Consider the following 57,219-nt stretch of genomic DNA (forward strand, 5'->3'; position numbering starts at 1 on the left):
CCGCCCACCGGGCGGCCGTTTTTCGTGGGAATCCGTCCCTTTTGCCGGGGAAACGGATTGCCACGCCAGTGTGCGCACTGGCTCGCAATGACAGGTTTGTGCAAAACAGCTATTTTGCAACAGGCCCTTTTTCACAATATGGCTTACTCGCCCACCACAGCGGCGCAGCGGGGGCACAGTTCGGCGTGATGGCCGTCGGTGCCGATGGCGTCGTTGTGGTTCCAGCAGCGGGGGCACTTGGGGGACTCGGACAGCTTGACGGCGATGGTGCAGGGGATGAGGCACTCCTCGTTCTTCTCCCCCTCCACGCTGTCGGTGGTGACGGTGACCTTGGACACGATACACAGGGAGGCCAGGTCCACGTCCTTCAGGAAGCCGGCGTCCTCGGCAGACACGGAGACAGTCACCTCGGTGTCCTGGGCCTTCTTGAACACGCCGGCGTTGCGGGCGTTCTCCAGGGCCTTGTTGACGGCGTCACGCAGGCTGACCAGCTTGGCCCAGCGGTCCTTGGCGGCCTCGTCCAGGGCGAAGGCGGCGTTGTCCTCGGGCATATCGTTGAGCAGCACGCTCTCGGCGTCCACGCCCTTGGCGTGCTTCATGGCGTGCCAGATCTCGTCGGAGGTGAAGGCCAGGATGGGAGCCACCAGACGGGTCATGCCGTCCAGGATATAGTAGAGGGCGGTCTGGGCGGAGCGGCGCTCTTCCTCGCTGCCGCAGTACAGCCGGTCCTTGATGATGTCCAGATAGAAGTTGGACATATCCACCACGCAGAAGTTGTAGATGGCCCGGTACACGCCGTGGAACTCGTAGCGGTCGTAGGCGGCCCGGACGTTCTTCACCAGCTCGTTGAGGCAGTGGAGGGCGTAGCGGTCCAGATCCATCAGCTGTTCCACCGGCACCAGGTTGGCGTCGGGATCAAAGTCGCACAGGTTGCCCAGCATATAGCGGGCGGTGTTGCGGATCTTCAGGTAGGCCTGGGAGAGCTGCTTCATGATCTCCTTGGAGATACGCATATCCTGGGTGTAGTCGGCGGAGGCCACCCACAGGCGGAGCATATCGGCGCCGTACTCCTTGATGACTTCATCGGGGGCCACGGCGTTGCCCAGAGACTTGTGCATGGCCTTGCCCTCGCCGTCCACGGTCCAGCCGTGGGTGGCGATCTGGTGATAGGGGGCCACGCCGTTGACGGCGATGGAGGTGAGCATGGAGGACTGGAACCAGCCGCGGTACTGGTCGCCGCCCTCCAGGTACAGGTCGGCGGGATACTTCAGGTAGGGACGCTCGGCAGCCACGGCAGCCCAGGTGGAGCCGGAGTCGAACCACACGTCCATGATGTCGGTCTCCTTGGAGAAGTGGGCCTTGCCGCACTTGGGGCACACGAAGCCCTCGGGCAGCAGGTCGCGGGGCTCACGGTCGAACCACACGTTGGAGCCGTGCTCCCGGAAGAGGGCGGCCACATGGGCGATGGTCTCGGGGGTGACGATGTCGGCGCCGCAGTCGTCGCAGTAGAAGATGGGAATGGGCACGCCCCACACGCGCTGACGGGAGATGCACCAGTCGTTGCGCTCGGAGATCATGGAGATCATGCGCTCCTTGCCCCAGCCGGGGTGCCACTGGATGTCATCGCAGGCCTTGACGGCGGTGTCCTTGATGGCGTCCACGGAGCAGAACCACTGCTCGGTGGCGCGGTAGATGATGGGGTTCTTGCAGCGCCAGCAGTGGGGGTAGGAGTGGGTGATCTGCTCCTTGGCCACCAGGAAGCCTTCCTTCTCCAGGTCCTCCACCACCATGTCGTTGCCCTTGGCGTAGAACTGGCCGTTGTAGCGGCTGTCGGTCATGACGCCCTTGGCGTTCACCGGCACGGGCACGCCGATGTGGGTGAGGCCGGCCTTGTCGTACTGCTGGCAGATCTGGAAGTCCTCGGCGCCGAAGCCGGGGGCGGTGTGGACGCAGCCGGAGCCGGCGTCCAGGGTGACGTGCTCGCCGTTGAGGATGACGGACTCACGGTCGAAGAGGGGGTGGGTGGCGGTCATCAGCTCAAACTCGCTGCCCTTCAGCTCGGCCAACACCTTGCAGGCATCATAGTCGATGTGGGCGGCCTTGCACACGCTCTCAGCCAGGTCCTTGGCCAGGATATACACGTCGCCGGAGGGCACCTGGAGCAGCACGTAGTCGAAGTCGGCGTTCAGGCAGATGGCGAAGTTGCCGGGGATGGTCCAGGGGGTGGTGGTCCAGATCACGAAGTAGGTCTTGCTGAGGTCGGCGTACCGGCCCAGCTTGCCCTTGTCGTCCCGGACGGGGAATTTCACGAAGATGGTGGTACAGGGGTCGTCGGCGTACTCGATCTCGGCCTCGGCCAGAGCGGTCTGGTCGGCGGGGCACCAGTATACGGGCTTCATGCCCTTGTAGATCAGGCCCTTCTCGGCCATCTTGCCGAAGACCTCGATCTGCCTGGCCTCAAACTCGGGCAGCAGGGTGATATAGGGGTTGTCCCACTCGCCCAGCACGCCCAGGCGCTTAAACTGCTCGGTCATCTTGGCGATGTAGCTCTCGGCGTACTCCCGGCACTTGGTGCGGAACTGGGCGGTGGTCATCTCGTCCCGCTTGACCTTCTTGTCCTTGAGGACGGCGGACTCGATGGGCAGGCCGTGGGTGTCCCAGCCGGGCACATAGGGGGCGCAGAAGCCGGTCATGTTCTTGTGCTTGACGATGATGTCCTTGAGGATCTTGTTCAGGGCGGTGCCGATGTGGATGTTGCCGTTGGCGTAGGGCGGGCCGTCGTGGAGGACGAAGGTGGGCTTGCCCTCGTTGCGCCCCACCATTTTGTTGTACAGGTCGTGGTCGTACATCTCCTGGAGCATATCGGGCTCGCGCTTGGGCAGGCCTGCCCGCATGGGGAAGTCGGTCTGGGGCAGGTGGACAGTCTGGTTGTAGTCCATGATGGTTCTCCTTTTTATATTGAAAATAAATAAAAAACGGGGTTGGAGGCAAACAAAAAGCGCCTTCGTCTCTCAAGAGACAAAGGCGCACACCTCTGCGGTACCACTCTCGTTGTTCCGGGCATACCGGAACCGCTCGACAGCCTGTAACGGGGCCAGCCGGGGCCGCTTACTCCGTTCGGCGGCCATGCTCAGAGGTGATTTTCCCGGCCCGTCCTGTCCGCCTTGCACCAAAGTGGCGGCTCTCTGCGCAGGATTGGGGGCGGTACTCGTCCTCGTCACAGCATTTTACAGATGAAAATCACTGGGAGACGCCCTTTTTTGGCGTCTCCCAGTATCTTACCTGTTTGCAAGGCTTCTGTCAAGGGGTTTTACCCCTTTTGCATCAGCTGAACGGTAAGTCCGTCCGGACCGGTGAGGAAACAGAAGCGGACCCCCGGATGGGGCTCACGGATGGGGCTGGGGTTCAGCCCGGCGGCCTCCGCCCGGGCCCGCTCCCCGTCCAGGTCGGCCACGGCAAAGCCCAGGGACAGACCGGCATAGCGGACGTCAGAGTGGCCGGCGCCCTGGATCAGCTCCACAGCGGTCTCCCCCTCCCCGCCGGAGAGGAAGGCAAAGTGGGCGTCGCCCATGGAGAACCGGCGGAGGACCTTCAGCCCGGTCCAATTCTCCAGAAAGGAGACGGAAGCATCCAGATCGGTGACGTAAAGGGTGGTGTGCAGATAGTGCATGGTCATACCTCCAGATAAAAAGGAGGCGCCGTGGAAAACCGCGGCGCCTTCCGTCATGGTTTGTTTGTGGTTCAGCGGATCTCGTAGTCCTTGCCGAACTGCAGGTTGTCAAAGTCGATGCGGCGGGTGGGCTCCTCCACCACGTCGTCCTCGTCCTCCTCCACCGGATGGGCGGCGGGGGCCTTCCGGCCGCTGAGTTCCATCAGCTCGTCGTACAGGCTGCTCTCCTTGGCGCCCTCGGGGGCGGACAGGTCGGTGGTGTCCTCCTGCTCCTGCTGGATGATCCGCTCCACGTTCTCCTCGATGTCCCGGGCGGTATCCCCCACCGGGTCCACGGACACAGGGGCGGCGGCGGTCAGCTTGGACAGGCCGCTGAGGAAATCCATCTCGTGCTGATGGAGCTCCTTGAGCTTGCCCACATAGGCGGCGGTGGACTGCTGGGCGGCGGCCAGGCGCATCTGCTCGTCCCGAATGGCCTGCTGCAGCTCGGCCATACGGGCCTTGGCATCGGCTTCGGCGTTCTGCATCAGCTGGTTGCGCTTGCTCTCAGCCTCAGCCACCAGGTCGTCCGCCATCTTCTGGGCGGTCATCAGGGCCTTGCGCATGGCGTCCTCGGTGGAGCGGTACTCCTCCACCTTCTCCACCAGCACCTTCATCTTGGCCTTCAGGGTGGCGTTTTCCTTGTAGAGGGTGGTGTAATCCGCCGTCAGGATATCCAGAAATTCGTCCACCATCGACATATTATATCCGTTAAACGCCTTGGTAAAGGCGTGTTCCGAAACTTCCTGCGGCGTAAGCATAGGTTGATTCCCCCTGATTTTTTGTGTCTTAGCCCCACCCGATGCTGCGCATCGTGCGGGAACCCCGATTTTATATCTGCACGGGCGAACTGAATTCGCCCGGCATCAAGGTTTTGCTGCGCAAAACGCTTGAACGGCGTAACCGCCGCCCCACCTGCGGCGGGGCCCGGCGGCTATGTTAGAAATACAGCCCGTTGTTCTCCAGCTCGTCGATGAGATCACCCAGAATATCCACATTGTAGGGCGTGATGATGTAGGTGGAGATGGCCGCCCCACCCGATGCTGTGCATCGTGGGGGGACCCCATGATTCCATCTGCACGGGCGAAGTAAATTCGCCCGGCATCAAGGTTTTTGCTGTGCAAAAACGCTTGGGACGCCGGACTCCCGGCGGGACAACGTGGACGTTGTTCTCCTAAGACTGCTTTTAGAAATACAGCCCGTTGTTCTCCAGTTCATCGATGAGATCGCCCAGAATGTCCACGTTGTAGGGCGTGATGATGTAGGTGGAGATGGCCACCTTCTTGATCTTGCCCTCGTTGGCGTAGGCCACGCCGGACAGGAAGTCCAGCAGGCGGCGGGCGATATCCTTGTTGGTGGACTCCAGGTTGAGGACCACGGTGCGCTTCTCCCGCAGGTGGTCGGCAATCTCGCTGGCGTTCTCAAAGCGCTCGGGCTTTACCAGCACCACCTGCAGCTGGGTGGTGGTGTGGATGTTGACCACCTTGTTGCTGCGGCGCTCGTTATCCAGAGAATAGAGGCTGCCGGTGGACTCCTGAGCGGCCTGGCTCTTGGCGCTCTTGCGCTCCAGCCGGTCGCCGCCGGTGCGGTCCATCCGCTCACTGCGGGAGACAGGCTCGAAGTCGTCCTCGTAGTCGTCCTCGGGCTCGTCCTCATAGGGGCGGGCCAGCCGCCGCAGTTCATCAAACAATCCCATATTCGGTTACCTCCTGAATGATATCAAGCTTTATGCATGGGAGGGCGGGGGCCGAACAGGGCGGTGCCTACGCGCACCAGGGTGGCGCCCTCGCGGACGGCGTCCTCATAATCGCCGCTCATTCCCATAGAAAGACAGTCGATTGTGGTTCCATTATCCGACATCTTGTCTCTTATGTCAACAAAAAGCTGACGCATTTTTGCAAAAAAGGGCCGGTTTCCGTCGGGTCCCTCGGCCACCGGAGGAATGGCCATCAGTCCCCGCAGATTCACATGGGGACAGGCGGCTGCCTTCCGGGCCAGAGCGGGCAGCTCGTCGGGAGAAATTCCGCTTTTGGACTCCTCCCCGCCGATGTTGATCTCCAGCAGGATATCCTGAACCAGGTCCAGCTTGGCGGCCTGGGCCTCGATGGCGTCCAGCAGGTGCTCCGAGCCTACCGACTCGATGAGATCCACCCGGCCCACCACCTGCTTGACCTTGTTGGTTTGCAGATGGCCGATGAAATGGAGGGCGGCCCCGGCATAGGCGTCGTCATCCAGGTGGGAGGTCATCTCCTGCACCCGGTTCTCTCCGCAGATGGTGATACCGGCGGCGATAGCCTGCCGGATGGTGTCCGAGGTCTGGACCTTGGTGGCGGCCACCAGGGTGATCTCGGACGGGTCACGGCCCACTTCCCGGGCCGCGGCGGCGATGTTGGCCTTGACCTGCGCTACTTTCTCTTCCAGGGACATAATAGGCACCTCCAAAAAATACACACATAAATAAGGCAAAACCGCCTGCGCGTCTGGGGCGCAGAGGGATCGTCCAAACTAATCGATGACCTTGCCGTCATAGAGCTCGCCGGAGGAGATGATGATCTGGTCTCCCGCCCGCAGGGCCTTTTTGGCTGCCGTAGTGGTGGAGGTATCGGCAGCGGTGACCAGGATGTAGTTGTCCTCCTCGGCCAGGATGGATACCGGCTTGAACTCGGCACGCTGGCCCACCAGGGCGTACACGCCGGTGACCGATACCTGGGACTCCTCGCCGGTCTCGCTGTCGGTGACGGTCTGCTGCTCCACCCGCAGGGCCTCCTTGGGCAGGCGGATGCCCGAGGTGGTCTCAAAGACCAGCTCCACCGTCTGCCGCCGCAGCAGGGTGGTGTCGGACAGGAACTTGTCGGTGGACAGTACCACCACCACCTGCCCGTCCACCGGGTCCCCCAGCCGCTCCACCTTCATGTCCACCTCGCCGGACCAGTCCCGGGAAAAGCGGACGGTGATGCTGCGGCCCTCCACCAGCCGCTCGGCGTCCGCCTCCGGCAGGGTGCAGGCAAAGTACCAGGTGGAATTGGTGATGAGCTTGCCAATGGCGGAGGTGTCCTCCGCCGGCTTCTGGTTGGACAGGTCCTTCAGCTGGGCCGGGGTAAGGGTTTCCATCATAGCGGGGGTGATAAGGCTCTCGTATCCGTCCACCAGACCGGAGAAAATGCCCGACTGGGCGGCGGTGACCCGGCTGGTGCTCTGGGAGGCCTGGGCGGTCAAAGACTGGATCTGGGCCTTCACGTCGTCCAACGAGGCCTGGAGAGCGGCGGTGGAGTCCTCCCCCTCCGCATCAAAGGTATAGCTGCGCTTATAAATCAGGCTCTTCAGCTCCATGGTCTGGCTCTCCAGACCGGTGAGGTCGCCGGAGGCGGAAGCCCCCCGGAGATTGGCAATGGCGTCGGCCACCCGGTCGCTGAGCTGGGCGGAGTCGCCGCTGCCGCCGGTCTGGGCCAGGGCGTATTCCAGCTGCTCCTGCTCCAGCAGCAGCTGCTGGAGGGTCTCCCGCTGGGTGAGTCCGGCGTCGCTCTGGTAGAGCAGGGCCACGGTCTCACCCCGGCTTACCTTCTCCCCCTCCTCGGGGAGGACCTCCACCGTGCCGCCCTGGCCGGTGAGGACACTCTCCTCCCGGACCAGAAAGCCGGTGGCCTCCACGCTGTCGCTGACGGTGTAGGTATAGGCCAGCACCGTGGGATAGAGCTCCCGCAGGCTGCTGAAGGCGGAGACTCCGATGGAAATGAGTACCCCCGCCAGTACGAGCAGCATCACGATGCGGGAATTCAAAGAACCTTGCTTCATAGGCGCTCCTTTGGTCAGTCGCCACGCTCCTCCCGCTCCAGAGAGATGGCCCGCTCGGGCACAATGGTGGAGATGGCGTGCTTGTAGATCACCTGCTGCTTGTCCCCCGTCATAAGTACCACCACAAAGGCGTCATAGCCCACGATCTGGCCTTTCAGCTGATAGCCGTTCATCAAAAAGGTGGTGACGTTGGCCCGGGTCCGCCGGGCGCGGAGCAGGAACAGGTCTTGCAGGTTGGGTGTCTTTTGCATTTGGATGCACTCCTTTTTCTCTGAGATGCATCCAATATATACCAATTACTGGAAAGGTTTTGTCGGATTCTGGGGAAGGGACCACATTTCCCGGGGAGTTATGCCCGTCCGAACCGCTTTTCGATCTGGCTGCGGGTCAGTTCGATGGCTACCGGGCGGCCATGGGGACAATATTTCACTTCCCCCGCCATGACAGCTTTAGCCACCTTGAGCAGCTCGGCCTCCCCGTTTTTCTGGCCCCCCTTGATGGCCGCCTTGCAGGCCATGGTGTGGAGGAGGGCGTCCCGGGCGCTGTCCGGGTCGGCTGTGCCGCAGGTGATGAGCCTGCCCGCCAGCTCCAGCAGCACATCGGGGATGGCGGCGGCGTCCACGTCGTCGGGGGCGGTGCGGACGATGAGAGCTCCGCCGCCGAAGTCCTCCGCCTCAAAGCCGAAGCGCTCCAGCAGGGGCAGCTGGGAGAGCAGGGCGGCCCCTTCCTCCGCCGGAGGGGTAAAGACCACCGGGGTCAGGAGGGTCTGGACCATGGGGGTGTATCCCGCCGCCTTCAGGCGGTCGAAATTCATCCGCTCGTGGGCGGCGTGCTTGTCGATAAGGAGCACCTTGTCCCCCTGCTCCACGATGATGTAGGTGTTTAAGACCTCGCCTGCCATCCGCCAGGGGATTTCGTCGGCGCAAGCTGCGTATCCCTCGCTTTGCCGTTCACGGCAAAGCTCGCTCTCTCCGCTGCGCCTCCTCTCCCCACCGGACCCGCTGGCGCTGGGCTCCGGCGGGGGCCCCGTTTCCGGCTCGGGCTGGATGGGAGTCTGGGGTTCCACAGGGGGGATGGTGGGAACGGGTTCCTTTTCGACCACCGTAGGGGCGACCCTTGTGGTCGCCCGCGGGGTCTCGGGAGCCACCTCCACAGGCGGGGTAGTTTTGGCCGGGATGTCTGGGACAGCAGTCCTTACAGGCGGTGCGGTGGGAGCCGGAGCCGGTTTGGGCTCGGGCCGCACAGGCTGGGGCGGAGTTGTAGGGGCCACCCTTGTGGCCGCCCGCACAGGTTGAGCGGTTTGGGCAGGCCGGGCGGCAATATCGTGGAGAGGCAGAGACGGGGCGGGTTTGTCCGCCGTCTTGCGGAATTGCTCCGCCGTCATGGTGCGGAAGGTGGTCTGGTGAGGGGTCACCGTGTCCTGAGCTGCCTTGGGAGCCAGCCGGGGGATATCCGGCAGGGCGGAGGGCCGGGACCGGTCGGCCTCCAGGGTGGACTTTACGGCGTAATACACCGCGTCAAATACCTTTTTATCGCTGCCGAACTTGACCTCCTGCTTGGTGGGGTGGACGTTCACGTCCACGGCGTTGAGCCTGGTGGTCAGGTGGAGCACGCAGCCGGGGAACTTGCCCACCATCTTCTGGTTGGCATAGGCCTCCTCCAGGGCGGCCATCATGGTGCGGCTCTTTACATACCGGCCGTTGACGAAGAAGTGCTGATAGCCCCGGGTGCCCCGGCAACAGGTGGGCAGGGACACAAAGCCGGTGACCGTCATATCCTCCCCGGAGCCCTTCACCGGGGTGAAGCCCAGGGCCAGGTCCCGGCCCAGCACCGCGTACAGGGCAGACTGGAGCTTGCCGTCGCCGGGGGTGAGCAGGTCCTGCTTGCCGTCCCGGAGGAACTTGATGCTCACCTCCGGGTGGGACAGGGCCAGCCGCTGCACCATGGCGAAGCAGGCGGCGCTCTCGGCGGAGTCCTTCTTCATGAACTTGAGCCGGGCGGGGGTGTTGTAGAACAGGTCCTTCACCACCATGGTGGTGCCCTGGGGACAGCCCGCCTCCTCCTGACTTACCACCACCCCGGCCTCCAGAGAGAGGGCGGTGCCCAGGGGGGCGTCGGCGGTGCGGGTGAGCAGCTCCATCCGGGACACGGCGGAGATGGCGGCCAGAGCTTCGCCCCGGAAGCCCAGGGTGCCGATGGCCTCCAGGTCGTACTCGGTGCGCAGCTTGCTGGTGGCGTGACGGAGAAAGGCGGTGGGGGCCTCATCGGCGGCAATGCCGCAGCCGTTGTCGGTGACCCGGATCAGGGTCATGCCCCCGTGCTGGATCTCCACCGTCAGCTTGCCGGCCCCGGCGTCGATGGCGTTTTCCATCAGCTCCTTCACCACGGAGGCGGGCCGCTCCACCACCTCGCCGGCGGCGATCAGGTCGGCCACATGGGAGTCAAGTTGTTGGATGTGAGGCATAGAAATACCTGCTTTCTAAACGGAGGAATGGATGAATGCAGGGGCGGCGCACCCGGCACTCCGCGGGATCAGTGCAGCGCCCCCAGCAACGTAAACCCGTTGATGGCCATATGGAGGACGACGGCGCTCCAGATGGAGCCGCCCCGGTCATAGCACCAGGCCAGCGCCAGGGCCATGGGGGCATACTGGATCATCAGCAGCAGGTACCGCAGGTCCAGGGTCCCAAAGGCATACACAAACTGGACGGCGCAGTAGAAGGAGTAGAGGACCACCGACAGCACATAGCCCAGGGGCCGGCTGTAATTGCGGACCGAGCCGAAGAGCAGACCACGGAACAGGGGCTCCTCCACCAGGGGCATGAGCACCACCAGGATAAAGACGGTGGCGGTAGGGGCGAAGTAGTATTGCTCGGGGTAGCTGATCAGGTTGGGGTTCTGCACCGGCAGGGGGATGAGGTCCACCAGGAAGGAGAGCACCTCGGCTCCCACCAGGCCGGTGACAAAGGCGAACAGGTTCTCCGGCAGCCAGTCCAGCAGCAGCCGGAAGCCGGTTCTCAGGAAGGACCAGAACACCAGAAAGGTGAGAGAAGCAATGATGAGGTAGTACACCACGTTGGCCTCGGCCACCGGAAACTCCCCCTGATAGGAGCGCTGGACCCAGCCCATGAGCCAGGGGAAGAGAAACACATACAGGGCGAAAAAGACCCAGCCCCGGTAACATTCGGCCCGGGTGATCTGGGGCCGCCAGGGGCGGCGCCGTCCGGTGAGCATGGTGTGTTCCTCCTTTTTTGTGGTTGGTTTTATACCAGCTGCTTCAATTCAAAGAGCAGGTTCATGGCCTCGATGGGGGTGAGGGTGTTGAGATCCACCCCCTGGAGCCGCCGGACCACCTCTCCGCCCCCCATGTCCATCAGGGACATCTGGCCGGTGGCCGGAGCCGCCGGGGCCTGGGGAGCCTGGACCCCGCCGGCCTCCAGCTCTTTCAGAATGTGGCGGGCCCGGGTGATGACCTTGTCGGGCACCCCAGCCAGCTTGGCCACTTCAATGCCGTAGCTCTGGTCGGCCCCGCCGGGGACGATCTTCCGCAGGAAGAGGATGTCGTCCCCCTTCTTCTTGGCGGCGATGTTGTAGTTCTTCACCCCGGGGATAACTCCCTCCAGGGCGGTGATCTCATGGTAGTGGGTGGCAAAGAGGGTCTTGGCCCCCAGCCGCTTTTTGTCGGCGCAGTACTCCAGCACCGCACGGGCGATGGACATACCGTCGTAGGTGGAGGTGCCCCGGCCGATCTCGTCCAGGATGAGCAGGCTTTTGCTGGTGGCGTTTTTCAGCAGCTCCGCCACCTCAGTCATCTCCACCATAAAGGTGGACTGGCCGGCGCTCAGGTCGTCGCTGGCTCCGATGCGGGTGAATACCCGGTCCACGATGCCGATGCGGGCCGAGCGGGCGGGGACGAAGGAGCCCATCTGGGCCATCAGGACGATGAGGGCCACCTGCCGCATATAGGTGGACTTGCCTGCCATGTTGGGGCCGGTGATGATGGCCACCGTGTTGTCTTTTCCGTCCATCCGGGTGTCGTTGGGGACAAAGAGGGCGTTTTTCAGCATTTTTTCCACCACGGGATGGCGGCCCTCGGAGATGTCGATGGTGTCGGACAGGTCCACTTCGGGGCGGCAGTAGCCGTTCTCGGCGGCTACGGCGGCAAAGGAGGCCAGCACGTCCACCTGGGCCACGGCGGCGGCGGAGCGCTGGATGTCCCCCACCCGGGCGGCAGCTTGCTGCTGCAGGTCGCAGAACAGCTGATACTCCAGGGCGGTGACCCGGTCCTGGGCGGACAGGATCTCGTGCTCCAGGTCCTTCAGCTCCTGGGTGATGAATCGCTCACAGTTGACCAGGGTCTGCTTGCGGATGTAATCCTCGGGCACCTGATCGTAGTAGGACTTGGATACCTCGATGTAGTAACCGAATACCTTGTTGAAGCCAACTTTCAGGCTCTTGATGCCGGTCTTTTCCTTCTCCCGGGCCTCCACGGCGGCCACCAGGTCCTTGCCGTTGGTGAGGATGTCCCGCAGCCGGTCCACCTCGGGGTCGTAGCCCTCCCGGATGAAGCCGCCCTCCCGGACGGAGAAGGGGGGCTCGTCCACAATGGCGGAGCAGATCAGCTCCCGCAGGTCAGGCAGGTCGTCCAGACCGGCGGACAGGGAGGTGAGCAGGGCCCCGGAGTAGGGGGAGAGCAACTCCCGCAGACGGGGCAGCTTGCCCAGGCCGGTGGCCAGAGCCATCAGGTCCCGGCCTCCAGCGGTGCCGTACACGATGCGGCCGATGAGCCGCTCCAGGTCGGTGACCTCCCGCAGGGTGTTTTTCAGCTCGTCCCGGCCGATGGGGTCCCCCACCAGCTCCTCCACCGCCCCCAGCCGGCGGCTGATGGCGCCGGGAGAGAGGAGGGGCCGCTCCATCCAGGTGCGGATGAGCCGGTGGCCCATGGCGGTGCGGGTCTTGTCCAGCACCCACAGCAGGCTCCCCTTCTTCTCCTTGGAGCGGAGGGTCTCGGTGAGCTCCAGATTGCGCCGGGCGGTGAGGTCCAGCTCCATGAACTGGCCGGAGGTGTACCAGGTGAGGCTGGTGATGTGGGAGAGGTCGGTCTTCTGGGTCTCGTACAGGTAACTCAAAAGGCCCCCCACCGCCTGGAGGGCGTGGCCGTCCCCCTGGGGCAGCTGATCCAGGCCGCTGGTGAACTGCTCCTCCACCAGAGAGCGGGCAGCGTCGGGGCGGAAGCGGGCCTCCCCACCGTTCTCGCACCGGCAGTCCAGTTTGTTGGTGAGAAAGTCCAGCAGGGCGGCGTCGCTGTAGGCCCCGTCGGACAGCATGGCCTCCCGGGGGGCAAAGCGGCCCAGCTCGTTGCACAGATGCTCGGCAGCGTCGGGGCCGGTGAAGGAGGTAACGGAGATCTCGCCGGTGGAGATGTCGCAGAAGCACAGCCCCGCCCCGGCGGAGTCCTGGTAAATGGCGCAGATGAAGTTGTTGCGGCCCTCCTCCAGCATGGAGGAGGCGATGACGGTGCCGGGGGTGACGATGCGGATGATGTCCCGGTCCACCAGCCCCTTGGCGGCGGCGGGGTCCTCCATCTGCTCACAGATGGCTACCTTGTAGCCCTTGGCGATGAGCCGGGCGATGTAGGCGTCGGCACTGTGGTAGGGCACGCCGCACATGGGGGTGCGCTGATCCTCCGGCTTGCCCCGGTCCCGGGTGGTGAGGGTGAGATCCAGCTCCCTGGAGGCCAGCTTGGCGTCCTCCTGGAACATCTCGTAGAAGTCGCCCAGCCGGAAAAAGAGGATGCAGTCCGGGTGAAGCTCTTTCATTTTCAGATATTGGCGCATCATGGGGGTCAGCTCGGACGGCATGGCGGGCGCTCCTTTTCTAAATGATAATTGAAATGGAAAGGGACGGATTGCCGCGCCAGTGTGCGCACTGGCTCGCAATGACGGCCCTATAGTGTGGGGTACAGATCAGCCATCCGGGATTCCGGCGGTTGACCAGGGCGTTTTTTCGTTTCCTGGACCAGGATTTGATCTGCTTTTCTCGGGCAATGGCTGATTGGATGGATGGGGTGGCCTCAAAATAGACCAATTTTGTAATATCATAACGGGCGGTATAGCTGGCGGGATCGGCATGGGCGCGGTGCTGGGCGACCCGGCGGACCAGGTCCCGGGTTACCCCGGTGTAAATGGCTACATTGGTGGCGTTTGCCAGGATATAGACGTAATACATGGCTCCGTCCTCCTGCCTGTCATTGCGAGCCAGTGCGCACACTGGCGTGGCAATCCGTATTTTACTCCGCCTTCTCCCCCATCAAAGACCACTTGTTGGCCCCAGTGATCTTCACGTCCACAAACTGGCCGATGAGGGACTCGTCCCCGGTGAGGCGCACCAGCCGGTTGCCGGGGGTGCGGGCGGTGAGGCCCTTGTCGTCGGTGCCGTCCACCAGGCAGCGCACCGTCTTGCCAATGTAGGCCGCGTGCTTTTCCTCGGAGATCTGGTCCTGCCGCTCCACCAGCCGCTGGAACCAGGCCGCCTTCTCCTCCTTGGAGACGGGGTCCTCCATTTTGGCGGCGGGGGTACCCACCCGGGGGGAATAAATAAAGGTAAAGAGGGCGTCAAACCGCACCTCGTCCAGCAGGGTCATGGTCTGCTCGAACTCCTGGGCGGTTTCCCCGGGAAATCCCACGATCACGTCGGAGGTGATGACCACGTCGGGGATGGCCTCACGCAAACGGCGCACCTTGTCCAGGTAGCCCGAGCGGTCGTACACCCGGTTCATGGCTTTCAGCACCCGGTCGCTGCCCGCCTGGAAGGGCAGGTGGAAGCAGGGGGCGATCTTGGGGGAGGAGGCCATGGTGTCGAAGAGCTTCTGGGAGGCGTCCTTGGGGTGGCTGGTCATAAAGCGCAGCAGGAAGTCCCCCTCAATCTCGGAGGCCGCCTTCAGGAGGTCCGCGAAGTCCATGGGGGCGTCCAGATCCTTGCCGTAGGAGTTGACGTTCTGGCCCAGCAGGGTGATGTCCTTGTATCCCTCGGCCACCAGGCCCCGGATCTCCTCCAGAATAATCTCCGGCTGGCGGGAGCGCTCCCGGCCCCGGACGTAGGGCACGATGCAGTAGGTGCAGAAGTTGTTGCAGCCGTACATGATGGACACCCAGGCCTTCACCTTGTCCTGGCGCACCACCGGGATGCCCTCGGCGATGGAGCCGGGCTCGTCGGTGATGTCGAAAATGCGGCCCCGGCGGGTCACCAGCCGGTACAAGAGCTCCGGGAACCGCCACAGAGCGTGGGGCCCGAACACCAGGTCCACCTGCCGGTAGCTCTCCTTGATCTTCTGGGCACGGTGGGGCTCCTGGGCCATGCAGCCGCACACGCAGATAAGCTGGTTGGGCTTTGCCCGCTTGGTGTGGACCAGGGCGCCCACGTTGCCCAGCACCCGCATTTCGGCGTGTTCCCGGATGGCGCAGGTATTGATGAGGATGAGATCGGCCTCGGCCTCGCTGTTTGTAAAGTCGTAGCCCATCTCCTGCAGGTAGCCCCGCAGCCGCTCGGAGTCGGCCTCGTTCTGCTGGCAGCCGTAGGTGTCCACGAAGGCCAGCGGGGGCGTGGGACGGGCGGCGTTACGCTCATGGAGTTTCTGGCAGAAGTCCCGCTGACGCGCCACGTCGGCGGGAGAAATTTTGGTGGTCTGTCGGTTCAAAACGGTTCCTCCCGAAAAGTCTGTATCAATACTCAATCATAGCACTTTTTGCACTCAAACACAAGGCCTGTCCCCTTTTCATTGACTCAAATCGGCAGGGAGTATATAATGGAAAGGACTATCCACGGAAAGGCGGCGGAGCCATGAAAACCCTGGTCATCGAGCGGGATGCACTGAAGAATAATATCTCCGTGGTCAAGGAGCGGGCGGGGGGCGCCGTGATCTACGGCGTGGTCACCGGAGACGGCCAGGGAGCCGGTCTGGTGGAGCTGGCAAAGGCCCTCCGGGCCGAGGGCATCGGCCGCTTCGCCGTGTCCGAGGTGGCGGAGGCCGCCGCCCTGCGGAAGGCGGGCTTTGTGGAGGAGGAGATCCTCATGCTCCGCTGTACCACCGACCGGGAGGAGCTGGAGCAGCTGCTGGACCTGAACGTGATCTGCACCGTGGGCTCCCACGACAGCGGCATGGCCCTCAACGGGGTGGCAGAGGCCCGGTCCACCATTGCCGAGGCCCACATCCAGATTGACACCGGCATGGGCTTCGGGGGCTTTCTCTCCAGCGAGCCGGAGAAGATCCTGTCCACCTTCCGGGACCTGTCCAGCATCGCCGTGTCCGGGGTGTGTACCCAGCTGTACACCAAGAGCCGCAAGGGCAAGGCCCTGGCGGCCCAGGTGGAGGAGTTCACCAAAACGGTGGAGGCCATCCACGCCGCCGGATTTGAGACGGGCACCGTCCACGCCGCCGGGTCCTATGTGCTGATGCACCACCCCGCCGCCCGGCTGGGGGGCGTCCGGGCGGGCACGGTGCTCATGGGCCGGTGCCGCCGGGCCAGAGGGGACGGCCTGCGCCGGGTGGGCTACGGCGAGGTCAAGGTGGAGGAGACCCGCTGGGTGCCCAAGGGCCACATCGTGGGGGGCAACACCCCCGCGCCCCTGAAGAAGAACACCCGGGTGGCGGTGCTGCCCGTGGGGTACCAGAACGGCTTCGGCATGGGCCGCCCCTGGGCGGGAGGCCTGCTGGACGCCATTCGCCGGTGGCTCACCCAGCGGCAGATTACCGTCCGGGTCAACGGCCAGAAGGCCAGGGTCATCGGCGGCATCGGCGCCATCGAGACCATTGTGGACGTGACCGACCTGAAATGTACCGCCGGAGACAAGGCGGTGTTCGATATCGACCCCATTTTTGCCAAGGGGTTTGTCCGTGAATACCGGTAAATGAGAAAGGAATTTATACTATGCGTGCAGTTGTGACCCGCGTAAAGAACGCCTCCGTCACCATTGACGGCAAGGTGAACGGCGAGATCGGCCAGGGCTTCCTGGTGCTGCTGGGGGTGGCCCCCGGCGATACCGAGGCCCAGGCCGTCAAGATGGCCGACAAAGTGTGCGGCCTGCGTATCTTTGAGGACGAGAACGAGAAGATGAACCTGAATCTGGAGGCGGTGGGGGGCTCCCTGCTGGTGGTGAGCCAGTTCACCCTCTACGCCGACACCAAGTCCCGCCGCCCCGGCTTCTCCGGGGCCGCCAAGCCGGATATCGCCATCCCCCTGTATGAGAAGTTCATGGCCGAGTGCGCCGGCCGGGGCTTTGAGGTCCAGCACGGCGAATTCGGCGCCGATATGCAGGTTTATAGTCAGAACGACGGTCCTGTGACCATTCTGCTGGACACCGACCAGATGTAACGCCGAATTCGCCCCCGCGCTTTGCGCGTCCGAGCGTTTTGCCAAAGGCAAAACCTCGATGCCGGGCGGATTCACTCCGCCCGAGCAGATCAAAAGATGCGGGGTCCCCGCAGGGCCGTGGCCCTGTGGGGGATTCGGCGCCGATATGCAGGTTTATAGGCAGAATGACGGTCCTGTGACCATTCTGCTGGACACCGATACCATGTAAAGAAGGGGGCAGACAACCCATGAAAATTCGCGTTTTACAGGTGGGGCCCATCGGCACCAACTGCTATCTGCTGGAGGACGAGGACACCCACACCGCCGCCGTGGTGGACCCCGGCGACGAGGCCGGCCGCATCCTGGCCCAGGCCAGGGAGGATGGGGTGGAGATCCAGTCCATCCTGCTGACCCACGCCCACTATGACCACACCACCGGCGTGGCCGGGCTGCTCAAGGCCCTGCCCAACATCCCGGTGTACCTCCACCCCGCCGATATCGCCCGGCTGGGCAGCCAGGTGTTCCCCCCGCTGGGCACCGAGCCCACCCCCTATGACGACGGCGACCTGGTGAAGGTGGGAGGCATCGACGTGCAGGTGCTCCACACCCCCGGCCACACCCCCGGCGGGGTGTGCCTGATGGCGGGGGAAGCTCTTTTCACCGGCGACACCCTGTTCCAGGGCTCCATGGGCCGCACCGACCTGCCCGGAGGCAGCTATGAGGAGATCATGGCCTCCCTGGCCCGGCTGGCCAAGCTGCCCGGGGACTTCCACGTCCTCCCCGGCCACATGGATCTGTCCACCCTGGAGGCCGAGCGGAAGAGCAACTACTATATGCAGCAGGCCGCCCTATGAAGCTGTATTTTCGCGGCCACGACTACAAATATGCCGCCGAGCAAATGTTATTGACGCTTTTTCCTGACCAGCGACCGGAATACGACGACCAGCCCCCCGCTGCCGGAGAGGACCATCTGGTGCTCTCCCTGAGCCGGGGGGAGCTGTGGGCTACTGCCACCGCCAGGCTGACTTACAACGGTCAGTCATATGGGGCAAGCCGCCGGTGTAAACTGGAAGAGCTCACCGACGACCTCTCCACCAGCCGGGCCCTCCAGCGGATCTTGAAGCTGGCCTTCTACGACGCCGGGGTGGCCGCCCGGGGGAACGAGCCCCCCTGGGGGGCGTTGACCGGCGTGCGGCCGGTGAAGATCCCCACCAAGGCCATGCTGGCCGGAGCCACCCCCGCCCAGGCGGAGAAGGTACTCAAAGATACCTACCGGGTGTCCCCCCTGCGGCGGCAGCTGGCCATGGACTGCGCCCAGGCCAGCCTGGCGGCCAAGCGGAGCCTGCGGCCCGAGGAGGTGTCCCTCTATGTGGGCATCCCTTTCTGCCCCACCCGGTGCGCCTACTGCTCCTTTGTGTCCGCCGACGTGGGCCGTGCCCTCAAGCTCATCGACCCCTTCCTGGACTGCCTTTCCCGGGAAATCAAGGCCACCGGTGAGATGCTGGCGGGGGCGGGGTTGAAGGTGCGCTCGGTCTACTTCGGCGGCGGCACCCCCACCACCCTGTCGGCCCCCCAGCTGGACCGGCTCATGGGGGAGATCGCCGATTCCATCGACCTGTCCGCCTGCACCGAGTACACCGTGGAGGCGGGACGGCCCGACACCATTACCCGGGAAAAGTTGGAGGTCCTCTTCCGCCGGGGCTGCGGCCGGGTGTCGGTGAATCCCCAGACCATGCAGGACCATGTGCTGGCCGCCATGGGCCGGGCCCATCGGGGGTCGGATATCCGGAAGGCCTACGCCATGGCCCGGGACAGCGGCATCCCCTGCGTCAACATGGATCTCATCGCCGGTCTGCCCGCCGACAGCGTGGACGGCTTCCGGTCCTCCCTGGACCAGGTGCTGGCCCTGGCGCCGGAGAACATTACCGTCCACACCCTGGCCATGAAGAAGGGTTCCCGGCTGATGGAGGAGGGGAGCGGCGTACCCGCCGATGAAGAGGTGGCCGCCATGCTGGAGTACGCCTGGTCCGCCCTGCGTACAGCGGGGCAGATCCCCTATTACCTCTACCGTCAGAAGTATATGTCCGGCTCCTTTGAGAACGTGGGCTGGTGCCTGCCGGGCACCGAGAGCCTGTACAACATCTGCATGATGGAGGAGCTGCACACCATCGTCTCCCTGGGAGGCGGCGGGGTGACCAAGCTGGTCAACCCGGCCACCGGCTACATCGAGCGTGTGGCCAACCCCAAGTATCCCAAGGAGTATATCGAGAAGATCGACGCTGTCTGCGCCGGAAAGGAGCGGGTGGCCCGCTTCCACGGCGCCCTGTAAGGAGGTCCGTTATGCCCTATCAGCTGCAAGAGATCAACGAGAGCATCCGCACCGACCCCAAGGGATTTCTGGAGGCCTGCGACGCCGCCTATCAAAGCCGCATTGCGTCGGCGGTAGACCGCATTCTGGAGCGGATGAAGGAGAGCCCCATCGTGCTGCTGTCCGGCCCCTCCGGCTCGGGCAAGACCACCACTGCCCTCAAGCTGGAGCAGGAGCTGGAGCGCCGGGGTGTGAATACCCACACCATCTCCATGGACAACTACTATAAAACCCTCAACCGCAAGACCGCACCCCGCACCCCCGAGGGGGACATCGACTACGAGTCCCCGGTGCTGCTGGACCTGGATCTGCTGGACGAGACCTTCTCCCGGCTGTCCCAGGGCGAGTGGGTGGTGGTGCCCAAGTATGAATTTGCCCGGCAGATGCGCAACGACAGCCGGGGCACCTTTTTGAAGCTGGACAAGAACGAGATCGCCATCTTTGAGGGCATCCACGCCCTCAACGACGACATCTTCGGCCGCCACCCCGAGGCCACCGGCCTGTACATCTCCGCCCGCTCCAATGTGCTGGAGGGGGAGGATCTGCGGTTCAAGGGCACCTGGATGCGCATTTCCCGCCGGGCGGTCCGTGACTATAATTTCCGGGGCACAGACCTTTTGGAAACCCTTTTGATGTGGTATAATGTGCGCCGGGGCGAGAAGACGTACATCTCCCCCTTTAAGAACCGGGCCAATATCATCATCGACTCCTCCCTGCCCTACGAGGTGCCGGTGTTTGCCAACTACGCCCACGCCCTGAGAGAGGCGGTGGACCAGATCCCCGCCGACAACCCCCGCTGTCAGGAGTTCCACGATCTGGTGGACGCCTTCGGGTATTTTGAGCCGGTGGACCCGGCCCTGGTGCCTCCCGAGTCCCTGATCCGGGAGTTTATCGGCGGCGGAACATACAGTTACTGATCATGTCCAGGGGGGACCAGTCCCCCCCTGGATACAGCCCCGCCGCGCCGCAGGCGGCACAGCGGGGCTGATACCCCCCTCACCCGCGCCCACGCGGGTGGTTGCCCGCCGGTGGCGGAGCAAGCAGCGGTGTCCTGCGGCGAAATGAATTCGCCTGCGGACTTATTTTTACTGAAATCTCTGGTAACAACATAGGAAAGAAGGAAAAATACCATGTCTGAATGTACCCACAACTGTTCCTCCTGCGGCGAGAGCTGCGGCGAGCGCACTGCCCCTCAGGATCTCCACGTCCCTGCCAACGGCCTGTCCCACATCGGCAAGGTCATTGCCGTGGTCAGCGGCAAGGGCGGCGTGGGCAAGAGCCTGGTGACCTCCTCCCTGGCGGTGGCTATGCGCCGCATGGGCAAGAAGGTGGCCGTGCTGGACGCCGACATCACCGGCCCCTCCATCCCCGCCGCCTTCGGCATCCACACCCGGGCCGAGGGCAGCGAGCTGGGCATCTACCCCGCCGAGACCAAGACCGGCATCGGCATCATGAGCCTCAACCTGCTCACCGAGCATGAGACCGACCCCGTCATCTGGCGCGGTCCCGTCATCGCCGGCACCGTCAAGCAGTTCTGGACCGACGTGATCTGGGGCGACGTGGACTATATGTTCGTGGATATGCCTCCCGGAACCGGCGACGTGCCCCTGACCGTGTTCCAGTCCCTGCCCATCGACGGCATCGTGGTGGTCACCTCTCCCCAGGATCTGGTGAGCATGATCGTCACCAAGGCCGTCAAGATGGCCGAGATGATGCACATCCCCGTGCTGGGCCTGGTGGAAAACTACTCCTACTTCCAGTGCCCCGACTGCGGCAAGCGCCACGCCATCTTCGGCGAGAGCCACATCGACCAGGTGGCCGCCGGTCTGGGCCTGAAGGTGCTGGCCCGTCTGCCCATCGATCCCGCTGTGGCCGCCGCCTGCGACGCCGGCAAGATCGAGGATCTGGAGCAGAATTACCTGGCCGACGTGGCCAAGGCTCTGGCGGAATAACCAGGATCAGCCTTTACAAAACGTTCATATCCGGTTCAAAACGGGTTCACAGTGAGAGGTTAGGATAAGAACCGTGGTTGAGACATACCACTCCTCTCTTTCCTCTCTTTTTCAGATCTTGGAAACACAGGCCCGCAACAGGCGGCGGGCCTGTGTTTCTGCGTTTTAGCCCCAAAAGGAGGGACAAGCCCATGCCCACCCGTGTGAAAAAACGCCGCCGTTCCCCTCTGCTGCCCGCCCTTATCATTCTTGTGCTGATTGGAGCGGCCTTCCTGATCTGGCGGCTGGCCTTCTCCGCCCCCCAGCCCTCCGGCGATCTGCCTGACTGGATCACCGAGGAGCTGCTCCCCATCAATCCCTATTCCCGGCCCGGCGAGCCCCTGGAGGAGGTCAACGGCGTGGTGGTCCACTATGTGGGCAACCCGGGCACCACCGCCCAGCAGAACAACAGCTACTTCCGAAACCTGGCCACCACCGGAGAGACCTACGCCTCCAGCCATTTCCTCATCGGCCTGGACGGGGAGATCATCTGCAACGTCCCCCTGGACGAGATCGCCTACTGTACCGGCCCCCGGAATGTGGACACCATCTCCATCGAGTGCTGCCACCCCGACGACACCGGGGCCTTCACTCAGGCCACCTACGACTCCCTTATCAAGCTGGTCCGCTGGCTTATGGACGAGTACCGCCTGGACACCGACCAAGTCATCCGGCACTACGATGTCACCGGCAAGGAATGTCCCCTTTATTATGTTCGAAACCCGGAGGCGTGGGAACAATTTAAGGCTGACTTGCAAGAATAGTCCGTTTTATTGGACAGTTGCTCTGGTATCCTGTACCCAACGATACAGGAAAGGAGCGCTGAACCATGGAATTTGAACTTCGCTATGTAAACGGACACATTGAGGTATACGACGCCGCCGGACGCTTCCGGTTTTCCGCCGACTCCCAGGGGGAGGCGCTGGCCGAACTGGAGGACCTGGCCGCATAAGCAACAGGGCCGGACCACGGATTGCCGTGGTCCGGCCTTTCTTGACACTTTAGGCGGGAATAGGGTAATATAATAATATATACGCATCTTTTGCGCCGGCTCTGAGGGCCGGCAGTTTTACGATATGAGGAGAGGCCCATGGCAAGAAGTTCTTCCCCAAAAAGTTACGGCAATGACTCCATTTCCTCCCTGAAGGGGGCGGATCGAGTCCGCAAGCGCCCGGCCGTTATCTTCGGCTCCGACGGGCTGGAGGGCTGCGAACACGCGGTGTTTGAGATCCTGTCCAACGCCATCGACGAGGCCCGGGAGGGCCACGGTAATCTCATTACTGTCACCCGGTATGAGGACAAGTCCATCGAGGTGGAGGACTTCGGCCGGGGCTGCCCGGTGGACTGGAACGAGAAGGAGCAGAAGTTCAACTGGGAGCTGGTATTCTGCGAGCTGTACGCCGGCGGCAAGTATAACAACAACGCCGGCGACAACTACGAGTACTCCCTGGGCCTCAACGGCCTGGGCTCCTGCGCCACCCAGTATGCCAGCCGCTACTTTGACGCGGTGATCCACCGGGACGGCTTCGAGTATACCCTCCATTTTGAGAAGGGTGAAAACATCGGCGGCCTGAAGAAGGAGCCCTACTCCGGCAAAAAGACCGGCTCCAAATTCCGCTGGCTGCCCGACCTGGACGTGTTCACCGACATCGACATTCCGGTGGAGTACTACCTGGACGTGCTGAAGCGGCAGGCGGTGGTCAATGCCGGTATTACCTTCCGGTTCCGCAATCAGGTGGGGGGCAAGTTCGAGACCACCGACTTCAAGTATGAAAACGGTATCGAGGACTATGTGAAGGAGCTGGCGGGGGACAACCCCCTGACCCAGCCGGTGTTCTGGCAGACCGAGCGGCGGGGCCGTGACCGGGCGGACAAGGACGAGTACAAGGTGAAGCTGTCTGTGTCCTTCTGCTTCTCCAACACGGTGCAGATCATTGAACACTACCACAACTCCTCCTGGCTGGAGCATGGCGGCTCCCCGGAGAAGGCGGTGAAGTCGGCCTTCGTGGGGGGCATCGACGCCTGGCTCAAGGCCCAGGGCAAGTATCAGAAGAGCGAGAGCAAGATCACCTGGGCCGACGTGGAGGACTGCCTGGTGCTGGTGAGCAACAACTTCTCCACCCAGACCTCCTACGAGAACCAGACCAAGAAGGCCATCACCAACAAGTTTGTCCAGGAGGCCATGACCGAGTTCCTCCGCTCCCAGCTGGAGGTCTACTTCATCGAGAACCCCTTCGACGCCGCCAAGATCGGCGAGCAGGTGCTCATCAACAAGCGCTCCCGTGAGAACGCCGAGCGCACCCGGCTGAACATCAAGAAGAAGCTGTCCGGCAATGTGGATATCTCCAACCGGGTGCAGAAGTTTGTGGACTGCCGCACCAAGGACACCACCCGCCGGGAGCTGTATATCGTGGAGGGCGACTCGGCTCTGGGCAGCGTCAAGCTGAGCCGGGACGCGGAGTTCCAGGGTATCATGCCCGTCCGGGGTAAGATTTTGAACTGCCTCAAGGCCGACTATGCCAAGATCTTCAAGAGCGAGATCATCACCGATCTTTTGAAGGTGCTGGGCTGCGGCGTGGAGGTCCACGACAAGCACGCCAAGGATCTGGCCGCCTTCGACCTCATGAACCTGCGGTGGAACAAGATCGTCATCTGTACCGATGCCGACGTGGACGGCTTCCAGATCCGCACCCTGATCTTGACCATGCTCTACCGCCTCACCCCCACCCTCATCCAGCGGGGCTATGTGTATATCGCGGAATCCCCCCTGTATGAGATCAACTATAAGGAAAAGACCTGGTTTGCCTATTCCGACGCCGAGAAGAACGACATTGTAAACGGCGAGCTGGCGGGCAAGAAGTGCTCCATCAACCGCTCCAAAGGTCTGGGCGAGAACGAACCCGACATGATGTGGCTCACCACCATGAATCCCGAGACACGGCGGCTTATCAAGGTCATGCCTGAGGATGTGGAAAACACCGCCCGGGTCTTTGACCTGCTGCTGGGGGACAACCTCCAGGGGCGGAAAGACCACATTGCAGAAAATGGATATAAATATCTGGAACTGGCGGATATATCGTAAGGACCGCTTACCGGGTGACACAAGTTTCTCTCTGGATCGGGTGCCGGTCTTTGCACCACTGGGAGGGACCAAATGCAATATATAGCTGTTTTGATTATATTGGAGATGCTTTGTGTCAATCTGTATGTAAGCCATATTTGCCTGGACCGCAAGGCCGCTCCCGTAATTGTGGTGCCTGTGATGGCTGTGTTTTCCCTGCTGCTCTGGCGTATTTCCGCGGCGACCATTACGTCATTGCCGGGGTATGGAGAGGGCTACTTTATATTTTTGGGTCTCTTTTACCTGATACCGCTGCTTTTTCTCTACCGGTGCGGCATCAAGACCACCATATCGGTCATGTTTCTGTCCTGATCCTACACTATGCTGGCCTTCCTCTTCTCACAATACCTGGGCCGGCTCTTTCCGGAATCTGCACAGATGACTGCCACACTGATCATCCAAACGGCGGTGTATCTGGTAACTCTGAGGCCTTTTTTGCGGCTGCTGCACGAAAGGCTGCTCTATGTCATTGCCCATGAACAGACAGACAGGTGCAATATGCTCTTTTGCCTCAGCGCATCCACCTGCGCGGTGATCTTTTGCGCAAACTTTGTGCTGCTGAAAGAACACTCTCTGGCGGCAAAGCTGGCTCTGATCTGCACATTGGCGGTCAATACTACTCTGATGTATCAGGCGCTTTATGGTCTGACCCATGCCCGGCGGAATGCGGTTCAGACCCGACAGGAATCGCTCACCGATGCGCTGACCGGCTTAAACAACCGCAGAGCCTTTTTTGAGCAGGCGGAACTGCTGGTGGAGGGCGGACACCCCTTTGCGATTGCCTTTATTGATCTGGACCGCTTTAAATCCATCAACGATACCTACGGCCATGTGGCCGGGGACAGCTATCTGCGGCGGTTTGCCCAGGCGTTTACCCGGCAGTTCTCTGACCAGGGCACGCTCTACCGCATCGCGGGGGATGAATTTATCTTCTTGCGGGAAGGAGAGCAGGGAGCGGATGCCATGCTGGAGGGAATGCGAGGTTTTTCTGTCTTTTCTGCCGAATCCGAGATTCCATTTTTGGGATTCAGCTGCGGCACTGCCGCCTTCCCGGCCGACGCCGGGGTGCTGGATGAGTTGCTTGGCGTGGCGGACGGCCGGATGTACCGGGCTAAAACAGACAGCCGGGCTGCAAAAAATACTGTTTAGACAAATCAGGGATTGATACCATGTCCGGTCCTTTCCTGGACACCAGGATAATCCCTCCGGCGGCCTGCGCAACGCGCAGGCCGCCGGTCTTTGTTTTGGCGCTTTACGGCGATGAATTGCGTTTTTTTCAAAGGAATGATATAATTCTAACCACTGAAAGCGGCCAGTCTGTACTGACAAAGGAATGATTCGATTTGGCAAAGAAAAAGGACCCCCAGGAGGGGGCGAAGAAGGTCAACAACCCCAACGTCATGGGCCTGCGGCCCGAGGTGCTGGAGCAGCCCATTACCGAGACGCTGGAGCTCAACTATATGCCCTACGCCATGAGCGTTATCGTCTCCCGGGCCATCCCGGAGATCGACGGGTTCAAGCCCTCCCACCGGAAGCTGCTGTACACCATGTACCAGATGCACCTGCTGGGCGGCAACCGCACCAAGAGCGCCAACGTGGTGGGCCAGACCATGAAATTAAACCCCCACGGCGACGCCGCCATCTACGACACCATGGTGCGCCTCTCCCGGGGCTACGGGGCCCTGCTCCACCCCCTGGTGGACTCCAAGGGCAACTTCGGTAAGGTGTACTCCCGGGACATGGCCTGGGCGGCCAGCCGTTACACCGAGGTGCGGCTGGACCCCATCTGCGCCGAGCTCTTCCGGGACATCGACCAGGACACGGTGGACTTTGTGGACAACTACGACGGCTCCATGAAAGAGCCCACCCTGCTGCCTACCACCTTCCCCAACGTGCTGGTGAGCGCCAACCAGGGCATTGCCGTGGGTATGGCCTCCAACCTGTGCGGCTTCAATCTGGGCGAGGTATGCGACGCCACGGCGGCCTATCTGAAAAACCCCAAGGTCAACCTGATGGAGTACCTGAAGGCCCCCGACTTCCCCACCGGCGGCGAGCTTTTGTACGACGAGGCTGCTTTAAGGCAGATCTACGACACCGGCCGGGGCTCCTTCCAGGTGCGGGCCCGGTGGCGCTACCTCAAGAGCGAAAATCTCATCGAGGTGTATGAAATCCCATACACTACCACGGTGGAGGCCATCATGGACAAGGTGGCCGAGCTCATCAAGGCGGGCAAGATCAAAGAGATCGCCGATATGCGGGATGAGACCGACCTGAACGGCCTGAAGATCACCATTGACCTGAAACGGGGCACCGACCCGGACAAGCTGATGGCCAAGCTGTTCAAGTCCACCACCCTCCAGGACGCCTGCTCCTGCAACTTCAATATCCTCATTGCCGGGATGCCCCGGGTCATGGGCGTGGGAGAGATTTTGGAGGAGTGGACCGGCTGGCGGATGGACGGAGTGCGCCGCCGCACCTACTATGTGATGAAGAAGAAGCAGGAGAAGCTCCACCTGCTCAAAGGCCTGAAAAAGATCCTGCTGGACATTGACCGGGCCATCAAGATCATCCGGGAGACCGAGGAGGACGCCGAGGTGGTGCCCAACCTGATGATCGGCTTCGGCATCGACAACATCCAGGCGGAATATGTGGCCGACATTAAGCTGCGCAACATCAACAAGGAGTATATCCTCAAGCGTATTGAAGAGGTGGCCGGGCTGGAGGAGGAGATCGCCGACCTCCAGGACATCGTCAATAACCCCGGCCGCATCAAGAAGATTATTTCCCAGGAACTCTCGGCGGTGAAGAAGAAGTACGCCTCTCCCCGGCGCACCGAGATCGTCTACGACTATCAGGCCGCCGGCGCCGTGGAGGAGGAGGACGAGACCCCCGACTATCCTGTCCATGTGTTCTGCTCCAGGGAGGGCTACTTCAAGAAGATCACCCCCCAGTCTCTCCGCATGAGCAGCGAGCAGAAGTACAAGGAGGGGGACGGCCCCTACCTGTACTGGGAGGGGAACAACCGGGATATGCTATTGGTGTTTACCGACAAGCAGCAGTGCTACAAGGCCCCCCTCAGCGAGTTCGACGATGCCAAGGCCAGCGTGCTGGGCGACTTTTTGCCCACCAAGCTGGGCATGGACCCCGGCGAGAGCTTCGTGTGGGCCTGCCTGACCAGCGACTACTCCGGCCATATCCTCTTCTTCTTTGAGAACGGCAAGGTAGCCCGGGTAGAGGTGGCTGCCTACCAGACTCAGACCAAGCGGAGAAAGCTCACCGGCGCCTACTCCGACAAGTCCCCCCTGGCCGCCGCCCTCCACATCAAGGAGGATCTGGAGGTGGCAGTTACCTCCACCGAGGGCCGCTGCCTGGTGTTCCACACCGCCGCCCTCACCCCCAAGACCACCCGTTCCACCCAGGGGGTCAACGTCATGACCCTCAAGCCCAAGTGGAAGGTGGAAAAGGCAGTCCCGCTGACGGACACCACCATTGTCAACGCCGCCCGGTACCGGGCACGGTCCCTGCCGGTGGCGGGCGCCCTGCTGAAGGAGGAGGACCGGGGTGAGGAACAGATCAGCCTGCTGTGATCCAGCCAGAGAAATGAGGAATATTCGTTGAAACACACTGTGAGCTATTATGTAAAAAGCTATGCGGTCATTACCCTGGGCTCCATCCTGTACGCTCTGGCCTATAACATCTTCTACGCCCCCAACCTGGTGGCCATGGGCGGCCTCACCGGCCTGGGCCAGGTGCTCAACGCCCTGATCCCCGTCCTGCCGGTGGGCACCACGGTGTTTGTGATGAATGTGCCCCTCTTCTTTCTGGGGTGGAAGTTCATCGGCGGCCACCTGCTGGTGTCCTCCCTGTACGCCATGACCTTCAGCTCCTTTGCCATCGACGTGATGGATATGATCTATCAGTTCCCGCCCATGGATACCATGCTGGCGGCCATCTTTGGTGGGGCCCTGCTGGGGGCCGGCATCGGTCTGGTGTTCGCCAAGGGGGCTACCACCGGCGGCACCGACCTGATCGCCCGGCTGCTCAAGCTGAAGTTTGCCTGGCTGCCCATGGGCACCCTGGTGCTTATCCCCGACTTCATTGTCATCGTGCTGGCCGCCATCGCCTTCGGCAAGGTGGAGAGCGCCCTGTACGGCATTGTGTCCCTCTATATCACCACCAAGGTGATGGACACCGTTCTGTACGGCCTGGACAGCTCCAAGGTGGCCTATATCATCAGCGACTCCTACCGGGAGATCGCCGACGCCATCATCGCCATGGACCGGGGAGCAACCCTCCTCCACGGCGAGGGAGTCTACTCCGGCAATGAGAAAAAGGTACTGATGGTGGCCTTCAAGCAGAAGGAGATCGTGCCCCTGAAGGAGAAGGTCAACGAGATTGATCCCCACTCCTTCCTCATTGTGTGCGACGCCCACGACGTACTGGGGGAGGGCTTCCGCACCTACAGCAAGGACGACATTTGATCCCAGCCCACAGAGAAAGGAAGGGTTTCCATGACGGATTTCACCAAGGTAAAGGCCAACCTGGAGAAGCGGGGTTATGCCGTGTCCTGCTTTGCCACGGCGGCGGAGGCCGCAAACTATCTGGACGGCAAGCTGGACGGCAGGACCATCGGCATCGGCGGCTCGGTGACGGTCCGGGAGATGGGCCTTCTGGACCGGCTCAAGGCCCACAACACCGTGGTCTCCCACTGGGAGGGCAGCCGCAAGGAGGACGCCGCCTTCACCCAGGTCTACCTGTGCTCGGTGAACGGTCTGGCGGAGACCGGCGAGATGGTGAATATCGACGGGGTGGGCAACCGCATTGCCTCCACCGTGTTCGGCCATGAGGAGCTCTATCTGGTGGTGGGCCGCAACAAGTTAGCCCCCGACTACGACGGCGCGGTATGGCGGGCCCGCAACGTGGCCTCCCCCAAAAACGCCATCCGTCTCCAGCGTAAGACCCCCTGCGCCGTCAAGGGGGACAAGTGCTACGACTGCAACAGCCCCGAGCGGCTGTGCCGGGGCATGACGGTGCTGTGGCAGGCATCCAACGGCATCGGACGTACCGAGGTGGTACTGATTGACGAGGACCTGGGCTTTTGAGGAAAGAAAGGGGGCGGGGCCTGTGAAAAAGTGCATACCGGCCCTGGCCCTGAGCCTGGCCCTGCTGCTGGGCGGGTGCTCCCTGTCGGGGCAGGCCTATACGGTGGTGGGGCCCCACGCCGAGCATCCTGTTCTGGGGGAAAATGAGTCTACCATCAAGGCCAGCACCTATTCCGAGCTGGTCAACGGCATACTGTTTTTCGTCTCCCAGGGGGTAGAAGAGGGCGTTATCCAGATCACCGACTATAACGGCGACGTGGAGGAGGACCTGAACCGGGCCTGCCTGGAGGTGGCCAAGGACGACCCCCTGGGGGCCTATGCGGTGGACTTCATCAAGAACGACTATACCACCATCATCACCACCTATGAGGCCACCATTACCATCTCCTACCGCCGCTCCCCCGAGCAGGTGAGCAATCTGGTGAACATCACCGGTACCAGCGCCATCCGGGAGGAGGCGGCTCAGGCCCTGTCGGCCTTCAAGACCGAGCTTGCCCTGCGGGTGGGCTACTTCACCGGGGACGCCGCCGCGGTGGAGGAGCAGGTACGGCAGGCCTACTACGACACCCCTGCCGCCGCGCTGGGGATGCCGGAGTGCTCGGTGGAGCTCTATCCCAAAACCGACGCCGGCACCCAGCGCATTGTGGAGATCCTGCTGGACTACCCGGAGGAGCCCACAGCCCTCCAGCGGAAGCGCCAGCAGCTCCAGGAGCAGTCGGCGGCCATCCTCACCCCCATCCAGCACCAGATCGCCAGCCGGCGGCTGGACCTGCTGATGGGGACGCTGCCCAACGTGGTGAAGGTGGACCTGAAGACCGGCGGCGCCACCGCCTGGGACGCGCTGGTAGGTCAGGGGGCCAACGATGAGGGACTGGCCTTAGCCTTCCAGCTGCTGTGCGACGGCCTGGGGCTGAAGGGTCAGATCATAGAGGGTACCCTGCAGGGTCAGCCCCACTTTTTCAACCAGGTGGACCGCAACGGACAGACCGTGTGGGTGGATCTGAGCCGCAGCACCGGCAAGACCTGGACGGCGGCCCAAATGGCTGAAATGGGCTATCAGTGGACAGACCAGGAGGCCTGAAAAGAAAAAATAAAAAAATCGAAAAATTCCCTTGACATTGGAAGCACGGATTGCTATAATAACATCCGTCGCTTGCAGGTGTAGCTCATCTGGTAGAGCGCCACCTTGCCAAGGTGGAGGTAGCGAGTTCGAGCCTCGTCACCTGCTCCAGAAAAAAGAAACAGCACTCCATTCGGAGTGCTGTTTCTTTTTTTGTTCCTGAGAAATTACAATGCTCGGCGCAAAAGCGCCGCCGACCCGAAGGGCCGGTTTTGTGGATTCCATAACCACAACAAAAACGCAGGACAACCTTTGGATGTCCTGCGTTCTGTTTTTGATTACCCCAGGAAGAACCGGACCGCCACCGCCGCCACGGCGGTAAGCATCCCCGCCGACGCGATGAGATCGGCGGCCAGGGCCAGGTCCAGCCGGCGGCGGGGCCGGGCCTCCTCCTCCGGCGCGGGAATCTCCTCCGGGATCTCTTCTGCCGCAGACTCCCCTTCCAGGGCCCGGCGGCAGGCCTCAAAGTCCAGCACCTTTCCCTCCGGCCGGGCGGGCTTCCGCCGGGGCAGCACGGTATAGCACACCGTCTCCTGACCTACGCAGGCCTTTTGGTCCGACTCGTTTGCGTATCCTGTGATCCGTCTGGCGTCCAGATTCAGATAAATGGTCTCCATACCGTTTCCCTCCTGTTGTTCCGGCGTTTGATCCCAGTATACGGGATAAGGTGTCCTATAAAACGTACTTTGTAAGGACCCTTGTACTTTTCTGACGGCGCAGAGCGGCAAAAAGTTCCCGACGCAGGATTAGAACTTTTGTTCGTGCCTAGTATACAACATACGTTCGATTTTTGCAAGCACTTTTTTTGAGGGGAAATAGGAAACCGCCAGGTTCAGAAAAAGGGGTTATTTTCCTTGCAACCGGGGAAAAGATTTGATATACTGGCAAAGATCATGACATTGGGAAAGGATGATCCCGCTGTGGAGTATCAAAACGTTACCTTGATCGGAATGCCCGGCTCGGGCAAGAGCACCGTGGGGGTGCTGCTGGCCAAGACCCTGGGCTATCGCTTTGTGGATGCCGATCTGCTCATCCAGCAGCGGGAGGGCGCCCTGCTCCAGGACATCCTGGACCAGCGGGGCGTGGAGGCCTTCCTGGACGTGGAGGAGGCCGTCATCCGGGATCTGGACTGCACCCGCACTGTCATTGCACCCGGCGGCAGCGCAATTTGCCGGGAGGAGGCTGCCCGCCACCTCAAGGAGCTGGGGCTGGTGGTGTATCTCCATGTGCCTCTGGAGGAGCTGGAGCGGCGTATCCGCAACATCACCACCCGGGGTATTGCCATGTCCCCCGGCCAGACCCTGGCCGACGTGTACGCCGCCCGGGAGCCTCTGTACCGCAAATACGCCGACCTGACGGTGGATGTGACGGGGGGAAACACCCTGGAGCAGACGGTGGCGGCAGTGGTGGCCCGGCTGGGCTGACCGCCCCTTGTATTTTTTTGAAATAATGATATACTATATTCCAGTAAACTATCATGTACGAAATGCCCGCCGGCTGGCCGGCGGGCTTCGTCGTGTTTTTTCTGCCTCCGCGCGGCAGTCTTATTTTTTGTGCCCCCGGCGCGGAAGGGGCATTTCTAACGAAAGGAACGAACCGCATGACATTCCAGGACCTCGGCCTGAAAGCGCCCATCCTGAAGGCGCTGGCCGAACAGGGGTATGAACGCCCCTCCCCCATTCAGGAAAAAGCCATTCCCCCCGCTCTGGCGGGCCGGGACGTGCTGGGCTGCGCCCAGACCGGCACCGGCAAGACCTGTGCCTTTGCCGCCCCCATTCTCCAGCGGCTCAGCGACCGCAAGGGCAAGGGCATCCGGGCCCTCATCCTCACCCCCACCCGGGAGCTGGCCCTCCAGATCCAGGAGAACATTGTGGCCTACAGCCGCCACCTGCCTATCCGCTCCGCCGTCATCTTCGGCGGCGTGGGCCAGAACCCCCAGGTGGAGCAGCTGAAAAAGGGCGTGGACATCCTGGTGGCCACCCCCGGCCGCCTGGGCGATTTGTACAACCAGAAGTTTGTGGACCTGTCCAAGCTGGAGGTCTTTGTGCTGGACGAGGCCGACCGGATGCTGGACATGGGCTTCATCCACGATGTGCGCCGCATTCTGGGCTGGCTGCCCAAGAAGAAGCAGACCCTCTTCTTCTCCGCCACCATGCCCCCGGAGGTCCAGGGACTGGTGGACTCCCTGCTGGTGAATCCGGTAAAGGTGGCGGTGGACCCGGTGTCCTCTCCGGTGGAGGTCATCGACCAGAAGCTCTACTATGTGGACCGGGGCAACAAGACCAAGCTGCTGGCCTCCCTGATCCTGGAGCCCGACGTAAAGAACGCCCTGGTGTTTACCCGCACCAAGCACGGGGCAAACAAGGTGGCCGGGGACCTGGTGAAGGCGGGCATCGCCGCCGCCGCCATCCACGGCAACAAGAGCCAGACCGCCCGGCAGCAGGCCCTGGCCGACTTCAAGAGCGGCAAGATTACCGCCCTGGTGGCCACCGACATTGCCGCCCGGGGCCTGGATATCGAGGAGCTGAGCCACGTCTTTAACTACAACCTGCCCGACGTGCCCGAGACCTACGTCCACCGCATCGGCCGTACCGGCCGGGCGGGCCACGGCGGCACCGCCATCTCCTTCTGCGACATCAACGAGAAGGAGGAGCTCAGGGGCATCCAGAAGCTGCTGGGCAAGGCCATCCCGGTGGTGGAGGACCACCCCTGGCCCATGGAGGTCTTTGAGCCCCTGCCCAAGGATAAGAAGGGCCGGATTATCAACCCGGAGGACGCCGAGGCCCGGGCCGCCGCCAAGGAGAAGCGCCGCCAGCGGGACGCCGCCAACAAGGCCGCCGCTGCCGAGCGCAAGGCCAAGGCTGCCCAGAAGGCGGCTGAGGCGGTGGAACAGCCCGCCCCGGCCCAGCCGGAGAAAAAGAAGAAGTCCAGGCGGGGGGTGCGCAACAGCGCCACCCTGGAGGAGGCTCTGGTAGCCACCGTCCCCACCCGCCCCTCCGCGCCTGAGCCGGCGTTTGAGGATTTCCACCGGCCCGATCCCCTGGCCAGCGACATCATTATGGATGCCACCGCCCGGCTGCTGGCCCCCCGGAAGCCCGCTCCCCGGCCTGAGAAGAAGGACAACCGGAAGGAAAAGCGGCCCAAGGAGAAACAGGCCAAAGAGAAGCAGGCCCCTCAGGAGAAGGCTTCTCAGAAGCAGCCAAAGGCCCAGGGCAAGAAGCAGGCGGCAGCCCAGTCCCCCGCCCCCGCGCCCAAGAGTGAGCGGAAGAAGCGGGGCGGCAGAGGCCGTGCCGGCCGTCCGCCGGAGATCGTGCTGCGCTCCAACGGCCAGAAGGACTCCACCGAGCAGCCCAGCCTGATGAAGCCTTATTATCTCAGTGATGACTGACCTCGCCCCAAGGGCGCGCCGCTGTGCGGCGCGCCCTTTTTTTACCTGTTTACACTATGGTAAAAATCCACAAAATTTTTTGTGAAAAATTTAACGAAGTTTGCGCCATATTAAAATCATGCAAAATATTTAAAGAATTTGCATGATTAACAAAAAAACAGCTGAAAATAAAAAGATTTTGAGGATGAAAAAATGCATACAAAAAACTAAACTCATAATTTTAAACTTGCAATCAGCCTGGGATTGAAGTATGATTCAGGTAACATCGGGAAAATTGTCCGGAGGGACAAGAGATGGGGAAAGGCGGTGAATGTATGTCTCTGGAAGCGATCAAGCAGGTGACTGAGGCTGAACAGGCCAACAAGCAGCGCAAGGCGGAGGCCCAGGCCGAGGCCAAGCGCACCGTGGCGGAGGCCGAGCGGGCTGGCAAGGCCCGGCTGGCGGAAGCACGGGCTCAGGCCGAGGCTCAGGTCCGTGAATTTATGCGTTCGGCGGAGGAAACGGCGGCCAAGCACGCCGCGGAGGTCAACGCCCAGACGCAGAAGGCCTGCGACGCCCTGCGCTCCAAGGCGGAGGGCCGTCTGGCTGACGCCGCTGAGAGCATCGTGAGAAGGGTAGTGAAGAACTGATGTCCATTGTGAAAATGAAGCGGCTGCGGCTCATCGGAATGCAATCCGAGCGGGAGTCCATGCTGCGGCTGCTTCAGCATTTGGGCTGTGTGGAGATTGACGAGCCGGGGGACCGCAAGGACGACCCCGACTGGGCCAGCCTCACACGGCCGGACACCGGGGCGCTGAACGAGGCCAGGGACGCCCGTTCCAGCGTGGAGAACGCCCTGAAAGCCCTGAAGAAGTACGGCCCCAAACAGAAGGGCGGGCTCCTCACCCCCAGACCGGTGATTACAGAGGGAGAGCTCTTCGACGACGCGGCCTACCGGACCGGCCTGGCGGACGCCGGGCAGCTGGTAGCCCTGGAGCGGAAGATCTCGGCTCTGTACGCCGAGCAGAACAAACTGCGGACTCAAAAGCTGGCGCTGGCTCCCTGGCTGGCGCTGGATATCCCCCTGGAGACGGCCTCTACCCCGGAGGTGGCGGTGTCCTTCGGCACCGTGGCCGCCTCCACCGACCTGGACGCCATGGAGGGCGCCCTAAAGGCCGTCACCGACCTGTATGAGCTCATGCGGGCGGGGGCGGACAACGAACTGAAATATCTGGTGTTCCTCTGCCACCGCAGCGTGGAGGAGGACTGCCAGGCGGTGCTCAAGGAGTACGGCTTCTCCCGGGCGGCCCTGCGGGGCTGGACGGGAACGGCGGCGGAGAACGACAAGCGGCTGGATGAACAGCTGGCCGACGCCGCCCGTGAGCTGGAGTCCACCATCGCCCAGGTGGGGGAATACGCCTCCAAAAAGGGCGCGCTGGAGCAGTGCCTGGACCGGGCCGATCAGGAGATCGCCCGGGAGGAGGCCCGCTGCCGCCTGCTGGACAGCAGCTCCGCCTTCTTCCTGGAGGGCTGGGTACCTGTCCCCGACGAGAAAAAGCTGCTGGAGCAGCTGGGGCAGTACACCTGCTGCTGGGAGACCCAGGACCCGGCGCCCGAGGACTACCCGGTGGTGCCGGTGAAGCTGAAGAACAACCGCTTTACCGAGCCGCTGACCACCATTACGGAGATGTACTCCCTGCCCGCCTATGACGGCGTGGACCCCAACGGGCTGATGATGCCCTTCTATGTGTTCTTCTTCGGGTTCATGTTCGCCGATCTGGGCTACGGCCTGATCCTGGCGGGGGCCTGCGCCTTCATCAACCACAAGGTCCACCCCAAGGGTGGCTTCGGACAGCTGATCCGGCTGATGATCATGTGCGGCATTTCCTCTGCCGTCATCGGCTTCTTCACCGGCGGCTTCTTCTCCGACTTCCTGGCTCAGTTCACCAGTATGCTGGGCCTGTCTCAGCCGGTGATCCCCTTCCTGTCGGTGCCCGACGGGGTGACGGGCGTGCCCGGTCCCCTGCTCAACGTCATGGGCGACCCCATGACCGTGCTGGTCTTTGCACTGGCCGTGGGCTTCGTACAGATCGTGGTGGGCATGGCGGTGAAATTCTGGATGCTGTGCCGCCGGGGCCAGGTGGTGGACGCCATCCTGGACATCGGTACCTGGTGGGTCATCTTTGTGGGTATCGGCCTCTTTGCCGCAGGCATCGGCAATGTGGCGGGCTACCCGGTGGTGCTCATCATCGGCTGCCTGATGCTGCTGGGCCAGGGCCGCACGGCCAAGGGCTTCGGCAAGGTGACCGCCATCATCGGTGCGGTGTACAACGGCGTGACGGGCTACTTCGGAGACATCCTCTCCTACTCCCGTCTGATGGTCATGATGCTGGCCGGTTCCGTGATCGGCCAGGTGTTCAACATTCTGGGCGCCATGCCCGGCGGCGGAATGCCCCCGGCCATCGGCATCCCCATCTTCTTCATCATCTTCATCATCGGCCACGCCTTCAACATCGGCCTGAACGTGATCGGCACCTACGTCCACACGTCCCGTCTGCAATACCTGGAATTTTTCAAGCAGTTCTATGAAGAGGGCGGACGCCCCTGGCGGCCCCTGAACATTGCGACAAAGTATGTCGACATTAAGGAGGAAGAGTAACATGACATTCGGTGAATTTCTGACCCAATACGCTGGCGCGTTCTTTGGTTTCCTGGGCGCCGCTCTTGCTGCAGGCCTGGCCTGCGTTGGTTCCGCCAAGGGCACCGGCCTGGCCGGTGAGGCGGGCGCCGGCCTGCTGGCCGAGGACCCCTCTCAGTTCTCCAAGTGTATGATCCTGCAGGTTATCCCCGGCACCCAGGGCCTGTACGGCCTGGTTATCGGCTTCCTGGCCCTGATGAAGATGGGCCTGTTCAGCGGCACCGTGGGTGAGCTGACCATTGCTCAGGGCCTCATCGTCCTGGCCGCCTGCATCCCCATGGCCCTCGGCGGTCTGCTCTCCGGTATCGCTCAGGGCCGCGTGGCTGCCGCCTCCATCAACATCGTGGCCAAGAACCCCAACGACTGGTCCAAGGGCATGGTGCTCTGTATCATCGTGGAGTTCTACGCCATCCTGTCCCTGCTCATCTCCTTCCTGATGATCATGTTCGGCTTCTAAGCAAGAGGTAGACTATGGACGGAATTGAAAAAATCACCGGACGCATCGCGGCCGACGCCGGACGGGAGATCGACGACATCAACGCCGAAGCCCGCCGTCAGGCCGACGAGATCACGGCCCGGTATGAGGCTCAGGCCCAGCGGGAGAGCGAGGAGATCATCTCCCGGGGCCGCCGCAACGCCGACGAGCGCGTAGAGCGGCTGGCCAGTGTGGCCCAGCTGGACGCCCGCAAGCTGGAGCTGGCCGCCAAGCAGGAGATGCTCTCCAAGGCCTATGATCTGGCCCTGGAGAAGCTGGTGAACCTGCCCGACAAGGAGTATGTGAACCTGCTGGCCGACCTGGCCGTGAAGGCCTCCTCCACCGGCCGGGAGGCGGTCATCTTCTCCCAGAAGGACCGCGCCCGCTACGGCAAGGCCGTGGTCACCCAGGCCAACGAGAAGCTGGGCGACGGACACCTGACCATGTCCGAGCAGTCCCGCCCCATTCAGGGGGGCCTCATCCTCAGCGACGGGGACGTGGAGGTCAACTGCACCTTTGAGACGCTGGTGCGCCTCCAGCGGGGCGAAATGGACCGCGAGGTGGCCAAGGTGCTCTTTGACTGATGCGCTCCTTGCAAGTAAGGAGGCAACATTTTGGCTAAGATCAAAGATACCGACTATCTGACCATATCCGCCCGTATCCGGGCCATGGAGAACCGTCTCCTCACCCGGGAGCGGATGGAGCGGATGCTGGACGCCCGCACCGACGATGAGGCCGCCAAGGTCCTCTCCGAGTGCGGCTACGGGGAACTGCCCGCCCTCACCCACGCCGCCCTGGACGAGCTGCTCTCCGCCGCCCGGGCCGCTCTGTACAAGGAGCTGAAGGGCGCGGTGCCCGACAAGCGGCTGGTGGACGTGTTCCAGATGAAATACGACTACCACAACGCCAAGACCCTCATCAAGGCCGCTGCCGTAGGGGCTGAGCCCGACCGGCTGCTGATGGAGGGCGGTCGCTGGACCGCCGCCCAGATCAAGGAGGCCTACCAGCGGGACAACCTGCGGGACTTCACCGATCCCTTCCGGCAGGCCATCGTCCAGGCCCGGGAGCTGCTCAATGGCGGCAACGACCCCCAGCTGGCCGACTTCGTGCTGGACCGGGCCTACTTCGCCGAGATGAGCGAGGCCGCCAAGGCGGTGGGCAGTCCCTTCCTGGAGGGGTATGTCCGCCTGCTCATTGATTCCACCAACCTGCGCTCCGCCGTCCGGGCCGCCCGTATGGGCAAGGGCAACGATTTCCTCAATCAGGTGCTGCTGCCCGGCGGCAACGTGGAGGTACACACCCTCACTTCCGGCAAGGGCAGCGACCTGGCCGCCCTGTTCCGGGCGGGCCCCCTCAGCGAGGCGGCCGCCGCAGGCGCCGCCCTCACCGCCCCCGGCAGCGGGGAGCTCACCGCCTTTGAGCGCCTGAGCGACAACGCGGTGATGGGCTATCTGGCCCAGGCCCGCCGCATCCCCTTCGGGGAGCAGGCGGTGATCGGCTACCTGTACGCCAGGGAGAACGAGTTCACCGCCATCCGCACCATTCTGTCCGGCCGCATGGCGGGGCTGGACGGGGACACCATCCGGGAAAGGCTGCGTGAAGCCTATGTTTGAACAAGTTCAAACATTTGATAAGAGCGCGTGCCGCGGCGGCGCGCGGCATATGCGCACACATTTGACCGCTCCCGCGGTCTGTCAGTGTGACGGGGCGCGGAGAAAGGAGCGGCCAAATGTCTAAGTACAAAATCGCAGTGCTGGGAGACAAGGACAGCGTACTGGGCTTCAAGGCCCTGGGGCTGGATGTGTTTCCCGCCGAGACCGTGGAGGAGGCCAAGCAGACCCTCCACCAGCTGGCCAAGGAAAATTACGCGGTGATCTACCTCACCGAGCAGTACGCCGCCGGTATGACGGCGGAGGTGGCCCGGTACAAGGATGAGCTCACCCCGGCCATCATCCTCATCCCCGGCAAGGACGGCTCTCTGGGCATCGGCATGGCCAACGTCAAGAGCGCCGTGGAACGGGCCGTGGGCGCGGATATCCTGTAAGAGAATCATTTCAAATCCAAACCTGAAAGAAGGTTAGAGTGTTTTGAGCGGAAAAATCGTCAAAGTCTCCGGCCCGCTGGTGGTGGCCACCGGACTGACCGACGCCAACATGGCCGACGTGGTCCGTGTGGGCGAGCAGCGCCTCATTGGTGAGATCCTCACCATGAACGGCGACTCCGCCTCCATCCAGGTCTACGAGGAGACCTCCGGCCTGGGCCCCGGCGCCGTGGTGGAGACCACCGGCGCCCCCATGTCCGTGGAGCTGGGCCCCGGCATTATTGAGAACATCTACGACGGCATCCAGCGCCCCCTGGAGGGCATCATGAAGAAGGCGGGCTCCAACAACCTGCCCCGCGGCGTGGAAGTCCCCGCCCTGGACCGGGAGAAGAAGTGGCAGTTCAACGCCACCGTCCAGCCCGGCGCCAAGGTCATCGGCGGCGACGTCATCGGCACCGTCCAGGAGACCAGCGTGGTGCTCCACAAGATCATGATCCCCCCCAAGATGAGCGGCACCATCCAGTCCATCCAGTCCGGCGAGTTCACCGTGCTGGACACCGTGGCTGTGCTGGTGGACGACAAGGGCGAGAAGCATAATCTCACCATGGTGCAGAAGTGGCCCGTCCGTGTGGGCCGCCCCTACAAGCATAAGTATCCCCCCAAGACCCCCCTGCTGTCCGGCCAGCGTATCGTGGACGCCATGTTCCCCGTGGCCAAGGGCGGCACCGCCGCCATCCCCGGCCCCTTCGGCTCCGGCAAGACCGTCATGCAGCACCAGCTGGCCAAGTGGTCCGACGTGGACATCGTGGTCTACATCGGCTGCGGCGAGCGCGGCAACGAGATGACCGACGTGCTCCGGGAGTTCCCCGAGCTGGTGGACCCCCGTACCGGCGAGTCCCTGATGAAGCGGACCGTGCTGATTGCCAACACCTCCGATATGCCCGTGGCTGCCCGTGAGGCATCCATCTATACCGGCATTACCATCGCCGAGTACTTCCGCGACATGGGCTACCATGTGGCCGTCATCGCCGACTCCACCTCCCGCTGGGCCGAGGCTCTGCGTGAGATGTCCGGCCGTCTGGAAGAGATGCCCGGCGAGGAAGGCTACCCCGCCTACCTGTCCTCCCGTCTGGCCCAGTTCTACGAGCGGGCCGGCATGGTGGAGTGCATCGGCTCCGACGAGGACCGCCGGGGCTCTCTGACCGCCGTGGGCGCGGTCTCCCCGCCCGGCGGCGACCTGTCCGAGCCCGTGTCCCAGGCCACCATGCGTATCGTCAAGGTGTTCTGGGCCCTGGACGCCTCCCTGGCCTACCGCCGTCACTTCCCCGCCATCAACTGGCTGAACTCCTACTCCCTGTATCTGGACTCCCTGAAGCCCTGGTACGACGAGCACCTGGGTCCCCAGTTCATGGTCAACCGCGACAAGTCCATGTCCATCCTCCAGGAGGAGGCCAGCCTGAACGAGATTGTGCAGCTGGTTGGTAAGGACTCCCTGTCCGCCGGTGACCAGCTGACCCTGGAGACTGCCAAGATGCTCCGCGAGGACTTCCTCCAGCAGAACGGCTTTATGGAAGTGGACTGGTACTCCAGCTACGAGCGCCAGGACAAGATGATCCAGATGATTCTGGACTACGACAAGCTGTGCCGGGCCGCCATCGAGAAGGGCGCCCCTGTGGCAGAGCTGTTCAATATCCCCTTCCGTGAGAAGATGGGCCGTGCCAAGAGCGTGCCCGACGACCAGTTCAAGGCCGTCTACGCCGATATGGCCCGGGAAATGGAAGAGGAGATCGAGGCCATTGCGGCCAAGGGAGGTGAAGAGGCATGATCCGTGAATACCGTACCATTCAGGAGATCAACGGCCCCCTGATGGTGGTCCGCAAGGTCTCCGGCGTCACCTACGACGAGCTGGCCGAGATCGAGCTGTCCGACGGCTCTATCCGCCGCTGTAAGGTGCTGGAGGTCAACGGCGACAACGCGGTTGTGCAGCTCTTCGAGTCCTCCGCCGGCATCAATCTGGCCCAGTCCAAGGTCCGCTTCCTGGGTCACCCCCTTCAGCTCCCCGTGTCCGGCGATATGCTGGGCCGGGTGTTCAACGGCATGGGCCGTCCCATTGACGGAGGCCCCGAGATCATGGCCGAGGAATACCGTGACATCAACGGCCTGCCCATGAATCCCGCCGCCCGCGACTACCCCAACGAGTTCATCCAGACCGGCATCTCCACCATCGACGGTCTGAATACCCTGGTCCGCGGCCAGAAGCTGCCCATCTTCTCCGGCTCCGGCCTGCCCCACGCCGCCCTGGCCGCCCAGATCGCCCGTCAGGCCAAGGTGCTGGGGGACGACGCCGGCAACTTCGCCGTGGTGTTCGCCGCCATCGGTATCACCTTCGAGGAGTCCGACTTCTTCGTGCAGGAGTTCCGCCGCACCGGCGCCATCGACCGTACCGTGCTCTTCACCAACCTGGCCAACGACCCTGCCGTCGAGCGTATTGCCACCCCCCGTATGGCCCTCACCGCCGCCGAGTACCTGGCCTTTGAGAAGGATATGCACGTGCTGGTCATCCTGACCGATATCACCAACTACGCCGAGGCCCTCCGTGAGGTGTCCGCGGCCAAGAAGGAGGTCCCCGGCCGCCGCGGCTACCCCGGCTACCTGTACACCGACCTTGCCACCATGTACGAGCGCGCCGGCCGTCAGCTGGGCAAGAAGGGCTCCATCACCATGATCCCCATCCTCACCATGCCCGAGGACGACAAGACCCACCCCATTCCCGACCTGACCGGCTATATCACCGAGGGCCAGATCATCCTGTCCCGTGAGCTGTACCGCAAGGGCATCAACCCGCCGGTGGACGTGCTGCCCTCCCTGTCCCGTCTGAAGGATAAGGGCGTGGGCCCCGGCAAGACCCGCGAGGACCACGCGGGCACCATGAACCAGCTGTTCGCCGCCTACTCCACCGGTAAAGAGAACAAGGAGCTCATGAGCATCCTGGGCGAGGCCGCCCTCTCTCCCACCGATCTGCAGTACGCCAAGTTTGCCGACGAGTTTGAGAAGCGCTATGTCTCCCAGGGTACCGACGAGAACCGCTCCATCATCGAGACCCTGGACCTGGGCTGGGATCTGCTGAGCCTGCTGCCCCGCGCGGAGCTGAAGCGTATCAAGCCGGAGTATATCGAGAAATACCTCCCGAAAAAGGAGGGATAAATCATGCCGGCCATTAACGTGAACCCTACCCGGCAGGAGCTGACCCGGCTGAAAACCCGGCTCAAGACCTCCATCCGGGGCCACAAGCTGCTGAAGGATAAGCGGGATGAGCTGATGAAGCAGTTCATGGACGTGGTGCGGGAGAACCGGGCCCTGCGGAAGAAGGTGGAGGAGGGGCTGATGAAAGCCCACGGCTCCTTCACCGTGGCCTCCGCCCTCATGTCCTCTGAGATGCTGGAGCAGTCCCTCCTGTACCCCAAGCAGAGCGTGGAGCTGGACATGACCTTCCAGAACATTATGAGCGTCAACGTGCCCGTCTACCAGTTCCGCACCAAGAGCGACGACGCCGGGGAGATCTGCCCCTACGGCTTCGCCGCCACCTCCGGCGAGCTGGACGGCGCGGTGGACGCCCTGTCCGGAGTGTTCCAGGATATGCTCAAGCTGGCCGAGATCGAAAAGACCTCCCAGCTGCTGGCGGAGGAGATCGAAAAGACCCGCCGCCGGGTCAATGCCCTGGAGTATGTGAAGATCCCCCAGATGGAAGAGGCCATCAAGTATATCTCCATGAAGCTGGACGAGAACGAGCGCTCCAACACCATCCGTCTGATGAAGGTGAAGGATATGCTGCTGAAGGAGGCCATCGAGGAGCGCAGAGAGGAAACCGCTAGAGCCGCAAGGACTTTCGGGTCTTCCGGTGAAGCGCCCCAAGAGGTATAAAGGGCGGTTTTACCGCAATTTTACCGTTTCTACGATGGGACGAAATGAAAAAAGCTGGTACTGTTTGGGATACCCCGAACAGTACCAGCTTTTTTATTAGCGTACTCAACCTTGACATAATTTCCTATATATTGTTAAAATGACGGAAAGGGAGGCGAGGGAATTTTGAATCGTGCTCATAAACTTGTTATAACAGACCCTAATATAATAGATAGCTGGTTTAAGAAATTGGCTCCTGCACATAGAAATCCGGGAGGAGCGCTATATGAGTTTAAGCTTAAAACAGTAATCAGCAACATCCCTAACATGCCGGCCACAACGATAGCGGCAATAAAAGATAGTGCCTTCTTGATATCAAAATTGGCATCTAATCGGGGAGAAAGCACAAATGAGTATTACCTTACTATTATTGATAAAAAATTTAGTTCACAAATAAATAGCCTCAGGTGGATACCAGAGCCATCAAATTCGGGGTATTGGAGAAATAATGCCAGAATGCCTGCCAACTATAAACTACATCAATATGTAGAAAATCTAAATAGTGTAATTGTTTCTACCGGGTATGATATACACCATGTGAATTTTTTTACGTTTGACAACAGAACTGATAATCTACGTGTATTGACTGATAGCGAACACGGAGCAATAGATGAAAGTTTTATCACCCCACGAGAGGAAATAAAAGACGATCAAGATATGATTGACTTTATCAAAACAGTAATATAACAGCAAAAGCAAAGAAGGTACTGACCCACGGGTAGTCAGTACCTTCTTTTTTATTAGCTGCTCATATTCAGGTGCTTCAAAACCAGAAGGGGAGAGTTTTTGAAACAACGCTTCAAAAGGGGTGTTCCAAAAGTTCCAAGTGAAGTTTTTGGGACGCTCTATCGCTCAATAAGGTTGCCCGCTCTGAAAGGTATGGCTTTTGGGATGGCGCTTTATGGGACAATTTTGGGGTTTTGCTTCATTTGCGAATCTAGTTATGAAGGAGCGACGGAAATATGAAAGTCGGATATGTGCGTATCTCAACACGGGAGCAGAACACGGCCCGTCAGGATGTGCTTATGGAGAAGTTAGGGGTTGAGCGTGTCTTTACGGACAAGTTAAGCGGCAAGGACACCCAGCGCCCAGAGTTACAGAAGATGATAGACTTTGTGCGTGAGGGGGATGTAGTAGTCGTGGAGAGCTTTTCCCGCTTTGCGAGAAATACCCGTGATCTGCTGGATTTGACAGCGGCATTGGAGGAAAAAGGGGTGCGCTTTGTCAGTCAAAAGGAGGACATTGACACAAAAGGCGCAACAGGGAAACTCATGCTGACCATCTTTGGCGCTTTGGCTCAGTTTGAGAGAGAAACGATCTTGGAGCGACAGGCTGAGGGGATTGCCATAGCCAAAGAGGAAGGGCGTATGAGTGGCAGACCTAAGAAAGCGGAAAGTACCTTTGAAGCGGTTTATTGGGAGTGGAAAGCCGGGAAGGTCAGCGCCGCCAAGGGAGCCAAAAAACTGAGGATTGCCCGGTCTACCTGGTATCGGAAAGTGAGGGAGTTGGAGAAAGAGGGCATAGACGGCGGTGCAGTCATTGAGCTGGGTTAACCCCTCCCATCTCACCAATCCATAGGTGTATATTCCGGCTATTTCGTCAGCAGTCAAGAGGGCTGTGTCAGCGTTATAGTTTAGTTGTGGTTGAGAGATAGAACTTGACCGATAACTAATTTAAGGAGTGTGTACTATGGATAAGAAGTTCATCATTAACCGGGTTGACCTGGGGCAGCGTGTGACGGGCTATGAGGTCTTTAATCCCGGTGTCAATGGCGGTGAGGTGCTGGGTATGACCGCCAAGCAGCTGAGTGAGGCGGTCAAGTCCAGTGAGGTGCTAGGGATGGTACTGGACGGTAGCGGAGCCTTGAAGCTGGACGAGGCCAAGGGGTTCCGGGCTATCATGGTCAAGACGGGCGTGGGGACTCTGACCAGTACCGACCCGGCAGCGGTGGCAAATCTGATGTACACGGTGTACCGACGGGACGGAGAGAACTACAAGGTAATTTCCTCCCGGTTTGGCCGTCAGACCTTCTGCGCCGACAAGATCAAGGCGCTGCTTGACCTGGGAGCTGTGAATGGTGTTGTGCTGGACGGTGACACCATTAAGTGTGCCTGGGAGTGGGAGGAAATGCCCCAGGGCAAGACAGTGAAAAAATAAGGAAACAGTAAGCGGGTCACCCGGTAAGGGTGGCCCGCTCAGTTTAAAAGGGAGGTGAAGCAGATGTGCCATATTGCAGAGCTGGTGATTGGGGGTTGTGTACTGATTGCCATGACCACCCTGGGAGTGGTGGCGATCCTGGGGGTTCTGGGAGTGCTGGAGAGGACTTTTGGAGTGCTGGGGGGTATGTGGTATGCAGAGGAGGAAAAGGGGGTGAAACAAGCCCCAGAGGGTGAGGAAAAGATGTAAGGGGTCCTTTGGAGCGGCAGGGCCAAGCAGTGTGCAAAAAATGGGGATACTCTGCTGCTCCCAGCATTTTTTAATAATATTGGGGGTGAGATGAATAAGGGCAAATAAGGGCAATTTCACTTCTGACTTGTGAAAAAAAGGTGATACAGTCACGGCTACATGGTCGAATAAATGCAGGAGACAGTGGGGCGGTTTCGACTTGATTACCAAATTTACCAAAAATTCGAGATAAACGAGACATTAGGTATCGTGTAGAACAGTGAACGCTAATTTTTAGCTTCATAGCAAGCAACGACTTTAATTAACGGCACACGATACACTGATTAGGTAAAGATGGAGCGCCGTAAGTGGGGCAGAAAGAAATCGACCTGTTTCGCCAAAAGGCAAAGACTTAATATTAGGGAGGTGAAACTAAGTATAATACGGTGAACGACTCTTAAGAAATGGTTGGGAGAGCGTAGATGGAACCGGTGAAGTCCTAAAATGCTGGTGAGAAATGTTGGGTTTGTCCGGTAAGACAACTAATTTTTCCTGCTCGTCAATAATAGAAGCAGAAATAGGCATGGATTTTTCAGATGGAATGACAGTTTCTCCAAAGAAAATAGGCATAAAGAGGGAACCTCAACATTTTCGGAAACGCAAAACATACTATATTTCCCCAGGACATCTTCGTTCAACAGCTGCTTGGATGAAAAATTTCCCTGCCTCAAAAAGTGCTTAATAGATATACACAATAGCACCTCATCGATGGTGGATATATGTATGGATCGACTTGAAGTATAAAAATGGACATTTACTTTTAAGATCGATTGCTCTACTTGCATTTTATATCCACATGGTTTAGAATGAGGTTACGAGGCAAAAAAATAGTGCGGCAGGGATAGAGGGCGGCAACCCTCTATCCCCTGTACAGGTGATTACGGCACCATGCACAACTGCGTCAGCAGTACCACATCCACAGTATAATGCAATCTTGTTGAATTAGCAAGGTGCGTTATACGAGTTGTGTAAAGCACATAGCGAGGAACTTTTGTGCATGCATGGGTATCTTTATACCTGTGTGCGCTCTTTTTGTCTCGGCGGCAGAAGCTCAAGGGGAGACAGGCTGGCTCTGTCCCCCTTGGGTGGAAGCTGTTGAGAGCTTAAGACAGATAGAAGGGAGTTTGGCAATATGAAAAGGGCAAGGATACTTATAGTTTCGCTTGCCGCTGCGTGTCTTCTGGTGTTGTCTGCTTGCGGCCCCCAGGAGATTCCGCAGGACAGCACCACAAGCACGGGCACATCAAGTATTTCTGGGAATACAAAAGAGGATTCCAGTAATAAGCCTGTCCAGCAGGATACAGTGGATAAAACTGAAACTACACCTGCTACCCCAGAGCAAACAATAGAAGATCTGAGTGATATACAAAAGGAACCAGTAGGAACCCCTGTCCCCACAGAACAGGAGCAACTTTTCGCCGATTGTAGCGAGACCATGTACGCAACCACTACAGTAAATGTACGAGATACATATAGCACCTCTGGTAACAAGTTAGGTAGTTTGGCAAAGGCCCAGGAGATTACAAGAACCGGTATTGGAATCGGGGATGCAGACGGTTGGAGCCGTGTTGTGTTCCAAGGGCAGGAGGCTTATGTCAGCAGTGACTATCTCAGTGCTACCAAGCCACAGGTCAGTAAGCCGAGTACACCTACAGGTGGTTCTTCTAGTGGTCAAACCAGCAAGCCTAGCACTGGCGGACAAATGAGAATACCAACTGAGGAAGAGTTGGATGCAATCAATGATGAAGGCAGGAAGGCGGTTGAAGCGGCAGGCCAAGGTTTGTCAGGACTTTTAAATGCAAACAATGGCGGAAATCCAGATGCTTTTAAAGACAACCAGTCCGTGGGCAACGCAGGTATCAATGTTAATTAAGAGATCATACTTAAGAGGATAAGGGGTACAATCAATTATGAATCGACTGAAAAAGATGATGTGCGGAATTCTGGTAGTCTGCATGATGTGCGGTTTGCTGGCAGGCTGTGGCTCGGATGGTGTTCCTGCTTCTGGATATGTAAATTTTAACACTTCCGGTAGTGGAGTGTTGAACCTTTACAGTTGGATGACCCAGGATGAGCTTGACTGGTACAAGGAGAACGATGTTAACACCTACGAAAGTAATTACGCAAACCGAATCAATGGTATTACAGCGGTAGGCAATGACGGAAAGACGTATGTCGCACTGGACGATGAGATGCAGTTCAGCAATGTACAGTCTATTCTCTATATCTTTGACCAACGAGATTTGGTTGAAAACATCTCTGCTGGAGTAATTACAGAAAACGGCCAGAACTATATGAATATTAGCCTTACGGTTAAGAGTCAACCTGAGTTTTATGCTATGATTGATAAGGAGTATGAGGCATCTGTTCCCCATCTTACTCCTGAGCAGCTGGCTGAGAAAACGGCCGAAGTCAATGCTTACAAGACTGTGACCAGCTTTGCTGAAATTGACTTTAATTTCCCTGGTGAAGTGACAGTTAGCGGCAACTCTAACATTGTGAAAAAGACTGGTACTAACACTGCCCATATTACCCTGGATCTTCAGGACAAGAAGGAGACCATTACCATTAAGGGCAGTTTGACTGATAACGGTAATGGTACGGTTACTCCTCCCGCTCAGGGCAGCCTGGATAACTTTAAGAAGGTCAACATCTACAACGGCCAGTTTACCGATGTTCCCGCCAATGCCTGGTACAAGAAGGACATGGCTACTGCCTATGAGCTTGGTCTGGTGTCTGGTACTTCTGCCAACTCCTTTAATCCCAATGGGCAGCTGAGCATTACGGAGGCAATGGTGCTTGCGGCTCGTGTTCGTTCCATTTATAACGGTGACAACCATGACTTTACCGCTAAGGCGGGCGAATACTGGTTTAATCCCTATTTTGATTATGTATTTGAGCAGGGTATCATCAATGAGGGCACCTTCCATCTGCTGAATGGTGGCTTTACCAATATGAGTTCTGGAACGCCTGATTATGGCCCCATTACCCGTTCTAGTATGGCTTATCTGTTTGCCAGCGCACTGCCCGATACTTGCTATCCTGCCATCAAGAACGTGACTAACATTCCCTATGACAAGACGGATGGAAAGCCTGGCTATGCAACCTGGTGTTTGCCCATTGAGGAATGTGATTCCGCAATCCGTAAGCTGTACAATGCAGGTATTCTTAACGGTGAGGACAGCAAGGGAACCATGAGTGTTTATAAGTATATTACCCGGGCGGAGGTTGTTACCATTCTCTCCCGTGTAGTAGACATTGACTCCCGTAAGTAACACCATTTCCTTGAGACTCCTGACAGTTTGCAGAACTGTTTGTCGGGGAAAAGACGGGAAGTCTCCTGTGAAATGGTTGTGCCCTTTGGAGATAGCCCGGAAAGAAAGGTGGCAAGACAAGGAAGTCAGGCACAACCACAATTTTAAAGATAGAAAGGGAACATGGATTATGAAAAGAATTGTTGCTCTGTTTTCGGCTGTGGTTCTGTGCATGGGACTGGCTGTCCCGGCAATGGCAGCCGGTGGATATGGCCCCTATTCAGTAAAGGATAGCGCCGGAAAGGATTGGTCTTTTACCTCTGCCAAGGTGGAGGAGCGTACCATTACGCTGGACTGGTTTGGCGAGACCATGGAAGAAAAGGCTTCCGTTATCGTAGTGGAGCCTGGCAGCAGCATTACTTACTCCGAAGGCTATGGTACCTATATGGAGTACATCAAGAACGGTGATCGTTATGCTCCTGTGGAGGCCACTGTGGGAGAGATCAGTGAGACAGTAACTACCAATGAGCTGTTCCGGGACAACATTGGCATGATCAGCTTCTCCACGGGCACGAACTTTACCGAGGTTTATGTGGTCTTGGGGGACGGCTCCAGCCAGCCTCAGCCTGACAACGGCTTTTCCGATGTTGCCGCCAATGCCTGGTATGCTGAGCCTGTCAAGTGGGCAGTAGAGAAGGGAATTACCAGCGGTACCAGCGCCAATACATTTTCTCCTGATATGACCTGCACCACTGCTCAGATTTTGACCTTCCTGTGGCGTGCCAATGGGTCTCCCGCCCCCACGATCAACAACCCCTTTACCAATGTGGCAAATGACGCTTACTATGCAAGTGCCGCCGTGTGGGCCTATGAGAAGGGGCTGGTTTCCGGTTCTTCTTTTGAAGGCGATACCCCCTGCACTCGCAGCGCCACTGTGACCTATCTGTGGAAGCTGGCGGAAAAGCCTGTTGTAGCAGCTGCTGATTTCACCGATGTAGCCACTGACGCAGAATATGCTCAGGCAGTGGCTTGGGCGGTGCAGCAGGGAATTACCGCTGGTACCAGCGCAACTACTTTTAGCCCTGATGTGACCTGTACCCGTGGTCAGATCGTCACCTTCCTGTATCGTGATATGGCATAATGAATAAGAGTGACCGCCCCACCTAAAGGCAGGTGTGGGCGGTCATTTTTATAGGCGCTGTGTTTAGTTTGGTACGGTAGACTCTGAGCAAGTAGCGTGAGGGGCGGTAATTCGTCCGATTACAAAGCATATATGTACAGCTTTGCAAATTAAGTGTATATCCTTGTCAAATACTCCATTTACAGATGGAGTATATTTTTTTAGAGAGGTGGTGAGTAATATGTTGAATGGCCTATATATTGGACAAAAAGGACAGTACTATGCTATCTTCACGCCCCAGGGAATACAGATCGGTCTTCTGTTCTTGGGACAGGATGGCCAGTACGCCAAGGATGTGGCGGCTCTTGGCCCGATTACCAAGGCACTGGCAAAGCGTTGGGGCGTAAATCCAAAGGACTAAAGACACCCGACCAGGGGAGCGGCTTATCATGCTGCTCCCCTACTTTTTATACTTTTTCAAGCACTTTTTTTCATGCGCGAGTTAGGCTAGTTGTAATGATGTATTTGACCTATTTTATAAATTTGCTGTTTTAGTTGCTGGAAGAACAAGAACGGGCAGAGAGCTAGTTGAGATCGAGAAAGATACACGAACTATTAAATACGCAGATGGATTGGTGGTTTATCTAGGATGTTTCAATAAAAAATGACACAGGAGATGATACAGACAACGATAAATCTTATTGTTTGAAGGTTTTTGTAAGAAAAATATCTAGGTCAAGATGAAAAAGAGGGAGTAGAGGATTTTCCTTTGAGAGAGTAGGTAAAATGGGTGGATTTTTAAAATAGAAAAATTGAGTCGGGGGAGTTAGAAAAAATAGGACTCTTGCATGAAATAGGCTAGTTGAGAATGTGGGCGGGAAATGTTCCAAATGTTCCAAGTGCCTGAAATGACACAGATTGCAGCGTTGGGTGTAATGCGTTTGTCATTCAAGATATTTTGAATGTTTATGTTGTAATTACATTTTGATTGTCAGATTATCTAAAACCATTTATACTCAACTCAGTGTACACTTATCCAAATACTGAGGTGGGTTAAATGGCAGTCAATAATGTATTGGATTTTGCAGAAAATCGAAATCGTTTTATTATCTTTTATATCTTGAAGGAACTATGGAAACAGCATAAGTATAGTATGGACGAATTATATAGGACGGTGGGAATCAGCCGAACCTGCTATACCAAAATACTGAGCATGAATGATGTTGATTTGAGCGGCACAGTAGAAAGACTGGAGACAATTACAGATGTAAGTCAATATTATTGGAGCGGTTACAAAGAGTATAAGATTACATTGCATAGTTGGGAAGTAGGAGAGCAGGGTAAGATTTGGCGAGAGTTTATTGACCTTCGCAGCCAACGAAAACCGTTAGGGGAGAAGGATGAACAGTTAAAAGATATTGAGCAGCTAATAAAAAAGAAAATTTATCATGCGGCGCAAGATACAATACTTCAGGACGAATCTGAACCATTCAAGAGGCTTGTTTATTTTACAACCTATAAACAAAAACGGTCAGAAAAGACAGCGGATGAACTAATTGAAAATGCCAGAAAGGCACTTAGGGATATTAAATATAGAACATTGGAAAACGCTTCTGCTGAAACTTTAAAGTTATACCGTCAGGAAGTAGGTGCTCATTATAGACGTATCGAGGCATTTATTACACTGAAAGACTGGAAGCAGATATGAAATAAAAAATATTTGCTTTTGTAAATCAAAGAGAATCAAACAAGTGCAAAAAAATGCTTTTTAGGTTGAAGTAAAAAAGCAAATAGGTACAAGAAAGATAATAAGGTATAGAAGATCAGGAGCAACTTCGGGTGTGAAGTTGCTCCTGTTTTCTATGTTATTCTGTCACCAAAGTTAGGAGGTGATAAAAATGATAGCGGAACGCAATATAAAAATTGAAGAATTGCCCTTGGTGTTGACACCAACTGATATAGCAGCCGTGTTGAACATATCCCGGAACACGGCCTATGAGGTTATACATAGTGCGGGCTTTCCACTCTTTCGAGTGGGTAAGCAATACCGGGTCAGCCGGGAAAGATTTCTAAAGTGGCTAGATGAACAGGCGGCGTAACAAATGGAGGTATATGAAATGAAAGGTTCAATGATGCTGACGAAAGAAAATATTCAGGAGCTTATTCCGGAAGAGGAGCAACTTAAAGAGCTGGAGACCGACTTTAAGAGCGCAACGGTGAGGACTTGTGTTCAGGATTTGCAGACGCTCATTCCCAATGATGAACTTGCGGAGCAAGCTAACGGGGAGGATTGTGAGGAAGAAAGTGAAATCCCCGAAGAATTTTTTAAGGCAACCGATGGCATGGCATTCATTGAGAATGTCTTGGACGATCGACTGATAGCGAGCGTACATGTGGACGAAAAAGGACAACGAACCTTTGAGGTCTGCCAAAGATATTGTGACGGGACGATTTCAGGAAAAATGAGAATACGACAGGCAGACCTGTACAGGCTTGCTATGGCAAATTTCAAAGTGGAGAGTATCCAATCTTCGCAAGAGAGACAGCGAACGAGGAAGTTTTTATCCCAATTCGCAGATGAATATCTCGGGAAGATGGAAAAAGACGAGATTATCTACCCGATGGAAATTTTGCAAGCAGTATTTGCGGTGCGGGAAAAACTTCCTGTGCACCGTGAGGAGCCGGAGTTGCCAGCGCAGCACCTGTATAGGCAAGTTATGGAAATTTTTGAAGATCAAATGAGCGGGCATAGTGATCTTAAAATGTTTAAGCGCAAAGCGTACTATGTCCTGTTTAGAGATACGATGGAAGATCTGGCGCGATATATGAATATACCCATGATAAAATTAGTGCATAAACTAGCAGAATACAACCTGCTTTATGTGCAGTCATCAGGTAATGGCTATCAGTCGAAGATTCGTATAGATGATGAGACAACGGAATGGGCCTACTGCCTATATGACCTAAAATATTTGAGCCAGGCGAAAAAGAATAGCGAGAATCGTAAGTAAGAAAGAACTTGACAGTGTGGGGGGATGGCGTTATCATCCCCCCACAAAATTTAAGGAGGGACGAACCATGCCCAAAAGGAGAGCCAACGGAGAAGGCAGCATTAGAAAGCGCAAGGACGGCAAGTGGTTGGTAACTTTTCCCACAGGGCTTTACAAGGAGAATGGGAAGCGTGATCTAATTTATAAATATTGTGCCACCCAGGCAGAAGCGGTGGAGGCGCTGCGGCAGTTGCAAAGTGAGAAGGCAATGGGGGTATGTCATTCCAAGGCGGCGGTTAAAACCGGTGAGTGGATCAATACCTGGATTGAGAAGCATAAGGCCCCAAAGCTGGCACCGTCTACGTTGACCAGTTACCGCAACAACTTCCGTGTGCACATTAAGCCGTATGTGGGAGAGGTGGCACTGAAAGAACTGACCACCTACCACATCCAGAAAATGCTGGATAGCATGGGTGGAAGTTTTTCGCTCTTTGTAAAGGTCTACAATGTTATTCATGGAGCGTTGGAGAAAGCGGTGGAGCTGGGGATGATACCCCGGAATCCTTGTAAGGGTGTGGCGTATCCGAAGGATGATAGAAAAGATGTGTGGGCACTAACCAAGGAGGAGCAGCAGAGGCTGATTGCGGCTCTAGATGGTGAATACTATCGGGTGATGCTGCTGACTTACCTCTATACGGGTATGCGTGCTGGGGAGTGTATTCCGCTTCAATGGAAGGATGTTGACTTGAATAAGCGTACAATTCGGGTCAATAAGAAGGCTATCTTGAACCATGACTACGCAACCCACAGCGGCAAGCAAGAGATACAAGACTTCTGCAAAACCGAATCGAGCAAGCGAACGATAGTCATCACGGCGGGATTGGTTGCTATTTTAGCGGAGCATAAGGAAGAAATGAAAAAGCGTGCGGCGGCGCTGGGGCTGGAATGGTCGGAGGAAAGTCTTGTATTCTGGAACACCCGAAACAAAATTGTCCAGTATGGCAATTTGAAAGAGAGCCTGAACAAGATTTACCGAAAGGCAGGCATTGAGGGTGCGACTATGCACACACTTCGCCACACCTACGCCACCCGCTGTTTTGAAGCTGGCGTCGATATTAAAGCAATTTCTGAGCAACTGGGTCACGCTAATGTCAAGACCACCTATAATATCTATGTCCACCTCTTGGAAGATACCAAAGTGAAGGAGATTGATAAGCTGTCTGAGATTGATAAGTTTATTGCGTCGGAAGATGCAACAGAGAGCGCCGTTGTCATTCCGTTCCCGGAGAGTGGAAAAGCAGTTTAATAGATGGAGGCCTGGTAGCTGTGGGAGCGGCTACCGGGCTTTTACCGTATTTTTACCGCTTCTAGGTTGGGAGTAGGTGGTGGACCTTGGGATTGGATGGGAGGGTGGGGGAGAGAAAACCTTGATAAATGGGGCTGTTTGGGATAGATTAGCACTCGCTAAACCGCTGGCTCCATATAGGTGAAGGATATGCTCCTCAAGGAAGCCATCGAGGAACGCCAGGAGGCCGACGCCCGCGCGGTGGAAGCCTTTGGCGGAAAACAGGAAGAGGTATAACGATCATAAAAAAGACGGTCCCCACCGGGACCGTCTTTTTTCGTGGCATAAGCGCAAAAAACCGGGGCGGCCCACACTGGGCCGCCCCGGTCTGTATACCGGCTTATTCGGCGGAAATCATATAGTAGTAGACAGGCTGACCGCCGGAGAGCAGGGTGATCTCGGCGTTGGGGCAGCACTCGGTGAAGAGCGCCAGAGCCTTCTGGGCGTCGTCCTCGGACACATCCTCGCCGTAGAAGATGTTGATAAACTCGGCGGACTGCTGGGCGTCAGCCTCGGCCAGACGGCGCAGCAGGGTGTCCAGATTCTGGTCGGTGCCGAAGAGCTGGTGCTCGGTGAGGGCCAGGTAGTCCCCCTGCTTGATGGCGAAGCCGTCAAAGTCGGAGTCCCGGGCGGCGTAGGTGATCTCGGAGGTGTGGACGTTGCCGATGGCCTCGGTCATGGCGGCCACATTGTCCTCCTGGGAGGCGTCCAGATCCATGACCATCAGAGCGGAGATGCCCTGGGGTACGGTCTTGGTGGGGAGAACCACCACCTGCTTGCCCTCCGCCAGGGGGATGCACTGCTGAGCGGCCATGATGATGTTGCCGTTGTTGGGCAGCACAAAGACGATCTCCGCCGGAGTGGCGTCAATCACCTTCATAATGTCGTCGGTGGAGGGGTTCATGGTCTGACCGCCGCTGATCACGCCGTCAGCGCCCAGATCCTTGAACACAGCGGCCAGGCCGTCGCCCGCGGCCACGGCTACCACGCCGTACTTCTTCTCGGGGGCCGCGATCTTCCGGCCGCCCTCGTGGTGGTCGTGGTCGTCCTCCTCCAGATCGTCGGTGCTCTGGATGTGGCGTCCGGCGGCCAGATCCTCGGCCTGGGTGCGCATATTCTCAATCTTGGCCAGCTCCAGGGTGCCGTACTTCTGGGCCTCGGTGAGGGCGGCGCCGGGGATGTCGGTGTGGACGTGGACCTTGAAGCAGTCGTCGTCCTCGCCGATGACCAGGCTGTCGCCGATGCTGTTCAGGTAGGCCTCGAAGGAGGTCAGCTCCTTGTTGGTGGTCTTGCGGACGATGAACACCGTATCGAAGGTGAAGGTGATCTCCTCGGCGGCGATGGCGGCATAGTCGGTCTTGGTCTCCGTCTTGCTCTCCTCGCCTCCCTCCGGCAGGGGCAGGCCCCGCAGGGAGTCCAGCATACCCTGGAGGATCACCAGGAAGCCCTTGCCGCCGGCGTCCACCACACCCGCCTTCTTGAGGACGGGGTTCATCTCGGTGGTGTGCTCCAGGGCCACCTGGCCCTCGGCAATGGCGGCCTCCAGCACGGCCTCGGGGTCGTCCGGGGTCTTGCGGGCGGCGTCGGCAGCCCGGGCGGCGGCCAGACGGGACACGGTGAGGATGGTGCCCTCGGCGGGCTTCATAACGGCCTTGTAGGCGGCGGCCACGCCGAAGTCCAGGGCAATGGCCAGATCCCGACCGTCGATGGTCTCCTTGTCCTTCACGGCCTTGGAGAAGCCCCGGAAGAGCAGGGACAGGATGACGCCCGAGTTGCCGCGGGCGCCCCGCAGCAGGGCGGAGGCGTTGGTAGCGGCGGCCTCCCCCACGGTACGGGGTTGTTTTTTCTTCAGCTCAGCGGCGGCGGTGGAGATGGTCAGACCCATATTGGTACCGGTGTCGCCGTCAGGCACGGGGAATACGTTCAGCTCGTTGATCTGCTGTTTTTGAAGATTGATGGAGGCTGCCGCGTGGATGATAGCCTGGGCAAAGGACGCTCCGTCAATGCGCTCTCTCATGTCTGTGTTCCTTCCTTTCAATGGGCGGACCGGCCTCAGCCGATGACCATGGAATCGATGCACACGTCCACGTTGCGCACTTCGGCGCCGGTGGTACGCTGCACGATATAGCGGACCTCGCTCATAATGGAGCGGCTGACCGCCATCAGATTCACGCCGTTGTCCACGATGATATGCAGTTCGATGGAGACGGTGGAATCCTCATTGTAAGTGACTTTAACGCCCTTACCCATAGACTCCCGGCGCAGCAGGTGGACCAGGCCGTCCGCCTTGGAGCGGACCGCCATACCCTTCACGCCGTAGCAGTTGGTAGCGGCGGCGCCGGTGATGTTGGTAAACACTTCGCTGCTGATGGTGATCTCGCCCTGTTCGGTTTGCAGCTTCATGATCTGATCCCTTCCTTTCATGGGGTGTCTGCATGGCATCCCCGTCAAAGCGGGGGAAAAGGTTCTATTGTTTGTCTTTTTATTGTATTCTATTTCACCACAAAATACAAGGGAAAAAAGTTTCTTCAAAGTGGGAATGTACACTTGTAATTTCCCACAAAAACGTGTACACTGTTCTCATCAGCACATTGCGTTCAACACAAAGGAGGCTGTTTGGATCATGAAAAAGTTTTTCTGCGGTATTGTGAAGTTTTTGGCCGTGCTGGCAGTGCTGGGCGCGGTGGTCTATGCTGTGGTGGCCTACTGGGACAAGCTCATGGAGCTGGTCTGCAAGGTGAAGGGCCTCATCTCCGGCAAGTGCGACGACTGCATGGAGGACGTGGAGTTCGCCGACTGGGAAGAGTAAGAAACTTGAAAAAGGGCCGCTGCCATGGGCAGCGGCCTTTTTTTATGTTTGAGGCGGGCGGCACAGCCGTCCGAAGTACCAGCCGGTGACGCCGTTTTTCTTCACCAGGGCCCGGTCGGCCAGCCGCCGGACGATGGACAGGATGTCCCCCGGCTCCACCGC

General features: G+C 59.2%; 55 protein-coding genes, 1 tRNA gene, 1 pseudogene and 1 other annotated feature (1 of these 58 only partly in view). Of the genes and pseudogenes, 40 read left to right on the top strand and 17 right to left on the bottom strand.

What is annotated here, in order from left to right:
* Positions 1-143: 143 nt before the first annotated feature.
* From ileS to miaB, 13 genes and pseudogenes are all read right to left on the bottom strand, one after another.
* Positions 144-2,939, bottom strand: coding sequence for an isoleucine--tRNA ligase (ileS, locus tag B5G42_RS12175; protein WP_087270813.1), 2,796 nt, complete (start codon positions 2,937-2,939; stop codon positions 144-146).
* Between the two features lie 72 nt (positions 2,940-3,011).
* Positions 3,012-3,230 (bottom strand) — a binding site (T-box leader).
* Between the two features lie 80 nt (positions 3,231-3,310).
* Positions 3,311-3,670 (bottom strand): VOC family protein, encoded by a 360-nt coding sequence (locus B5G42_RS12180; protein ID WP_162611099.1) that lies wholly within the window; start codon positions 3,668-3,670, stop codon positions 3,311-3,313.
* A gap of 71 nt (positions 3,671-3,741) precedes the next feature.
* A complete protein-coding gene (locus tag B5G42_RS12185) occupies positions 3,742-4,470 on the bottom strand; it encodes a DivIVA domain-containing protein (RefSeq protein ID WP_087270819.1) in 729 nt (242 codons plus the stop codon).
* A 178-nt stretch (positions 4,471-4,648) separates the two neighbouring features.
* Positions 4,649-4,738 (bottom strand): annotated as a pseudogene (locus B5G42_RS18725) (cell division protein SepF); the annotation flags it as partial.
* A gap of 157 nt (positions 4,739-4,895) precedes the next feature.
* Positions 4,896-5,405 carry a cell division protein SepF gene (locus B5G42_RS12195; protein ID WP_087188919.1) on the bottom strand — a complete coding sequence of 170 codons (510 nt, stop codon included), beginning with the start codon at positions 5,403-5,405 and terminating at the stop codon, positions 4,896-4,898.
* A gap of 23 nt (positions 5,406-5,428) precedes the next feature.
* Complete coding sequence (locus B5G42_RS12200) at positions 5,429-6,136, bottom strand: YggS family pyridoxal phosphate-dependent enzyme (RefSeq protein ID WP_087270822.1); 708 nt, start codon at positions 6,134-6,136, stop codon at positions 5,429-5,431.
* Between the two features lie 78 nt (positions 6,137-6,214).
* Positions 6,215-7,501, bottom strand: a complete 1,287-nt coding sequence (locus B5G42_RS12205; RefSeq protein ID WP_087270824.1) for an HlyD family efflux transporter periplasmic adaptor subunit — start codon at positions 7,499-7,501, stop codon at positions 6,215-6,217.
* Positions 7,502-7,515: 14 nt separating this feature from the next.
* Positions 7,516-7,752: an RNA chaperone Hfq gene (hfq, locus tag B5G42_RS12210; RefSeq protein WP_087188916.1), complete on the bottom strand. Its 237-nt coding sequence runs from the start codon at positions 7,750-7,752 to the stop codon at positions 7,516-7,518.
* Positions 7,753-7,850: 98 nt separating this feature from the next.
* Entirely contained in the window at positions 7,851-9,965 is a 2,115-nt protein-coding gene (mutL, locus tag B5G42_RS12215; protein ID WP_087270827.1) for a DNA mismatch repair endonuclease MutL, read from the bottom strand.
* 68 nt (positions 9,966-10,033) lie between these two features.
* Positions 10,034-10,735 (bottom strand): CPBP family intramembrane glutamic endopeptidase, encoded by a 702-nt coding sequence (locus B5G42_RS12220; RefSeq protein ID WP_087270831.1) that lies wholly within the window; start codon positions 10,733-10,735, stop codon positions 10,034-10,036.
* A gap of 29 nt (positions 10,736-10,764) precedes the next feature.
* Positions 10,765-13,362: a DNA mismatch repair protein MutS gene (mutS, locus tag B5G42_RS12225; protein WP_087270834.1), complete on the bottom strand. Its 2,598-nt coding sequence runs from the start codon at positions 13,360-13,362 to the stop codon at positions 10,765-10,767.
* A gap of 16 nt (positions 13,363-13,378) precedes the next feature.
* Positions 13,379-13,729: a GIY-YIG nuclease family protein gene (locus B5G42_RS12230; RefSeq protein WP_087270838.1), complete on the bottom strand. Its 351-nt coding sequence runs from the start codon at positions 13,727-13,729 to the stop codon at positions 13,379-13,381.
* 61 nt (positions 13,730-13,790) lie between these two features.
* Positions 13,791-15,197: a tRNA (N6-isopentenyl adenosine(37)-C2)-methylthiotransferase MiaB gene (gene miaB / locus B5G42_RS12235; RefSeq protein ID WP_087270841.1), complete on the bottom strand. Its 1,407-nt coding sequence runs from the start codon at positions 15,195-15,197 to the stop codon at positions 13,791-13,793.
* A gap of 143 nt (positions 15,198-15,340) precedes the next feature.
* On the opposite strand from miaB, the gene B5G42_RS12240 reads away from it, so the two are divergent.
* The 16 genes from B5G42_RS12240 to B5G42_RS12310 all read left to right on the top strand — a co-directional run bounded on the left by B5G42_RS12240 (position 15,341) and on the right by B5G42_RS12310 (position 30,664).
* A complete protein-coding gene (locus tag B5G42_RS12240) occupies positions 15,341-16,408 on the top strand; it encodes an alanine racemase (protein ID WP_087270844.1) in 1,068 nt (355 codons plus the stop codon).
* Positions 16,409-16,428: 20 nt separating this feature from the next.
* A complete protein-coding gene (dtd, locus tag B5G42_RS12245; protein ID WP_087188909.1) occupies positions 16,429-16,872 on the top strand; it encodes a D-aminoacyl-tRNA deacylase in 444 nt (147 codons plus the stop codon).
* 227 nt (positions 16,873-17,099) lie between these two features.
* A complete protein-coding gene (locus tag B5G42_RS12250; RefSeq protein WP_087270847.1) occupies positions 17,100-17,705 on the top strand; it encodes an MBL fold metallo-hydrolase in 606 nt (201 codons plus the stop codon).
* On the top strand, positions 17,702-19,180 hold the full coding sequence (gene hemZ / locus B5G42_RS12255) for a coproporphyrinogen dehydrogenase HemZ (protein WP_087270850.1): 1,479 nt from the start codon (positions 17,702-17,704) through the stop codon (positions 19,178-19,180). Before B5G42_RS12250 ends, hemZ begins: the two co-directional genes overlap by 4 nt.
* A gap of 11 nt (positions 19,181-19,191) precedes the next feature.
* Positions 19,192-20,136, top strand: a complete 945-nt coding sequence (locus B5G42_RS12260) for a uridine kinase family protein (RefSeq protein WP_087270854.1) — start codon at positions 19,192-19,194, stop codon at positions 20,134-20,136.
* 213 nt (positions 20,137-20,349) lie between these two features.
* The gene (locus tag B5G42_RS12265) at positions 20,350-21,171 is read left to right on the top strand and encodes an Mrp/NBP35 family ATP-binding protein (protein ID WP_087270857.1); all 822 of its coding nucleotides are present in this window, start codon (positions 20,350-20,352) and stop codon (positions 21,169-21,171) included.
* A 191-nt stretch (positions 21,172-21,362) separates the two neighbouring features.
* A complete protein-coding gene (locus B5G42_RS12270) occupies positions 21,363-21,974 on the top strand; it encodes a peptidoglycan recognition protein family protein (RefSeq protein ID WP_087270860.1) in 612 nt (203 codons plus the stop codon).
* 65 nt (positions 21,975-22,039) lie between these two features.
* Positions 22,040-22,162 carry a hypothetical protein gene (locus B5G42_RS18885; protein WP_275532448.1) on the top strand — a complete coding sequence of 41 codons (123 nt, stop codon included), beginning with the start codon at positions 22,040-22,042 and terminating at the stop codon, positions 22,160-22,162.
* Between the two features lie 138 nt (positions 22,163-22,300).
* The gene (locus B5G42_RS12275; RefSeq protein ID WP_087270862.1) at positions 22,301-24,292 is read left to right on the top strand and encodes a DNA gyrase/topoisomerase IV subunit B; all 1,992 of its coding nucleotides are present in this window, start codon (positions 22,301-22,303) and stop codon (positions 24,290-24,292) included.
* 72 nt (positions 24,293-24,364) lie between these two features.
* Positions 24,365-24,643, top strand: a complete 279-nt coding sequence (locus B5G42_RS12280; RefSeq protein ID WP_087270864.1) for a hypothetical protein — start codon at positions 24,365-24,367, stop codon at positions 24,641-24,643.
* A 66-nt stretch (positions 24,644-24,709) separates the two neighbouring features.
* The gene (locus B5G42_RS12285; protein WP_162611100.1) at positions 24,710-25,480 is read left to right on the top strand and encodes a GGDEF domain-containing protein; all 771 of its coding nucleotides are present in this window, start codon (positions 24,710-24,712) and stop codon (positions 25,478-25,480) included.
* A gap of 194 nt (positions 25,481-25,674) precedes the next feature.
* Entirely contained in the window at positions 25,675-27,918 is a 2,244-nt protein-coding gene (locus B5G42_RS12290) for a DNA gyrase/topoisomerase IV subunit A (protein WP_087270870.1), read from the top strand.
* A 39-nt stretch (positions 27,919-27,957) separates the two neighbouring features.
* Positions 27,958-28,812 carry a YitT family protein gene (locus tag B5G42_RS12295; protein WP_087270950.1) on the top strand — a complete coding sequence of 285 codons (855 nt, stop codon included), beginning with the start codon at positions 27,958-27,960 and terminating at the stop codon, positions 28,810-28,812.
* Between the two features lie 30 nt (positions 28,813-28,842).
* On the top strand, positions 28,843-29,433 hold the full coding sequence (locus B5G42_RS12300) for a lactate utilization protein (RefSeq protein ID WP_087270872.1): 591 nt from the start codon (positions 28,843-28,845) through the stop codon (positions 29,431-29,433).
* A 22-nt stretch (positions 29,434-29,455) separates the two neighbouring features.
* Positions 29,456-30,514, top strand: a complete 1,059-nt coding sequence (locus B5G42_RS12305) for a hypothetical protein (RefSeq protein ID WP_242961219.1) — start codon at positions 29,456-29,458, stop codon at positions 30,512-30,514.
* Between the two features lie 74 nt (positions 30,515-30,588).
* Positions 30,589-30,664, top strand: a tRNA-Gly gene (locus B5G42_RS12310).
* Between the two features lie 167 nt (positions 30,665-30,831).
* Here B5G42_RS12310 and B5G42_RS12315 read toward each other — a convergent pair.
* A complete protein-coding gene (locus B5G42_RS12315) occupies positions 30,832-31,170 on the bottom strand; it encodes a hypothetical protein (RefSeq protein WP_087270875.1) in 339 nt (112 codons plus the stop codon).
* A 276-nt stretch (positions 31,171-31,446) separates the two neighbouring features.
* On the opposite strand from B5G42_RS12315, the gene B5G42_RS12320 reads away from it, so the two are divergent.
* The 23 genes from B5G42_RS12320 (at position 31,447) to B5G42_RS12425 (ending at position 54,209) form a co-directional block, all read left to right on the top strand.
* On the top strand, positions 31,447-31,977 hold the full coding sequence (locus B5G42_RS12320; RefSeq protein WP_087270877.1) for a shikimate kinase: 531 nt from the start codon (positions 31,447-31,449) through the stop codon (positions 31,975-31,977).
* A gap of 176 nt (positions 31,978-32,153) precedes the next feature.
* Complete coding sequence (locus tag B5G42_RS12325) at positions 32,154-33,941, top strand: DEAD/DEAH box helicase (RefSeq protein ID WP_087270880.1); 1,788 nt, start codon at positions 32,154-32,156, stop codon at positions 33,939-33,941.
* A gap of 314 nt (positions 33,942-34,255) precedes the next feature.
* Positions 34,256-34,570: a V-type ATPase subunit subunit G family protein gene (locus B5G42_RS12330; protein ID WP_087270957.1), complete on the top strand. Its 315-nt coding sequence runs from the start codon at positions 34,256-34,258 to the stop codon at positions 34,568-34,570.
* Entirely contained in the window at positions 34,570-36,579 is a 2,010-nt protein-coding gene (locus B5G42_RS12335; RefSeq protein WP_087270883.1) for a V-type ATP synthase subunit I, read from the top strand. Before B5G42_RS12330 ends, B5G42_RS12335 begins: the two co-directional genes overlap by 1 nt.
* Before the next feature lies 1 nt (position 36,580).
* Positions 36,581-37,075 carry a V-type ATP synthase subunit K gene (locus B5G42_RS12340; RefSeq protein WP_087189193.1) on the top strand — a complete coding sequence of 165 codons (495 nt, stop codon included), beginning with the start codon at positions 36,581-36,583 and terminating at the stop codon, positions 37,073-37,075.
* Positions 37,076-37,089: 14 nt separating this feature from the next.
* Complete coding sequence (locus tag B5G42_RS12345; RefSeq protein ID WP_087270887.1) at positions 37,090-37,677, top strand: V-type ATP synthase subunit E; 588 nt, start codon at positions 37,090-37,092, stop codon at positions 37,675-37,677.
* 30 nt (positions 37,678-37,707) lie between these two features.
* Positions 37,708-38,706 carry a V-type ATPase subunit gene (locus B5G42_RS12350; protein WP_087270890.1) on the top strand — a complete coding sequence of 333 codons (999 nt, stop codon included), beginning with the start codon at positions 37,708-37,710 and terminating at the stop codon, positions 38,704-38,706.
* 116 nt (positions 38,707-38,822) lie between these two features.
* On the top strand, positions 38,823-39,137 hold the full coding sequence (locus B5G42_RS12355; protein WP_087189196.1) for a V-type ATP synthase subunit F: 315 nt from the start codon (positions 38,823-38,825) through the stop codon (positions 39,135-39,137).
* A gap of 43 nt (positions 39,138-39,180) precedes the next feature.
* The gene (locus B5G42_RS12360; RefSeq protein ID WP_087270893.1) at positions 39,181-40,959 is read left to right on the top strand and encodes a V-type ATP synthase subunit A; all 1,779 of its coding nucleotides are present in this window, start codon (positions 39,181-39,183) and stop codon (positions 40,957-40,959) included.
* Positions 40,956-42,338, top strand: coding sequence for a V-type ATP synthase subunit B (locus B5G42_RS12365; protein ID WP_087270896.1), 1,383 nt, complete (start codon positions 40,956-40,958; stop codon positions 42,336-42,338). The genes B5G42_RS12360 and B5G42_RS12365 overlap by 4 nt, the downstream gene beginning before the upstream one ends.
* Positions 42,339-42,341: 3 nt before the next feature.
* The gene (locus B5G42_RS12370; RefSeq protein WP_087270900.1) at positions 42,342-43,055 is read left to right on the top strand and encodes a V-type ATP synthase subunit D; all 714 of its coding nucleotides are present in this window, start codon (positions 42,342-42,344) and stop codon (positions 43,053-43,055) included.
* A gap of 165 nt (positions 43,056-43,220) precedes the next feature.
* Positions 43,221-43,781, top strand: coding sequence for a hypothetical protein (locus B5G42_RS17930; RefSeq protein WP_140399852.1), 561 nt, complete (start codon positions 43,221-43,223; stop codon positions 43,779-43,781).
* Between the two features lie 275 nt (positions 43,782-44,056).
* Positions 44,057-44,647 (top strand): recombinase family protein, encoded by a 591-nt coding sequence (locus tag B5G42_RS12375; protein WP_087270903.1) that lies wholly within the window; start codon positions 44,057-44,059, stop codon positions 44,645-44,647.
* Between the two features lie 136 nt (positions 44,648-44,783).
* Positions 44,784-45,251 carry a hypothetical protein gene (locus B5G42_RS12380; RefSeq protein ID WP_087270906.1) on the top strand — a complete coding sequence of 156 codons (468 nt, stop codon included), beginning with the start codon at positions 44,784-44,786 and terminating at the stop codon, positions 45,249-45,251.
* A gap of 63 nt (positions 45,252-45,314) precedes the next feature.
* Positions 45,315-45,500 (top strand): hypothetical protein, encoded by a 186-nt coding sequence (locus B5G42_RS12385; RefSeq protein ID WP_087187185.1) that lies wholly within the window; start codon positions 45,315-45,317, stop codon positions 45,498-45,500.
* Between the two features lie 1,171 nt (positions 45,501-46,671).
* Positions 46,672-47,412: an SH3 domain-containing protein gene (locus B5G42_RS12390; protein ID WP_087270909.1), complete on the top strand. Its 741-nt coding sequence runs from the start codon at positions 46,672-46,674 to the stop codon at positions 47,410-47,412.
* Positions 47,413-47,449: 37 nt separating this feature from the next.
* Positions 47,450-48,814, top strand: a complete 1,365-nt coding sequence (locus B5G42_RS12395; protein WP_087270912.1) for an S-layer homology domain-containing protein — start codon at positions 47,450-47,452, stop codon at positions 48,812-48,814.
* A 169-nt stretch (positions 48,815-48,983) separates the two neighbouring features.
* Positions 48,984-49,934 (top strand): S-layer homology domain-containing protein, encoded by a 951-nt coding sequence (locus B5G42_RS12400; RefSeq protein ID WP_087270915.1) that lies wholly within the window; start codon positions 48,984-48,986, stop codon positions 49,932-49,934.
* A 220-nt stretch (positions 49,935-50,154) separates the two neighbouring features.
* The gene (locus tag B5G42_RS12405; RefSeq protein ID WP_087270918.1) at positions 50,155-50,334 is read left to right on the top strand and encodes a hypothetical protein; all 180 of its coding nucleotides are present in this window, start codon (positions 50,155-50,157) and stop codon (positions 50,332-50,334) included.
* A 636-nt stretch (positions 50,335-50,970) separates the two neighbouring features.
* Positions 50,971-51,621, top strand: a complete 651-nt coding sequence (locus tag B5G42_RS12410; protein ID WP_087270922.1) for a hypothetical protein — start codon at positions 50,971-50,973, stop codon at positions 51,619-51,621.
* A 190-nt stretch (positions 51,622-51,811) separates the two neighbouring features.
* Positions 51,812-52,012 carry a helix-turn-helix domain-containing protein gene (locus B5G42_RS12415; RefSeq protein ID WP_087270925.1) on the top strand — a complete coding sequence of 67 codons (201 nt, stop codon included), beginning with the start codon at positions 51,812-51,814 and terminating at the stop codon, positions 52,010-52,012.
* A gap of 3 nt (positions 52,013-52,015) precedes the next feature.
* A complete protein-coding gene (locus B5G42_RS12420) occupies positions 52,016-52,924 on the top strand; it encodes a hypothetical protein (protein WP_140399853.1) in 909 nt (302 codons plus the stop codon).
* A gap of 67 nt (positions 52,925-52,991) precedes the next feature.
* Complete coding sequence (locus B5G42_RS12425) at positions 52,992-54,209, top strand: tyrosine-type recombinase/integrase (protein ID WP_087270931.1); 1,218 nt, start codon at positions 52,992-52,994, stop codon at positions 54,207-54,209.
* Between the two features lie 379 nt (positions 54,210-54,588).
* On the opposite strand, the gene B5G42_RS12430 is transcribed toward B5G42_RS12425, so the two are convergent.
* Positions 54,589-56,265: a DAK2 domain-containing protein gene (locus B5G42_RS12430; RefSeq protein ID WP_087270934.1), complete on the bottom strand. Its 1,677-nt coding sequence runs from the start codon at positions 56,263-56,265 to the stop codon at positions 54,589-54,591.
* Between the two features lie 35 nt (positions 56,266-56,300).
* Positions 56,301-56,651: an Asp23/Gls24 family envelope stress response protein gene (locus tag B5G42_RS12435; protein WP_087189201.1), complete on the bottom strand. Its 351-nt coding sequence runs from the start codon at positions 56,649-56,651 to the stop codon at positions 56,301-56,303.
* Positions 56,652-56,871: 220 nt separating this feature from the next.
* On the opposite strand from B5G42_RS12435, the gene B5G42_RS12440 reads away from it, so the two are divergent.
* Positions 56,872-57,057, top strand: coding sequence for a hypothetical protein (locus B5G42_RS12440; protein WP_087189202.1), 186 nt, complete (start codon positions 56,872-56,874; stop codon positions 57,055-57,057).
* Positions 57,058-57,099: 42 nt separating this feature from the next.
* On the opposite strand, the gene B5G42_RS12445 is transcribed toward B5G42_RS12440, so the two are convergent.
* Positions 57,100-57,219: the 3' portion of a metallophosphoesterase gene (locus tag B5G42_RS12445; RefSeq protein WP_087270937.1), read on the bottom strand. 993 nt of this gene lie beyond the right edge of the window; the window shows 120 of its 1,113 coding nt (coding positions 994-1,113); its start codon lies off the right edge, out of view — the gene reads right to left on this strand; it ends in the stop codon at positions 57,100-57,102.

The sequence above is a fragment of the Flavonifractor sp. An91 genome (assembly GCF_002159225.1).
GTDB classification, from domain to species: Bacteria; Bacillota; Clostridia; order Oscillospirales; family Oscillospiraceae; genus Flavonifractor; species Flavonifractor avicola.

Bases quoted from the DNA above. Each gene is read 5' to 3' on its own strand.
- hemZ (WP_087270850.1), top strand. From the start codon at position 17,702: ATGAAGCTGTATTTTCGCGGCCACGACTACAAATATGCCGCCGAGCAA.
- B5G42_RS12425 (WP_087270931.1), top strand. From the start codon at position 52,992: ATGCCCAAAAGGAGAGCCAACGGAGAAGGCAGCATTAGAAAGCGCAAG.
- B5G42_RS12345 (WP_087270887.1), top strand. From the start codon at position 37,090: ATGGACGGAATTGAAAAAATCACCGGACGCATCGCGGCCGACGCCGGA.
- B5G42_RS12380 (WP_087270906.1), top strand. From the start codon at position 44,784: ATGGATAAGAAGTTCATCATTAACCGGGTTGACCTGGGGCAGCGTGTG.
- B5G42_RS12280 (WP_087270864.1), top strand. From the start codon at position 24,365: ATGCAATATATAGCTGTTTTGATTATATTGGAGATGCTTTGTGTCAAT.
- B5G42_RS12435 (WP_087189201.1), bottom strand. From the start codon at position 56,651: ATGAAGCTGCAAACCGAACAGGGCGAGATCACCATCAGCAGCGAAGTG.
- B5G42_RS12330 (WP_087270957.1), top strand. From the start codon at position 34,256: ATGTCTCTGGAAGCGATCAAGCAGGTGACTGAGGCTGAACAGGCCAAC.
- B5G42_RS12335 (WP_087270883.1), top strand. From the start codon at position 34,570: ATGTCCATTGTGAAAATGAAGCGGCTGCGGCTCATCGGAATGCAATCC.
- B5G42_RS12240 (WP_087270844.1), top strand. From the start codon at position 15,341: ATGAAAACCCTGGTCATCGAGCGGGATGCACTGAAGAATAATATCTCC.
- B5G42_RS12395 (WP_087270912.1), top strand. From the start codon at position 47,450: ATGAATCGACTGAAAAAGATGATGTGCGGAATTCTGGTAGTCTGCATG.
- B5G42_RS12340 (WP_087189193.1), top strand. From the start codon at position 36,581: ATGACATTCGGTGAATTTCTGACCCAATACGCTGGCGCGTTCTTTGGT.
- B5G42_RS12200 (WP_087270822.1), bottom strand. From the start codon at position 6,136: ATGTCCCTGGAAGAGAAAGTAGCGCAGGTCAAGGCCAACATCGCCGCC.
- B5G42_RS12275 (WP_087270862.1), top strand. From the start codon at position 22,301: ATGGCAAGAAGTTCTTCCCCAAAAAGTTACGGCAATGACTCCATTTCC.
- dtd (WP_087188909.1), top strand. From the start codon at position 16,429: ATGCGTGCAGTTGTGACCCGCGTAAAGAACGCCTCCGTCACCATTGAC.
- B5G42_RS12195 (WP_087188919.1), bottom strand. From the start codon at position 5,405: ATGGGATTGTTTGATGAACTGCGGCGGCTGGCCCGCCCCTATGAGGAC.
- B5G42_RS12315 (WP_087270875.1), bottom strand. From the start codon at position 31,170: ATGGAGACCATTTATCTGAATCTGGACGCCAGACGGATCACAGGATAC.
- B5G42_RS12285 (WP_162611100.1), top strand. From the start codon at position 24,710: ATGACTGCCACACTGATCATCCAAACGGCGGTGTATCTGGTAACTCTG.
- B5G42_RS12185 (WP_087270819.1), bottom strand. From the start codon at position 4,470: ATGCTTACGCCGCAGGAAGTTTCGGAACACGCCTTTACCAAGGCGTTT.
- B5G42_RS12250 (WP_087270847.1), top strand. From the start codon at position 17,100: ATGAAAATTCGCGTTTTACAGGTGGGGCCCATCGGCACCAACTGCTAT.
- B5G42_RS12270 (WP_087270860.1), top strand. From the start codon at position 21,363: ATGCCCACCCGTGTGAAAAAACGCCGCCGTTCCCCTCTGCTGCCCGCC.
- B5G42_RS12300 (WP_087270872.1), top strand. From the start codon at position 28,843: ATGACGGATTTCACCAAGGTAAAGGCCAACCTGGAGAAGCGGGGTTAT.
- B5G42_RS12420 (WP_140399853.1), top strand. From the start codon at position 52,016: ATGGAGGTATATGAAATGAAAGGTTCAATGATGCTGACGAAAGAAAAT.
- B5G42_RS18885 (WP_275532448.1), top strand. From the start codon at position 22,040: ATGGAATTTGAACTTCGCTATGTAAACGGACACATTGAGGTATACGAC.
- B5G42_RS12405 (WP_087270918.1), top strand. From the start codon at position 50,155: ATGTTGAATGGCCTATATATTGGACAAAAAGGACAGTACTATGCTATC.
- B5G42_RS12365 (WP_087270896.1), top strand. From the start codon at position 40,956: ATGATCCGTGAATACCGTACCATTCAGGAGATCAACGGCCCCCTGATG.
- B5G42_RS12390 (WP_087270909.1), top strand. From the start codon at position 46,672: ATGAAAAGGGCAAGGATACTTATAGTTTCGCTTGCCGCTGCGTGTCTT.
- B5G42_RS12325 (WP_087270880.1), top strand. From the start codon at position 32,154: ATGACATTCCAGGACCTCGGCCTGAAAGCGCCCATCCTGAAGGCGCTG.
- hfq (WP_087188916.1), bottom strand. From the start codon at position 7,752: ATGCAAAAGACACCCAACCTGCAAGACCTGTTCCTGCTCCGCGCCCGG.
- B5G42_RS12385 (WP_087187185.1), top strand. From the start codon at position 45,315: ATGTGCCATATTGCAGAGCTGGTGATTGGGGGTTGTGTACTGATTGCC.
- B5G42_RS12375 (WP_087270903.1), top strand. From the start codon at position 44,057: ATGAAAGTCGGATATGTGCGTATCTCAACACGGGAGCAGAACACGGCC.
- B5G42_RS12320 (WP_087270877.1), top strand. From the start codon at position 31,447: ATGACATTGGGAAAGGATGATCCCGCTGTGGAGTATCAAAACGTTACC.
- B5G42_RS12180 (WP_162611099.1), bottom strand. From the start codon at position 3,670: ATGCACTATCTGCACACCACCCTTTACGTCACCGATCTGGATGCTTCC.
- B5G42_RS12205 (WP_087270824.1), bottom strand. From the start codon at position 7,501: ATGAAGCAAGGTTCTTTGAATTCCCGCATCGTGATGCTGCTCGTACTG.
- B5G42_RS12230 (WP_087270838.1), bottom strand. From the start codon at position 13,729: ATGTATTACGTCTATATCCTGGCAAACGCCACCAATGTAGCCATTTAC.
- B5G42_RS12410 (WP_087270922.1), top strand. From the start codon at position 50,971: ATGGCAGTCAATAATGTATTGGATTTTGCAGAAAATCGAAATCGTTTT.
- B5G42_RS12370 (WP_087270900.1), top strand. From the start codon at position 42,342: ATGCCGGCCATTAACGTGAACCCTACCCGGCAGGAGCTGACCCGGCTG.
- B5G42_RS12220 (WP_087270831.1), bottom strand. From the start codon at position 10,735: ATGCTCACCGGACGGCGCCGCCCCTGGCGGCCCCAGATCACCCGGGCC.
- B5G42_RS12260 (WP_087270854.1), top strand. From the start codon at position 19,192: ATGCCCTATCAGCTGCAAGAGATCAACGAGAGCATCCGCACCGACCCC.
- B5G42_RS12400 (WP_087270915.1), top strand. From the start codon at position 48,984: ATGAAAAGAATTGTTGCTCTGTTTTCGGCTGTGGTTCTGTGCATGGGA.
- mutS (WP_087270834.1), bottom strand. From the start codon at position 13,362: ATGCCGTCCGAGCTGACCCCCATGATGCGCCAATATCTGAAAATGAAA.
- B5G42_RS12430 (WP_087270934.1), bottom strand. From the start codon at position 56,265: ATGAGAGAGCGCATTGACGGAGCGTCCTTTGCCCAGGCTATCATCCAC.
- B5G42_RS12265 (WP_087270857.1), top strand. From the start codon at position 20,350: ATGTCTGAATGTACCCACAACTGTTCCTCCTGCGGCGAGAGCTGCGGC.
- mutL (WP_087270827.1), bottom strand. From the start codon at position 9,965: ATGCCTCACATCCAACAACTTGACTCCCATGTGGCCGACCTGATCGCC.
- B5G42_RS12440 (WP_087189202.1), top strand. From the start codon at position 56,872: ATGAAAAAGTTTTTCTGCGGTATTGTGAAGTTTTTGGCCGTGCTGGCA.
- B5G42_RS12355 (WP_087189196.1), top strand. From the start codon at position 38,823: ATGTCTAAGTACAAAATCGCAGTGCTGGGAGACAAGGACAGCGTACTG.
- ileS (WP_087270813.1), bottom strand. From the start codon at position 2,939: ATGGACTACAACCAGACTGTCCACCTGCCCCAGACCGACTTCCCCATG.
- B5G42_RS12415 (WP_087270925.1), top strand. From the start codon at position 51,812: ATGATAGCGGAACGCAATATAAAAATTGAAGAATTGCCCTTGGTGTTG.